A 57,036-nucleotide genomic window follows, 5' to 3' on the forward strand; every position below is an offset into this window, starting at 1 on the left:
CACCGCGCGCACGGTGTCGCGCACCAGGGCCGGGTGGGCGTAGCCCACGGTGTCGGCCAGGGCCACGCGGTCGACGCCGGTGGCAGCCAGGGCCGCGGCCACCTGCACCACGCGCTCGCGCGACACCAAGCCTTCCATCGAGCAGCCGAAGGCGGTGGCGGCAGCGGCGTCGATGCGCATCGGGCGCGACTGCGCGCGCACCCAGTCGACGATGCTGCGCACCATCTCCACCTGCGCGTCCGTGCCCTTGTTGACGTTGGCATGGCTGTGCGTGTCGCTGACCGAGATCGGGATGGCCAGCACGTGCGCGCCGGCCTCGTGCGCGGCGATCGCACCCTTCAGGTTGCAGGCCAGCGCGCAGACCGTCAGGCCCTCGATGGCCAGCGCGCCGCGCACCACCTCGCCGGTGTCGGCCATCTGCGGGATCATGCGCGGCGACACGAAGCTGCCGACCTCGATCTCCTTCAGGCCGGCCGCGGCCAGCTGGCCGATCCAGCGCAGCTTGGTGTCGGTGGCCATGCGGCCGTGGGCCATCTGCAGGCCGTCTCGCGGCCCGACTTCGCAAACATTGACGGTAGGGGTCATGGTGAAGATTCCTGTGGTGCTCACTCGATCTTGATGCGGGCGGCGGCGATGATCTCGCGCGACTTCTGGATGTCGGCCTTGATCAGCGCGGCAAACTCTTCGGGCGAGCCGGGCGCGGCATCGAAGCCCTGGGCCTGGAAGGCGGTCTTCACGTCGGGGCGGACCAGGATCTTGTTGATGTCGGCGTTCAGGCGCGCCACCAGCGGCGCGGGGATGCCGGCCGGGCCCATCACGCCGTAGAAGCTGATGGCGTTGAAGTCCTTGTAGCCGAACTCGGCCACGGTGGGCACCTCGGGCAGGCTGGCGTTGCGCTTGGCCGAGGTCACGGCCAGCGCGCGCACCTTGCCCGCATGGATCAGCGTGGCGGCCGACGAGATCGACGAGCCGGCGAAGCTCAGGTGGCCGCCCATCAGGTCGGCCAGTGCCGGGCTCGAGCCCTTGTACGGCACGTGCTGCATCTTGCAGCCGGCGGTGATCTGCAGCAGCTCCATCGCGATGTGCACGCCGCCGCCGGTGCCCGAGGTGCCGTAGGTCAGCTTGTCCGGGTCGGCCTTGGCGGCCTTGATCAGGTCGGCCAGGGTCTTGAAGGGCGAGTTCTCGTGGACCAGGATCACCAGCGGCGTGACGGCGGCCAGCGCGATCGGCGTCAGGTCCTTGATCGGGTCGTAGGCCGTCTTCATCAGCAGCGGGATCAGCGAGACGTTGTCCGACTGGGCCACGACCAGCTCGTAGCCGTCGGGCTTGGCCCGGGCCGCCTCGGCCAGCCCCAGCGCGGTGCCGGCGCCGGGCCGGTTGTCGGGCACCACCGACCAGCCGTTCAGCTCCGACAGCTTGGTGCTCAGCAGCCGGCCGGTGAAGTCGGTGCCGCCGCCGGGTGTGGACGGGATGATCAGGCGGATCGCCCGTGCCGGCCAGGCCTGGGCCCAGGCGGGCAGGGCGCTCAGGCCGCCGGCGGCGCTCGCCAGCGCCATGAGGTTGAAGTGGCGTCGTTTCATGTTTTGTCTCCTGTCGTTCTTGGGATTCGTTTTCTTGGCGCAGCGTGCCCCCCGAGGGCTTGCGGCTACACCGCCACCACGCCCTGGCGCACCAGCTGCGCGATGCGCGCCGCGTCCAGGCCCAGGCCGTGCAGGATGTCGTGGGTCTGCGCGCCGATGGGTTGGGGGTCGAGCCGCTTGCCGACCTTCTGGCCGTCGAACTCGATGGGCAGCGCCGCGGCGGTCACCTGCTCGCCGTCGGGCATGGTGGTGGCGATCAGCGCGCCGCCGGCGTGCAGGTGCGGGTCGTCCAGCAGCTCGTGGGGCTGGCGGATCGGTCCATACGACAGGCCAGAGGCCTCCAGCGCGGCGCACAGCTCGGCGGTCTTCCAGTCCTTGAGGATCTCGGCCACGGCGGGCACCAGCCAGGGCCGGGCGGCTTCGCGGTCGATGGCGGAGAACAGGCGCTGGTCGTCCGCCCAGCTGGGCGGCAGAAAGTCGCGGCAGAAGGTACGCCAGTTGGCGTCGCTCACCACCGCCACGAACACGCGGCCGTCCTGGGTGTCGAAGATGTCGTACACGCCCCAGGGCGGCGTGCGCTTGTCGCCCATGGGGATGGGCGGCGTGCCGGTCAGCTGGTACTGCGCGATGAACTGGGCCACCAGCAGCAGGTTGTTCTCGAACAGGCCGGCGCGCACATGGCGGCCGCTGCCGGTGCGATGGCGGTCGTTGAGCGCGGCCAGCGCGCCCACCACGCCGAAGGTGCCGCCCAGGATGTCGTTGACCGAGGGCGCGACGCGCTGCGGCGCGCCCGTGCCGCCGTTGATGTAGGCCATGCCGCCCATCATCTGCACCACCTCGTCGAGCGCGGTGCGCTGCTTGTACGGCCCCGAGAGGAAGCCCTTGAGCGAGACGTAGATCAGGCCGGGGTTCTCGGCCGAAAGGGATGCGTAGTCGAGCCCGTACTGCGTCAGGCTGTCGTCGCGGAAGTTCTCCACCAGCATGTCGCAGCCCAGGGCCAGCTGGCGCACCAGGGCCTGGCCCTCGGCCGACTTGAGGTCGACCGCCAGGCTCTTCTTGTTGCGGCTGAACACCGGGAAGTAACCGATGCCCGAGCCCTTGAGCCGGCGTGTGCGGTCGCCATCCAGCGGCTCGACCTTGATCACCTCGGCGCCCAGGTCGGCCAGCACCAGGCCGGCCGCCGGGCCCATGATCATGTGCGAGAGCTCGAGCACCTTGATGCCGCGCAGCGGCAGGTCGTCGTCGGGCAGGAAGTTCGGGGTCTCTGTCGAAGGGGTTGCAGTCATCCGGGGATGATCCGCCGCCACCGCGAAACGAGAAAGTGGTGCTTCGGCACCGTTGCACTCTCGTTCGAAGAGGGCCGGGTCAACCCCTAGTCCGTGACCGCGGCGCTGGCGCGCAGGTGGTCGACGAAGGCCCGCGCCGCCATCGGCAGCGTGTCGAGGTCGCGCACGGCGATGAAGCTGCGCGGCTGGGCCCAGTCGTCGGACAGTGGCACGAAGCGCAGGTCGAGTGTCTTCTTCTCGGCCGCCAGGTACAGCGGCGCCACGCCCACGCCCAGGCCGCGCGCGACCAGCGTGCAGATGGTCTCGAAGGAGCTGACGCGCGCGCGCACCGTGCGCGAGGTGCGCGCCTCGCGCGCGGCGTCGTCGAATACGTGGCTGATGCCGCTGTCGCGCGTGAGCTCGACCAGGTCGTCGCCCAGCAGTTGAGCATAGCGCAGCTTCTGCGCGCCCGCCAGCGCATGGCCGCCGGGCAGCACCGCCGCAAGCGCATAGCGGCGGTAGGGGAAGACATGCAGGCCTTCGTGGCTGGCGAACTCCGAGGCCACGCCCACGTCGGCCAGGCCTTCGCGCACGCGGCGGTAGATGACCGGCGTGGTGCGCTCTTCCACGTCGATCTCGATCTGCGGGCGCTCGGCGCGGAACTTCATGATGTCGGCCGGCAGGTCGCCCGACAGCGAGGTCACGCTGGCCAGCACCTTGATCAGGCCGCGCACGCCGTCGACATAGCCGGCCATCTCGCGCTGCATGCGGTCCATGCCCTGCAGCAGCGCGCGCGCATGGTGGGCCAGCGCCTCGCCGGCCGGCGTGGGGTGTACGCCCTTGACGCTGCGGTCCAGCAGCGGCACGCGCAGCTCCGACTCCATCTCGGAGATGCGCTTGCTGACGGCCGAGGGCACGATGTTCTCGCGCGCCGCGGCGCGGGCGATGCTGCCTTCCTCCAGGGTGGCGAGGAAGAGGCGGATGGACACGGGGTCGAGGTCTCGCATGGCAAACGGCCTTTCACATGCCCGAGGCATAGGGCGCGAAGCCGCGCTGGTTCTCGTCGATCTGCAGCGTGCGGCCCAGCGGCGGGAAGGCGCGCTGGGCGCAGTCGGCGCGGTCGCAGACCTTGCAGCCGGCGCCGATCAGCGTGGCGGCGTCGGGGTCGATCAGGTTCACGCCCTTGGCGTAGACCAGGCGATCGGCATAGCGCGCATCGCAGCCCAGCGCCACCGCAAACATCCGCTTGGGCGTGCCGTAGCCGCTGCGCCGGTGCTCGACGGTGCGGGCGATCCAGAGGTAGGTGCGGCCATCGGGCATGCGCGACAACTGCGTGAGGATCGTGCCGGGTTGGGAAAAAGCCTCGTAGACGTTCCACAGCGGGCAGGTGCCGCCGTGGCGCGAGAAATGGAAGTCGGCCGTCGACTGCCGCTTCGACACGTTGCCCGCGCGGTCGACCCGCACGAAGAAGAAGGGGATGCCCTGGCCCGGCGCGTGCCGCATGGTCGACAGCCGATGCTCGATGGTCTCGAAGCCGACGCCGAAGCGGTCGCTCAGCAGTTCCAGGTCGTAGCGCAGCGCATGGGCGGCTTCCTGGAACAGCCGGTTGGGCAACACCAGCGCGCCGGCGAAGTGGTTGGCGAAGCCCAGCCGGGCCAGGCTCCGGGCCTGAGAGCTGTTGAAGGACTCGGCCGTGGTGAAGGCATCGATGCGGTCGCCCATTTCGAGGAAGGCGAGCTGCACACCGAGCTGAAAGGCCTGCTGTCCTGCGTCCATGTCGGTCGCCAGCGAGAGCGTGCCGGTGGCCGCGTCGTAGCTGCGCAGCGCCTGGTCCGAGGTGCGGCCGGCCGTGTCCTGGCGCTCCTGGATCAGCACCTGCACGCCATGGCGCTTGCGCAGCCGCTCCAGCAGGCGGGCGCGCAGTTCGACCGCGCTCACGGTGCCGGGCGGCAGGCCGGCCATCAGCGTGGCATGCAACTGCTCCGCGAGCTCGTCCAGCACGGCCATGTGGTGGTGGCGCGCATAGAAGAACTCGCGCACTTCCTCGTAGGGCTGCAGCCGGGCAGCGGGATCGCCGGCCAGCCGGTCGCCGTCGGCACCGGCGGCCAGCGAGGACAGCTGTTCCTCGACCGCGCGCGAGCGCTTGTGAAGATTGAGCAGCACCCGGGTGACCGCGGGCAACTGCGAGGCCACGACCTTGGCTTCGGCCAGCGGCACCGCGTTGGCCTCGGAGCCGTCGGCGAACACCGGCTGCAGTTCGCTCAGGCGCCGGGCGTTCTCGTCATCCGAGAACAACTGCAGGTCGATACCATGGGCGGCCTGCAGGCGCAGCAGCACGGGCACGGTCAGCGGGCGCTGGTCGTTCTCGATCTGGTTGAGGTAGCTGGGCGAAATCTTGAGCGAGGCCGCCAACGCGGCCTGGGTCAGTCCCTGCTGTTCCCGCAGCGTCTTGAGGCGCACGCCCATGTAAGCTTTGGTCATCTTCGCAAACCTTGCAAATTTACAGAGGCCATTGTCCGCATTCCTTGGCCTTGGCCGTTGTTGATCGGCTCTATTTTTGCGAAGATTGCAACGTTATGACAGACCCGATTGAGAAAAACATGAGCAACGCCGCGGATTTGGAATCCTGGAACAAGGCCGCCGCCAAGTCCGCCCCCGGTGGCGACGTGAGCGCGCTGAACTGGCGCACGCCGGATGGCATCACGGTCAAGCCGCTGTACACCGCGGCCGACCTCGTGGGCCTGAAGTACACCGACACGCTGCCCGGCTTCGAGCCCTATGTGCGCGGCCCGCAGGCCACCATGTACGCGGTGCGCCCCTGGACCATCCGCCAGTACGCGGGCTTCTCCACCGCCGAAGAATCGAACGCCTTCTACCGCAAGGCCCTGGCCGCGGGCGGGCAGGGCGTGAGCGTGGCCTTCGACCTGGCCACCCACCGCGGCTACGACAGCGACCATCCGCGCGTGACCGGCGACGTGGGCAAGGCCGGCGTGGCGATCGATTCGGTCGAGGACATGAAGATCCTGTTCGACCAGATCCCGCTGGACAAGGTCTCCGTGTCGATGACCATGAACGGCGCCGTGCTGCCGGTGCTCGCGGGCTATGTGGTCGCGGCCGAGGAGCAGGGCGTGGCGCAGGACCAGCTGAGCGGAACCATCCAGAACGACATCCTCAAGGAGTTCATGGTCCGCAACACCTACATCTTTCCGCCCGCGCCGAGCATGCGGATCATCGGCGACATCATCGAGTACACGGCGCAGAAGATGCCCAAGTTCAACTCGATCTCGATCAGCGGCTACCACATGCAGGAAGCCGGCGCCAACCAGGCGCTCGAACTCGCCTTCACGCTGGCCGACGGCAAGGAGTACGTGAAGACCGCGCTGGCCAAGGGCCTGGACGTCGACGGTTTCGCCGGGCGCCTGAGCTTCTTCTGGGCCATCGGCATGAACTTCTACCTCGAAGTCGCCAAGATGCGCGCCGCGCGCCTGCTGTGGTGCCGGATCATGAAGGAGTTCAATCCCCAGAACCCCAAGAGCCTGATGCTGCGCACGCACTGCCAGACCTCGGGCTGGTCGCTGACCGAGCAGGACCCCTACAACAACGTGGTGCGCACCACCATCGAGGCCATGGCCGCGGTGTTCGGCGGCACCCAGTCGCTGCACACCAACGCACTCGACGAAGCCATCGCGCTGCCCACCGAATTCAGCTCGCGCATCGCGCGCAACACGCAGCTGATCATCCAGGAAGAGACCCACATCACCAGCGTGATCGACCCCTGGGCCGGCAGCTACATGATGGAGAAGCTCACCCAGGACATGGCCGATGCGGCCTGGACCATCATCGAGGAGGTCGAGGCCATGGGCGGCATGACCAAGGCGGTGGACAGCGGTTGGGCCAAGCTCAAGATCGAGGCCGCCGCGGCCGACAAGCAGGCCCGCATCGACTCGGGCCGCGACGTGATCGTGGGCGTGAACAAGTACAAGCTCAAGACCGAAGATGCCATCGACAGCCTGTCGATCGACAACGTCAAGGTGCGCGACGGGCAGATCGCCAAGCTGCAGGCCATCCGCGCCACGCGCGACACGGTCAAGACGCAGGCCGCGCTCGATGCGCTCACGGCCGCCGCCGAAAGCGGCGAAGGCAACCTGCTGGCGCTGAGCATCGACGCGGTGCGGCTGCGCGCCACGGTGGGCGAGATCAGCGACGCGCTGGAAAAGGTCTATGGCCGCCACCGCGCCGACACGCAGAAGGTCACGGGCGTCTACGCCGCGGCCTACGACTCGGCCGAAGGCTGGGAGGCGCTGCAGCACGAGATCGCGGCCTTCGCCGAGGAGCAGGGCCGCCGCCCGCGCGTGATGATCTCCAAGCTGGGCCAGGACGGCCACGACCGCGGTGCCAAGGTGGTGGCCACGGCCTTCGCCGACCTGGGCTTCGACGTCGACATGGGGCCGCTGTTCCAGACGCCCGAGGAATGCGCGCGCCAGGCGATCGAGAACGACGTGCATGCGGTGGGCGTGAGCACGCTCGCGGCCGGCCACAAGACGCTGGTGCCCGCGATCATCGCGGAGCTCAAGAAGCAGGGCGCCGACGACATCATCGTGTTCGTCGGCGGCGTGATCCCGCGCGGCGACTACGAGATGCTCTACGAGGCCGGCGTGAAGGGCATCTACGGCCCGGGCACGCCGATTCCGGCGAGCGCCAAGGACGTGCTCGAACAGATCCGCGCGGCCGTCGCCGCCTGACGATGGCGGTGGTTCCAACTTCCGTCACGGCCGAGGGGCTGCTGGCGGCCCAGGGTCCGTTGCAGCGGCGCGCGATCGCCAAGGCCATCACGCTGCTCGAATCGACCCGGGCCGACCATCGCCTGCTGGCCGACGAACTGCTGACCGCGCTGCTGCCGCACACCGGCCGCTCCTTCCGACTCGGCATCTCCGGCGTGCCCGGCGTGGGCAAGTCGACCTTCATCGAGACGCTGGGCCTGTTCCTGATCGAGCAGGGCCATCGCGTCGCGGTGCTGACCATCGACCCGTCCTCCACCGTCTCCGGCGGCTCGATCCTGGGCGACAAGACGCGCATGGAGCGGCTGTCGGTGCACGAGCAGGCTTACATCCGGCCCAGCCCGTCGAGCGGCACGCTGGGCGGCGTGGCCGAGAAGACGCGCGAGGCCATGCTGGTCTGCGAGGCCGCGGGCTACGACGTGGTGATCGTCGAGACCGTGGGCGTGGGCCAGAGCGAGACCGCGGTGGCCGGCATGACCGACATGTTCGTGCTCATGCAGCTGCCCAACGCCGGCGACGACCTGCAGGCCATCAAGAAGGGCGTGATGGAGATCGCCGACCTGGTGGTCATCAACAAGGCCGACCTCGACCGCGACGCCGCCACGCGCGCCCAGGCGCAGATCACCTCGGCGCTGCGCCTGTTCGGCCACCATGGCAACCCGGCGCATGCCGAAGCCATGAAGGCCGCCCATGCCGCGCCCGGTTCGCCCGATGCCGAGATCCGCTTCTGGCAGCCGCAGGTGATGCAGCTCAGTGCCTTGCTCGGCACCGGCGTCGATGCCTTCTGGGCCGCGGTCACGCGCTTCCGCCAGCTGCAATCCGCCAACGGCAAGCTCGAGACGCGGCGCGAGAAGCAGGCGCTGTCGTGGATGTGGGAACGCATCGACGCCGGCCTCAAGCAGGCCTTCCGCCAGCATCCGCGGGTGCGCGAGCTGCTGCCCGACACCCTGGCCCAGGTCGCCGCGGGCCAGCTGCCCGCATCGACCGCCGCCCGCAACCTGCTCGCCGCGCAAGCGACGCGGGCTTCCTGATTCCCATCGCTCTTCCGATTCATCTTCACGATCGAACGCCATGAAAGAAATCCTCGAACAACTCGAAAAAAGACGCGCCCAGGCGCGCCTCGGCGGTGGCCAGAAACGCATCGACGCCCAGCACAAGAAGGGCAAGCTCACGGCGCGCGAGCGCATCGAGCTGCTGCTCGACGACAACACCTTCGAAGAGTGGGACATGTTCGTCGAGCACCGCTCGACCGACTTCGGCATGGCCGACAACAAGATCCCCGGCGACGGCGTGGTCACCGGCTACGGCATGATCAACGGCCGCCTGGTCTTCATCTTCAGCCAGGACTTCACGGTCTTCGGCGGCGCGCTCAGCGAAGCGCATGCCGAGAAGATCTGCAAGGTGATGGACCAGGCCATGAAGGTCGGCGCACCGGTCATCGGCCTCAACGATTCGGGCGGCGCCCGCATCCAGGAGGGCGTGGCCTCGCTGGGCGGCTATGCCGACGTGTTCCAGCGCAACGTGATGGCCTCGGGCGTGGTGCCGCAGATCAGCATGATCATGGGCCCCTGCGCGGGCGGCGCGGTGTACTCGCCGGCCATGACCGACTTCATCTTCATGGTGCGCGACAGCTCCTACATGTTCGTGACCGGCCCCGAGGTGGTGAAGACCGTGACGCACGAGGACGTGACGGCCGAGGAGCTGGGCGGCGCGCTCACGCACACCACCAAGAGCGGCGTGGCCGACATGGCCTTCGAGAACGACGTCGAGGCGCTGATGATGCTGCGCCGGCTCTACAACTACCTGCCGCTCAACAACCGCGAGAAGCCGCCCGTGCGCCCCAGCGGCGACCCGGCCGACCGCGCCGACCTGTCGCTCGACACGCTGGTGCCCGACAACCCGAACAAGCCCTACGACATGAAGGAGCTGATCGGCAAGGTGGTCGACGACGGCGACTTCTTCGAACTGCAGCCCGACTACGCGAAGAACATCGTGATCGGCTTCGCGCGCATGGAAGGCCAGAGCGTGGGCATCGTCGCCAACCAGCCGCTGGTGCTGGCCGGCTGCCTGGACATCAAGAGCTCGATCAAGGCGGCGCGCTTCGTGCGCTTCTGCGATGCCTTCAACATCCCGGTCGTGACCTTCGTCGACGTGCCCGGCTTCATGCCCGGCACCAGCCAGGAGTACGGCGGCATCATCAAGCACGGCGCCAAGCTGCTCTACGCGTATGCCGAGTGCACCGTCCCCAAGATCACCGTGATCACGCGCAAGGCCTACGGCGGCGCCTACGACGTGATGGCCTCGAAGCACCTGCGCGGCGACGTCAACCTCGCCTGGCCGCGCGCCGAGATCGCGGTGATGGGCGCCAAGGGCGCGGTCGAGATCATCTTCCGCGAGGACAAGAACGACCCCGAGAAGCTCGCGGCCCGCGAAGCCGAGTACAAGGCCCGCTTCGCCAACCCCTACGTGGCCAGCACGCGCGGCTACATCGACGACGTGATCCTGCCGAGCGAGACGCGCAAGCGCATCTGCCGCTCGCTGGTCATGCTGCGCGAGAAGAAGCTCGAGAACCCGTGGCGCAAGCACGGGAACATCCCACTGTAAAGGCTCGCCCCCAGTCTTCGCGCACTTCGTGTCGCTTCGCCAACCCCCTACCGGGGGCAACACCAGCGGCCCGGCAAAGCCGGTTCCGCGGTGTTTCCCGAACAGACTTTCTGACGGACAGAACCATGTTTAAAAAAATACTGATTGCGAACCGCGGCGAGATCGCTTGCCGCGTGATCAAGACCGCCAAAAAGATGGGCATCCTCACGGTGGCCGTCTATTCCGATGCCGACAAGGACGCGCGCCATGTCGAGCTGGCCGACGAGGCGGTGCACATCGGCGGCTCGGCCAGCCGCGACAGCTACCTGCAGGCCGATCGCATCATCGCCGCCTGCAAGAAGACCGGCGCCGAGGCCGTGCACCCGGGCTACGGCTTCCTGTCGGAGAACGAGGCCTTCGCGCGCAAGGTCGAGGAAGAGGGCATCGTCTTCATCGGGCCCAAGCACTATTCGATCGCCGCGATGGGCGACAAGATCGCCTCGAAGAAGCTCGCGAACGAGGCCCAGGTCAACACCATTCCGGGCTGGAACGAGGCCATCGAATCGGCCGAGCGCGCGGTCGAGATCGCGCGCGACATCGGCTACCCGGTGATGATCAAGGCCTCGGCCGGCGGTGGCGGCAAGGGCCTGCGCGTGGCGCACGACGACAAGGAAGCGCTCGAGGGCTTCACCGCCTGCCGCAACGAGGCGCGCAACTCCTTCGGCGACGACCGCGTCTTCATCGAGAAGTTCGTGGTCGAGCCGCGCCACATCGAGATCCAGGTGCTGGGCGATTCGCAGGGCAACGTGATCTACCTCAACGAGCGCGAGTGCTCGATCCAGCGCCGCCACCAGAAGGTGATCGAGGAGGCGCCGTCGCCCTTCATCTCCGAGGCCACGCGCAAGGCGATGGGCGAGCAGGCGGTGGCGCTGGCCAAGGCCGTGAAGTACCAGAGCGCGGGCACGGTGGAGTTCGTGGTCGGCAAGGACCAGAGCTTCTACTTTCTCGAGATGAACACCCGGCTTCAGGTGGAGCATCCGGTGACCGAGTGCATCACCGGCCTCGACCTGGTCGAGCTGATGATCCGCGTGGCGGCCGGCGAGGCGCTGCCGCTGGCGCAGGCCGACGTGAAGCGTGAGGGCTGGGCCATCGAGTGCCGGATCAACGCCGAAGACCCGTTCCGCAACTTCCTGCCCTCGACCGGCCGGCTGGTGAAGTTCCAGCCGCCCAAGGAGAGCATGTTCTCGGCCGACACCGAGCACCTGTACGGCGTGCGGGTCGACACCGGCGTCTACGACGGCGGCGAGATCCCGATGTTCTACGACTCGATGATCGCCAAGCTGATCGTGCACGGCAAGGACCGCGCACATGCGATCGCGCTGATGCGCGAGGCGCTCAACGGCTTCGTGATCCGCGGCGTCAGCAGCAACATCCCGTTCCAGGCGGCGCTGCTCGCGCATCCGAAGTTCGTCTCGGGCGATTTCAACACCGGCTTCATCGCCGAGCACTACGGCAAGGGCTTCCATGCGGAAGACGTGCCGCATGCCGATCCGGCCTTCCTGGTGGCGCTGGCGGCCTATGTGCACCGCCGCTACCGCGCGCGTGCCTCGGGCATCAGCGGCCAGCTCGAGGGCCACGGCGTGAAGGTGGGCGAGCAGTTCGTGGTGGTGGAACTGGGCGCGGACGGCCGGAACGTGCAGCACCCGGTCTCGGTGACCGACTTCCATGGCAAGACCGGCGCCAGCGCGGTGGCCGTGGGCGACAAGCACTACAAGATCGACAGCGGCTTCGCGCTGGGCGCGATCCGGGTCGAGGGCATCGTCAACGACAAGCCCTTCGTGGCCCAGGTCGAGCGCGGCGCGGGCAAGAACCCGCTGGCGCTGCGCATCTCGCACAACGGCACGCAGATCGAGGCCATGGTGCTGTCGCCGCTGGGCGCGCGCCTGCAGCAGCTGATGCCCTATAAGGCGCCGCCGGACCTGAGCAAGTTCCTGATGTCGCCGATGCCGGGCCTGCTGGTCGAGGTGTCGGTGCAACCGGGCCAGCATGTGCAGGCCGGCGAGAAGCTGGCGGTGATCGAGGCGATGAAGATGGAGAACGTGCTGTTCGCCACGCAGGACGGCGTGGTCGGCAAGATCTCCGCGGCCAAGGGCGAATCGCTGGCGGTCGACCAGGTCATCATGGATTTCGTCTGATGGGAGCGAACGACATGAACCATGCCGTCACGCTGCACCGCCCGGTGGCGCCCGTCGCTGCGCCGACCGCCGCCCGCTGGTCGGTCGAGGCCGTGCAGGCATTGCTCGACAAGCCCTTCATGGAATTGCTGTTCGAGGCGCAGACCGTGCACCGCCGTCATTTCCCCGAAGGCGACATCGAGCTGGCCACGCTGCTGTCGGTCAAGACCGGCGGCTGCCCCGAGAACTGCGGCTACTGCCCGCAGGCGGCCGAGTTCGACACCGGCGTCAAGGCGCAGAAGCTGATGGAGGTCGACGAGGTGGTGCGCGCCGCGCAGGCCGCCAAGGACGCCGGCGCCACGCGCTTCTGCATGGGCGCGGCCTGGCGCGCGCCCAAGGACCGCGACGTGGAGAAGGTCGCGGTGCTGGTCGAGGCGGTCAAGGGCCTGGGCCTGCAGACCTGCGCCACGCTGGGCATGCTCGAGCCGCACCACGCCGAGCAGCTCAAGAACGCCGGCCTCGACTACTACAACCACAACCTCGACACCGCGCCCGAGTACTACGCCGACGTGGTGGGCACGCGCACCTACCAGGACCGGCTCAACACGCTGGCCCATGTGCGCGCGGCCGGCATCAGCGTGTGCTGCGGCGGCATCATCGGCATGGGCGAGACGCCGGTGCACCGCGCCGGCCTGATCGCGCAGCTGGCCAACATGGCGCCGTACCCCGAGTCGGTGCCGATCAACAGCCTGGTGCGCGTGCCCGGCACGCCGCTGGCCGATGCCGACCCGGTCGACCCGCTGGATTTCGTGCGCGTGATCGCGGTCGCGCGCATCACCATGCCGACCGCGCGCGTGCGCCTGTCGGCCGGCCGCCAGCAGCTGGGCGACGCTGTGCAGGCGCTGTGCTTCATGGCCGGCGCGAATTCGATCTTCTACGGCGACAAGCTGCTGGTCACCGGCAACCCCGATGTCGAGGCCGACGTGCAGCTGCTGCGCAAGCTGGGCCTGAAGGCGCGCCAGGTGGCCGCCACCCACGGAGAGCACGCATGAGCACCCGTCCCTTCAAGGTGCTGGGCATCCAGCAGATCGCCATCGGCGGGCCCGACAAGCTGCGGCTGCAGAAGCTCTGGGTCGAGATGCTGGGGCTGGAGGTCACGGGCACCTTCCGCAGCGAGCGCGAGAACGTCGACGAGGACATCTGCGCGATGGGCGTGGGCCCGTTCAAGGTCGAGGTCGACCTGATGCAGCCGCTCGACCCCGACAAGAAGCCCGCGGTGCACACCACGCCGCTCAACCACGTGGGCCTGTGGATCGACGACCTGCCCCGGGCCGTCGAATGGCTCACGGCCCAGGGCGTGCGCTTTGCGCCGGGCGGCATCCGCAAGGGCGCGGCCGGCTTCGACATCTGCTTCCTGCACCCAAAGGCGAACGACGAATTCCCGATCGCGGGGGAGGGCGTGCTGATCGAGATGGTGCAGGCGCCGCCCCAGGTGGTGACGGCCTTCGCGGCGCTGGCGGCCGGCCGTCCGGCACCCTGAACCCGTTCGACGACGGGCGCCGCGCGCGGTGTCGTCAGGCGCCGGGCCGGCGCCACACGGCCAGGGTCGCGGCGAGCAGCCACATGCCGGCCGCGCAGCCGCGGTTCAGGGCCTTCACGCCCCGCTGCGAGAGAAAGCGCACGGCCTGCGTGCCGGCGCCGGCATAGGCCAGCATCACGCAGGTGTCGAGCACCACGAACACCGCGCCCAGCAGCAGGTACTGCGGACCCTGCGGCTTCGCGATGTCGACGAACTGCGGCAGGAAGGCGGCGAAGAACAGCACGGTCTTCGGGTTCGACAGCGCCACCGCCAGGCTGCGCAGCAGCGCGATGCGGCCGTGCGGGCGGACTTCGTGCGGCGACCTGCTGGCCAGCGCGGCGCCCAGGTCGGTCGCCTCGCTGCGCCAGAGCTTGACGCCCAGCCAGACGAGGTAGGCCACGCCGGCGATGCGGATCGCGTTGAAAAGCCATTCCGAAGCCGCGAGCAGCGAGCCGAGCCCGAGGGCGACGACCGCGATCAGCGTGATGCTGCCGAGCGATGCGCCTGCGATGCCCCAGCTCGCGCGGCGCATGCCGCCCTCGATGCCGTTGGACAGCGCCAGCAGCATCGTCGGGCCCGGAATCAGGGCCAATGCCAGCGATGCGACGGCGTAGAGGAGCAGGGTGTCGAGGCTCATGGCTTCGTCGCCTGGGTGCGTTGCTGCGAGGCGGCACGGGCGCGCGCCAGCGCGGCCTCGACGATGGCGCGCTTGCGGTCCACCGGGGCGGCCGCCGGGTCCGGGGCTGGCGCGGGCTCGGCCTTCGGCTTCTGAAGACGGGCCTGGTGCAGCGCGTAGCGACCGAGCGCCGCATCGGCCTGCGTCTTCGACCAGGCGGCCCAGCCGGTGCGGCCGGGCGTGGCATCCTCGAGCGCGATGCAGTCCACCGGGCAGACCGGAATGCACAGCTCGCAGCCCGTGCAATGGGCCTCGATCACGGTGTGCATGCGCTTGTTCATGCCGACGATGGCGTCGGTGGGGCAGGCATCGAGGCACAGCGTGCAGCCGATGCACCAGGCCTCGTCGATGACCGCCATGGCGCGCGGGCCCTCGGTGCCGAACTGCGCATCGAGCGGCCGCAGCGGCCGGCCGGTGAGTTGCGCCAGCCGCGCGACACCTTCGGCGCCGCCGGGCGGGCACTGGTTGATGGCGGCTTCGCCCTCGGCCACGGCCTGGGCGTAGCCCGCGCAATCCGGATAGCCGCACCGCGTGCACTGCGTCTGGGGCAGTGCGTCGTGGATGCGTGCGGCGAGTCCGTTCACGAGGGCAAGGCGCCGCTCAGCGCGCGGCGCCGGCGCCGGCCTTCTTACGTGCTGCGGGCTTCTTCTTCGCCGCTGCGACGGGTGCCGCGACCGGAGCCGCCACGGCCGCCTTGGCCACGGCTTTCCTGGCCACGACCTTCTTGGCGACGGCCTTCCTGGCCGCCGGCGGGGCCGCGGTCACCGGCTTGGCCACGTCTTCGGCCGCGAGCAGCGTCTCGTCGACCGGCAATGCTTCGCCCGCACGGCTCTGCGGCGCGTCGTTGGCCGCGATGAATTTCTGCACCTTGGGGTAGACCAGTTCGCGCCAGCGGCGGCCGCTGAAGATGCCGTAGTGGCCGGCACCCTTGACCTCGTAGTGCTCACGCTTGCCGTCGTCGATGCCGGTGCACAGTTCGTGCGCGGCCTCGGTCTGGCCCGAGCCCGAGATGTCGTCGAGTTCGCCTTCGACCGTGAGCATGGCGGTGCCGCGGATGTCCTGCGGCTTGACGCGCTCGACCGCGCCGTCGGCCGCCTTGACGTCCCAGGTGCCTTCGACCAGCAGGAAGTCCTGGAACACCGTGCGGATGGTCTCGAGGTAGTAGTCGGCGTCCATGTCGAGCACCGCGTTGTACTCGTCGTAGAACTTGCGGTGCGCTTCGGCGCTGGCGTCGTCGCCCTTGATCAGGTCCTTGAAGTAGTCGTAGTGGCTGGTCGCATGCCGGTCGGGGTTCATCGCGACGAAGCCGGTGTGCTGCAGGAAGCCGGGGTACACGCGGCGGCCGGCACCGGGGAAGTTCTCGGGCACGCGGTAGATCACGTTGTTCTCGAACCACTCGAAGCTCTTGTTGGTCGCGAGGTTGTTGACCGAGGTCGGCGACTTGCGGGCATCGATGGGGCCGCCCATCATGGTCATCGACAGCGGCGTCTGTTCGCCGCGGCTGGCCATCAGCGAGATCGCCGCCAGCACCGGCACGGTGGGCTGGCACACGCTGATCACGTGGCAGTTGCCGTATTCGGCCTGCAGGTGGCGGATGAAGTCCTCGACGTAGTGGATGTAGTCGTCGAGATGGAATTCGCCCTCGGAGGTGGGCACCGTGCGGGCGTTCTTCCAGTCGGTGATGTAGACCTTGTGGTCCTGCAGCATGGTGCGCACGGTGTCGCGCAGCAGGGTGGCGTAGTGGCCCGACAGCGGCGCCACGATCAGCACAACCGGCTGCTTCTTGAGCTTCTGCAGGGTTTCGGGCTTGTCGGTGAAGCGCTTGAAGCGCCGCAGCTGGCAGAAGGGCTTGTCGAGCTCGACCGCCTCCTGGATCACCACGTCGGTGCCGTCGACCTTGACCGAGGTGATGCCGAATTCCGGCTTCTCGTAGTCCTTGCCCAGCCGGTAGAGCAGGTCGTAGCCGGCGGCCATGCGCTGCGCGAGCGGCGTGTGCGACAGCGGCGTGCCGTTGCTGTAGAGCTTGGCCGCGGCCTGGGCGAAGTCGGTCAGCGGTTCCATCAGGGACCGCTGGGCTTCGTAGAGGTGGTAGAGCATCGTGATCCCTGTCGTTGATTGCTGCAGTGCAATATATCAACTTGGCACGACGCGCGTGTAGGGGCCTGCCCCTACACGTGCGTTTCCCTCGCCCGTCAGATCACCTTGGCGATGCTCTGGCAGACGTAGTCGATGTTCTTGCTGTTGAGCGCGGCCACGCACATGCGGCCGGTGTCGGTGCCGTAGACGCCGAATTCGTTGCGCAGGCGGACCATCTGGTCCTTGCTCAGGCCCGAGTAGCTGAACATGCCGATCTGGGTGGTGATGAAGCTCATGTCCTGCTGCACGCCGGCGGCCTTGAGGCCGTCGACCAGGGTCTGGCGCATGGCCTTGATGCGGGTGCGCATCTCGGCCAGTTCCTTCTCCCAGACCGCGCGGCGGGCCGGGTCGTTGAGCACGGCCGCGACCACGGCGCCGCCATGGATCGGCGGGTTGCTGTAGTTGGTGCGGATCGTGATCTTGAGCTGCGACAGCACGCGCGCGGCCTGGTCCTTGTCCTCGCACAGCACCGACAGCGCGCCCACGCGTTCGCCGTAGAGGCTGAAGCTCTTGGAGAAGGAGGTCGAGACGAAGAAGCTCAGGCCGGCGGCGACGAACTTGCCGATCACGGCGCCGTCCTCCTCGATGCCGTTGCCGAAGCCCTGGTAGGCCATGTCGAGGAAGGTGACGAGGTTCTTCGCCTTGACCGCCGCGACCACCTGGTCCCACTGGGCCGGGGTGATGTCGTAGCCGGTCGGGTTGTGGCAGCAGGCGTGCAGCACGACCACCGTGCCGGCCGGGGCGGCGTTGAGCGCGCCCAGCATGCCTTCGAAGTTCACGCCGCGCTTGGCCGCGTCGTAGTAGGGGTAGCTTTCGACCACGAAGCCGGCGTTGGTGAACAGCGCGCGGTGGTTTTCCCAGCTCGGGTCGCTGATCAGCACCTTGGCGTCGGGGTTGAGCTTCTTGAGGAAGTCGGCGCCGACCTTCAGGCCGCCCGTGCCGCCGATGGCCTGGATGGTCGCCACGCGGCCGGACTTGACCGGTTCGCTGTCGGCGCCGAAGACCAGGCCCTTGACCGCGCTGTCGTAGGCGGCGATGCCGTCGATGGGCAGGTAGCCGCGGGCGCTGGGCGCCTTCATCATGTCCTGCTCCACCGCCTGAACGCAGGCCAGGAGCGGCAGCTTGCCGTTGTCGTCGTAGTACACGCCGACGCCGAGATTGACCTTGTTGGGGTTGCTGTCGGCGGCATATTGCTCGTTGAGACCCAGGATGGGATCGCGCGGCGCCATCTCGACGGCGGTGAACATAGACATGAAGAAGTCCTCAGGATGAATCGGTTCGCCGGCGGTTCGGGAAGCAAACCGCCTCTGGCTCTGGGCCCGAAGCTGTATTAGGCTTTCAGGTTGCCTTGAATTTTACCGACCGTACGCCACCTGGGACGGACACGCCATGCCCGAAATTTCCGAAGTCAGCTCCAAATCCCCCCACGCCGACCCCGTGGGACCCGCCAAGGAGGGGACTTTCATCTCCTATCCGGGCTCGCCATTCGAGCTGTTCCAGCCCTATCCGCCGGCCGGCGACCAGCCCGCGGCCATCGAGCAGCTGGTCGAGGGCGTGGAAAACGGCGAGGTGTTCCAGACCCTGCTGGGCGTGACCGGCTCCGGCAAGACCTTCACCATGGCCAACGTGATCGCGCGCATGGGCCGCCCGGCGATCGTGTTCGCGCCCAACAAGACGCTGGCCGCGCAGCTGTACAGCGAGTTCCGCGAGTTCTTCCCCAAGAACGCGGTCGAGTACTTCGTGAGCTATTACGACTACTACCAGCCCGAGGCCTACGTGCCCCAGCGCGACCTGTTCATCGAGAAGGACAGCTCGATCAACGAGCACATCGAGCAGATGCGGCTGTCGGCCACCAAGAGCGTGCTCGAGCGGCGCGACACGGTGATCGTGGCCACGGTGAGCGCGATCTACGGCATCGGCACGCCCGAGGACTACACCCAGATGCGCTTCATCATGCGCACGGGCGACAAGATCGGCCAGCGCGACGTGATCGGCCGGCTGATCCGCATGCAGTACATGCGCAACGAACAGGATTTCTCGCGCGGCACCTTCCGCGTGCGCGGCGACACCATCGACGTGTTCCCGGCCGAGCACAGCGAGCTGGCGATCCGGATCGAGCTGTTCGACGACGAGATCGAGACGCTGCAGCTCTTCGATCCGCTGACCGGGCGCATCCGGCAGAAGATCCCTCGCTTCACGGTCTACCCGTCGAGCCACTACGTGACGCCGCGCGACAAGGTCATGACCGCGGTCGAGACCATCAAGTTGGAGCTGGTCGACCGCGTCAAGGAATTCGTCGGCCAGGGCAAGCTGGTCGAGGCGCAGCGGCTCGAGCAGCGCACCCGCTTCGACCTCGAGATGCTGGCCGAGATCGGCCACTGCAAGGGCATTGAGAACTACTCGCGCCACCTCTCGGGCGCGGCGCCCGGCGACCCGCCCGCGACGCTGACCGACTACCTGCCCAAGGACGCGCTGATGTTCCTCGACGAGAGCCATCAGATGATCGGCCAGCTCGGCGGCATGTACAACGGCGACCGGGCGCGCAAGACCACGCTGGTCGAGTACGGCTTCCGGCTGCCCTCGGCCATGGACAACCGGCCGCTCAAGTTCGAGGAGTTCGAGAAGCGGATGCGCCAGTGCATCTTCGTCTCGGCCACGCCGGCGCAGTACGAGAAGGACAACTCCGGCAATGTGGTCGAGCAGCTGGTGCGCCCGACCGGGCTGATCGACCCCATCGTCGAGGTCCGGCCCGCCACCCACCAGGTCGACGACGTGCTGGGCGAGATCCGCATCCGCGTCGAGAAGAACGAGCGCGTGCTGATCACCACGCTGACCAAGCGCATGGCCGAGCAGCTGACCGACTACCTGGGCGACAACGGCGTGAAGGTGCGCTACCTGCACAGCGACGTCGACACGGTGGAGCGGGTCGAGATCCTGCGCGACCTGCGGCTGGGCGCCTTCGACGTGCTGGTGGGCATCAACCTGCTGCGCGAGGGGCTGGACATCCCGGAGGTGTCGCTGGTGGCGATCCTCGACGCCGACAAGGAAGGCTTCCTGCGCGCCGAGCGTTCGCTGATCCAGACCATCGGCCGCGCGGCGCGCAACCTCAACGGCAAGGCGATCCTCTACGCCGACCGCATGACGGATTCGATGACGAAGGCGATCGGCGAGACCGAGCGCCGGCGCACCAAGCAGATCGCCCACAACGAGGCGAACGGCATCACGCCGCGCAGCATCGTCAAGAAGGTGCGCGATTTGATCGACGGCGTCTACAGCGAGAAGACCGGCAAGGAAATGGCCAAGCTGGAACTGGAGCGCGCCAAGGTCGAGGACATGAGCGAGAAGGACGTGGCGCGCGAGATCAAGCGGCTCGAGAAGCTCATGCTAGAGCACGCCCGCAACCTCGAATTCGAGAAGGCGGCGCGGGTGCGCGACCAGCTCTCGGTGCTGCGCGAACAGGCCTTCGGCGCCTCGGGCGGCGACCACATCCCGCCGGCCTGAACCGGTCTCGGGTTTACCCGAGCGCGACGGAGGGCTTTCTGCTATACTTGAGCGAAACAGTCAACAACAAGAAAAACTTCGCGATGAAGGACCGGTTCGCACCTCGCGGTGACGGGTCGGCAAGGGCGGAGACCACGCCACCGGGCTTCGGCTTCGGTGTCTATGTTACGAGCACACAAGGAGCTTGCGATGCGTCTCACTACCAAAGGTCGTTTTGCGGTCACCGCCATGATCGATCTGGCCCTGCGCCAGAACACAGGGCCGGTCACGCTGGCGGCCATCAGCCAGCGCCAGCAGATCTCGCTGTCCTACCTGGAACAGCTGTTCGGCAAGCTGCGCCGGCATGAGCTGGTCGAGTCCACCCGCGGCCCCGGCGGCGGTTACAGCCTGGGCCGCAAGGCGGCCGACATCACCGTGGCCGACATCATCGTGTCGGTCGACGAGCCCATCGATGCCACGCATTGCGGCGGCAAGGAAAACTGCCTGGGCGAAGCCGGCCGTTGCATGACGCACGAGCTCTGGGCCTCGCTCAACCAGCGCATGGTCGAGTTCCTCGACTCCGTCACCTTGCAGAAGCTGGTCGACGACCAGATCGCCAAGGGCGTGCAGATCGAGAACAAGCCCGCGATCAAGCGCGCCATCTCGAGCCAGCCGGTCGTCAAGCCCATCCGCGTGAACGCGCCGAATTCGGTGTTCGCGCTGGGCAACGTGTTTGCCAAGTCGTGATGAAGGGCGGCGCCTTCGGGTGCTGCATCCCCGCATCGCCTGAGATCAACAACATTCCCACGCAGTCTGAGTGAGCCATGGACGTCACCCCGCATTTCCCCATCTATCTTGACTACGGCGCGACCACGCCGGTCGACCCGCGCGTCGTCGACGCGATGATCCCGTGGCTGCGCGAGCACTTCGGCAATCCCGCTTCGCGCAGCCATGCGTGGGGCTGGGAAGCCGAGGAGGCCGTCGAGAAGGCCCGCGACCAGGTCGCCGAGCTGATCGGTGCGGATCCGCGCGAGATCGTCTGGACCAGCGGCGCGACCGAGTCGATCAACCTGGCCCTGAAGGGTGCCGCCCAGTTCTACAAGGGCAAGGGCAAGCACCTCATCACGCTCAAGACCGAACACAAGGCCGTGCTGGACACCATGCGCGAGCTGGAGCGTGTCGGCTTCGAAGTGACCTACCTCGATGTCAAGGAAGACGGCCTGGTCGACATGGAGGCCCTGAAGGCCGCCATCCGCCCGGACACCGTGCTGATCAGCATCCTGTTCGTCAACAACGAGATCGGTGTCATCCAGGACATCCCCGGCATCGGCGCGCTGTGCCGCGAGAAGGGCATCCTGTTCCACGTCGACGCGGCGCAAGCCACCGGCCGTGTCGAGATCGACGTCAAGACCCTGCCCATCGACCTGATGAGCATGACCGCGCACAAGACCTACGGCCCCAAGGGCGTCGGTGCCCTGTATGTGCGCCGCAAGCCGCGCGTGCGCCTGGAAGCGCAGATCCACGGTGGCGGCCACGAACGCGGCATGCGTTCGGGCACCCTGCCCACGCACCAGATCGTCGGCATGGGCGAAGCCTTCCGCATCATCAAGCTCGAGATGAACGAGGTGAATGCCAAGGCCGCGGTCCTGCAGAAACGTCTGCTAGATGGCTTGAAGGACATCGAACAGGTCTTCATCAACGGCAGCGTGGAGCACCGTGTGCCGCAGAACCTGAACATCAGCTTCAACTACGTCGAAGGCGAGTCGCTGATCATGGGCATCAAGGGCCTGGCGGTGTCGTCGGGCTCGGCCTGCACCTCGGCCAGCCTCGAACCCAGCTACGTGCTGCGCGCCCTGGGCCGCAGCGACGAGCTGGCGCACAGCAGCCTGCGCATGACCATCGGCCGTTTCACGACCGAGGAAGAGATCGACTACGCGATCTCGACCATCAAGCACAACGTCGCCAAGCTGCGCGAACTCAGCCCGCTGTGGGAGATGTTCAAGGACGGCATCGACATCAGCACGATCCAGTGGTCGGCCCACTGAACGTTCTTCCCAACATTTCGAAAAGAGGTACCCCATGGCTTACTCCTCCAAGGTCATCGACCACTATGAAAATCCCCGCAACGTCGGTTCCTTCGAAAAGGGCGACGATTCGGTGGGCACCGGCATGGTCGGCGCACCGGCCTGCGGCGACGTGATGAAGCTGCAGATCAAGGTCAACCCCGAAACCGGCGTGATCGAAGACGCGCGCTTCAAGACCTACGGCTGCGGCTCGGCCATCGCCTCGTCCTCGCTCGTGACCGAATGGGTCAAGGGCAAGACGCTCGACGAAGCGGCGGCACTGAAGAACGCGCAGATCGCCGAAGAGCTGGCGCTGCCGCCGGTCAAGATCCATTGCTCGATCCTGGCCGAGGACGCGATCAAGGCCGCGGTCAACGACTACAAGCAGAAGCACGCCGTCGGCGCTGCGGCTGCCGAAGCGGTTCACTGACATGGCCGTGACGCTCACCGAGGCCGCCGCGCGCCACGTCAACCGATACCTCGGCAAACGAGGCAAGGGCGTGGGCGTGCGGCTGGGCGTCAAGACCACGGGCTGCTCGGGCCTGGCCTACAAGCTCGAGTACGTGGACGAGTTCACGCCCGAGGACGTGGTCTTCGAGGACCAGGGCGTGAAGGTGCTGGTCGACCCGAAGAGCCTGGCCTACATCGACGGCACGCAGCTCGACTTCGTGCGCGAAGGCCTCAACGAGGGCTTCAAGTTCAACAACCCCAACGAGCGTGATCGCTGCGGTTGCGGAGAGAGTTTCAGGATCTAGTCCACCCCGAAGCGGCTCACTTCGCGTGGCTGCCTCCCCCTCAAGGGGGCAACACCAGCGGCCCGGCAAAGCCGGTTCCGCGGTGTTTCTGGAATGAACAACGCCGCCGCCTCATTTGGCGGCGGCATTTTTTTGCGATGAACCTCAACGACACCGACTTCGAGCTGTTCGCCGTCCCGGCGACCTTTGCCCAGGACCGCGGCGCGCTCGACGCGCGCTGGAAGGAACTGCAGCGCGAGGCGCATCCCGACCGCTTCGCTGCCCAGGGCGCCGCGGCGCAGCGCGTGGCCATGCAGTGGTCGGTGCGCATCAACGAGGCCTACCAGCGACTCAAGGACCCGATCCGCCGCGCCAGCTACCTCTGCGAACTGCACGATGCGCCGCTGAACGCCGAGAACAACACGGCCATGCCGGCGGCCTTCCTGATGCAGCAGATGGAATGGCGCGAGGCGCTCGACGAGGTCGGCGACCTGGCCGGGCTGGAGGCGCTGCAGGCCGAGGTCGAAACCGGCCGCGCGCGCGCGCTGTCCTCGCTCGACTGGCTGATCGACGAGAAGGGCGACTACCCGGCTGCCGCGCAGCAGGTGAGAGCCCTCATGTTCATTGAGCGCTTCGGGCAGGATGTCGAAAGCAAATTCGATCAATTGGGACAATAGCGGCATGGCTCTTCTTCAGATTTCCGAACCCGGCCAGGCGCCCGATCCGCACCAGCGCCGCATCGCCGTGGGCATCGACCTGGGCACCACGCATTCGCTGGTGGCCTCGGTGCGCAACGGCGTGGCCGAGTGCCTGCCCGACGAGCAGGGCCGCGTGCTGCTGCCCTCGGCCGTGCGCTACCTCCAGAACGACCGCCGCCAGATCGGCTTCGATGCCCTGGCCGCGCGCGCGCAGGACCCGGCCAACACCATCACCTCGGTCAAGCGGCTCATGGGCCGCGGCCTGGCCGACATCGCGAACCGCGACGACATGTCCTACCGCATCGGTGGCAGCGACGCCGGCATGGTGACGGTGCAGACGCTCGCGGGCGAGAAGTCGCCGGTCGAGATCAGCGCCGAGATCCTGGCCACGCTGCGCTACCGCGCGCAGGACACCTTCGACGACGACGAGCTCTACGGCGCGGTCATCACCGTGCCCGCCTACTTCGACGAGGGCCAGCGCCAGGCCACCAAGGACGCCGCGCAGCTGGCCGGCCTCAACGTGCTGCGCCTGATCAGCGAGCCCACGGCCGCGGCCATCGCCTACGGCCTGGACAACGCGAGCGAGGGCGTCTACGCGGTCTACGACCTGGGCGGTGGCACCTTCGACATCTCGATCCTGCGGCTCACGCAGGGCGTGTTCGAGGTGATCGCCACGGGCGGCGATTCCGCGCTGGGCGGCGACGACTACGACCACGCGCTGGCCGACTTCGTGCGCGCGCAGACCGGCGTGCAGGTCGGCAGCGACGCCGACAAGGCCTCGCTGCTGGTGGCCGCGCGTGCCGCCAAGGAAGCGCTGACCGAATCGACCTCCACCACCTTCAGCGCCGAGGTGGCGGGCCAGCCGGTCACGTTCGCGCTGAGCCGCGCGCAGTTCGATGCCGCCACCCAGGCGCTCACCGAACGCACCATCGCCGCCGTGCGCAAGGCGCTGCGCGATGCAAAGCTCAAGCCCGATGCCCTGCAGGGCATCGTGCTGGTCGGCGGCTCCACCCGCATGCCGCAGGTGCGCAGCGCGGTGGCCGCGTTCTTCGGCCGCGAGCCGCTGGTCAACCTGAACCCCGACGAGGTGGTGGCGCTGGGCGCGGCGATCCAGGCCAACCAGCTGGCCGGCAACAGCAGCACCGGCGACCTGCTGCTGCTCGACGTGATCCCGCTGTCGCTGGGCATCGAGACCATGGGCGGGCTGGTCGAGCGCATCGTGCCGCGCAACCAGACCATCCCCACCGCGATGGCGCAGGACTTCACCACCTACCAGGACGGCCAGACCGCGCTGGCGCTGCACGTGGTGCAGGGCGAGCGCGACCTGGTCGCCGACTGCCGCAGCTTGGCGCGCTTCACGCTGCGCGGCATTCCGCCCATGGCCGCGGGCGCGGCGCGCATCCGCGTGACCTTCACCGTCGACGCCGATGGCCTGCTGAGCGTGAGCGCGAAGGAGCAGGGCAGCGGCGTCGAGGCCAGCGTGGCCGTCAAGCCCTCGTATGGGCTGTCCGACGACCAGGTCGCGACCATGCTGCGCGAGAGCTTCTCGACCGCGCAGCAGGACATGCAGGCGCGCGCGCTGGTCGAGGCGCGGGTCGATGCCGACCGCATGCTGCTCGCCACGCAGAGCGCGCTCAATGCCGACGGCGACCTGCTGTCCGGGGCCGAGCGCGCGGCCATCGATGCGCTGATGAGCGCACTGCGCGGCACGCTGGCCACCGCCACCGAGGCGGCCGTGGTCGAGGCCGCCACCAAGGCGCTGGCCGACGGCACCGAGGCCTTCGCGGCAGAGCGCATGAACCAGGGCATCGCGCGCGCGCTGTCCGGACGCAAGGTCGAATCCCTCTAGAACACAATGCCCACGATCAAGATCCTTCCCCATCCCGAGTACTGCCCGAACGGCGCCGAAGTGAGCGCGCCCGCGGGCACCTCGATCTGCGAGGCGCTGCTGGACCACCACATCAACATCGAGCACGCCTGCGAGATGAGCGCGGCCTGCACCACCTGCCATGTGGTGGTGCGCCAGGGCTTCAACTCGCTCAATGCCTCCGAAGAGATCGAAGACGACCTGCTCGACCGCGCCTGGGGCCTGGAGCCGCAGTCGCGGCTGAGCTGCCAGGCGATCCTGGCGCAGGCCGACGTGACGATCGAGATCCCCAAGTACTCGATCAACCACGCCAAAGAAAACCACTGAGAAAGCGCAGTCGCATGTCACGCCAGATCGTCCTCGACACCGAAACCACCGGCCTGTCCGCCGAGAACGGCGACCGCGTCATCGAACTCGGCTGCGTCGAGCTGCTCAACCGCAAGCTCACCGGCAACGACCTGCACATCTACTTCAACCCCGAGCGCGAGAGCCACGAGGAAGCGTTGAAGGTGCACGGGCTCACGACCGACTTCCTGCGCGACAAGCCCAAGTTCGCGACGCTGGCCCAGGACGTGATCGAGTACCTGCGCGGTGCCGAACTGATCATCCACAACGCGGCTTTCGACGTGGGCTTCCTCAACAAGGAGTTCGAGCTGGTCGGCCTGCCGCCGCTGCGCACCTTCGTGAGCGAGGTGACGGACACGCTGGCCATGGCCAAGCTGGTCTACCCCGGCAAGCGCAATTCGCTCGACGCGCTGTGCGACCGTTTCGGGGTCGACCGCTCGAACCGCACCTTCCACGGCGCCAAGCTCGACGCGCAGCTGCTGGCCGACGTCTACATCAACCTCACGCGCGGCCAGGACGCGCTGCTGATCGACGAGGCATCGAACGAGCCGACCACGGGCGCCGTGGTGGCCATGGACCTGAGCAGCTTCGTGCTGCCGGTGCTGATGGCCACGGACCACGAGCTGAGCGCGCACGAGGACCTGCTCGCGCAACTCGATAAATCGAGCAAGGGAAAAACGATTTTTCGACAAATTGACGTGACGTCCCAAAACTCTGTGGCATAATCAGAGGCTTCGCAGGACGCGAAACACTGAGTGGCACGAAAGTGCTGCAAGGGCGGTTAGCTCAGGGGTAGAGCACAGCATTCACACTGCTGGGGTCGGAGGTTCGAAACCTCCACCGCCCACCAACACAACGGCAAAAGCCGCTGACTGAATTCGGTCAGCGGCTTTTTTCATGGGTGCATCGGAAGCGGCTTCGGGCCCGGCGCCGCGTCCGCTGAGGCGGTCGGCTCACCGCCGTGCGGCGAGCCAGGACGCGTAAAGCGCTTCGACGGTGGCTCTCCATTCCCGCACCGCCTGCTCGTACACGAGGTCGATGACCTGCCCACGCCCGCCGCCTTCTTCGCGCCTGCTGTATCGGGGCCGTTCCGCGACGTTCCGATTGGGAAACGTGGGAACAACGGCGCCCTCCTTGCGAAGGATCGATTCCTTTTGGCCTATCGAGAGCATGTGGAGGCTCCTGAACTTCAAGAGCTAGTTTAGTCATCTGAGACAAAAATACTATCTCCGACAGGCTTGCAGTGTTACCGCCGGATTTTCTTGGTCCGGCCCTTGCGAAGGGCTACGCTCACGGCCATGAACCGGACGCAAGCGATGGTGCGGATCGAAGAGATGGCCAAGCTCGGTGGTGCCCTGCCGCTGCCGCAGGCCATCGCGAACCTCGCGGCCGTGATCGACCACCTGGACATGTACAGCGACACCTACGAATCGGATGTGGCCGCACTGGTGGGCGTGGGCGCGGTCCTCTGGCGCATCGATGGCGACGCCGGGCCTGCGCGGCCGGCGCCTCGGGACTGAGGCATGACGCTTCAGGTGTTCCAGCGCGCCGACGACCGCTGGCTCGCGGCGAGCCACCGGGCATTCTCGACTTCCATCCAGGCCTGCGCATTCGGGGGGTCGGTGCCGCGTTCTTGAGCGAGCGATGGGCGGGCCTTGTCCGACGCGCCTTGCCTTCTTTTTCTTGCCTGCTGCGTGCCCGGACGGCGGCAGCGTCGTCATCCCTTACTGGAGAACGCCATGGCAGACGACAAGAACATCCGTGGGCCGGCCGATGCCGCGCGGATTGACATCAACGAAGACTACGAACTGCGCTACTGGACGAAGACCCTTGCCGTGTCGGAGACGAAGCTCCGATCGGCCGTGGCTTATGCAGGCGTGATGGTCACGGACGTCCGCACCTACCTCGGGCTGCCGGAGCGTTGAGATGGCCGGCGCCCTGCGTGCCATCGCCGTGACGGTGGAAGAGCCCGAGCCGGGCGCATTCGTCTGGGTGCTGCTGGAGCAGGAGAGCGAATGGGCGCAGCTCTCGCAGGCGGAGAAGGCCCGCGGCAGCTACGCCCAGGCCATGGCCGACGGTCTTCTGGCGCTGCAGGACCTGATCGAAGACCTGGAGACCGGCCCGCGCATGCCCGAGCTGCGGCACAGCCCGGCGGAGCGGGCCTCGTTCGGCTTCGGCTTCGGTGGATTGAAGTAGGAACGCCGGCCCGAATGAGCCGGCGGGGCCGACTCAGCGCGACGCGCGCGCCGTGAGCCACTGCGCGGGCGGCAGCGGCTTGGCGACGATGCGGATCTCGCCCATGGCGCCCAGGAAGCCGCCGCCGGGGCCGTTGCCCTGGTAGTAGCCCGCGCCCACCACCCAGGGCAGGTTCTGCGATGCCAGCCCCACGGTGTTGACCGTGTTGCGCAGGATCGGCGCGCCTTCCACGTACATCGTGGTCTCCTTGGCCACCGGGTCGTTGACCACCGCGATGTGCAGCCAGCTGTCGAGCAGGATCTCGCCCGACCAGTTGGCGCGCGAGGAGGTCGGCGCGGGCTTCTGCGGGATCACTTCGAACTGCACCTCCTTGAGGTTCGAGATCGCGAACTGCACCGGCGGCGAGGCGTCCCAGCCCTGGAAGCCGGGGAAGTTCCGGTTCCAGCCGCCGCGCGTCATGATGTTCATCCAGGCGTTCTTGTCGGTCCAGTTCTTGTCGAGCTTGATGAAGGCCTCGATCGTGTAGCCGGTGCTCTCGAAAGTCTCGCTGTTCAGCGCGGCGGCGGCGTCGGTCATGAAGTAGCTCAGGCGCGCGCTCTGGGCGTTGCTGAACTGCACGCTGCCGGGTGCCGACGACAGGCGGTGGCGGTCGCTGCTCCAGCGCAGGTCGGCGAGTTGCGCGGTGTTGCCCGCCGGCGCATCGAGTGCGCCGCGCGTCAGCTTGGCGCCCTTGCCCGAGGCGTCGGCGATGACCTCGCGGTCGTTGAGCGCCGCGCCCACGGTGCCGCCGAAGAAGCGCCAGTGGGCCAGGGTCTCGGCGATGTGCGGATAGTCCTCCGCATTCGCGGCGGGCTTGGCCGGCGGGGTCTCGATGGCATTGAAGCCATCGAGCATCAGCGAGGTGGCGGCCAGCGTGCGCGGCGTGGCGCTCGGTGCGGCGGGCTTGAAGTTGGGCGCGAAGCGGGCGAAGCGCTTGGCGAAGTCCATCTGGAGGGTGAACTCGTTGTTGGCGTCGCGCAGCATCACATGGTCGAACTCGTTGAGCGTGGCCGCCGGCTTCTGCCGCACCCAGGGCGAGAAGGACAGTGCGCGGATCTCCTTGGCCGTGAGGTCGAATTCGTAGAAGCGCATCAGGCCGTTGCCGCCCTGGTAGGCCATCTGGTAGTCCACCACCATCTCCTCGACCGCGTTGCCGAAGTCGTTGGTCTTGGTCAGGTGCGCCGAGCCGTGGTGGTGGCCGTTGACCGTCATGAAGATCTGGTCGTTGTCGCGGATCAGCTTTTCCCACAGCATCAGGCCGTAGTCCACCTCGAGCGGCTTCACGCCGTCGGGCGCGATCGCGATCAGCTGGTGGTTGACCAGGATCGCGGGCAGCGTCGGGTTGTCCTTGAGCACGCGGCGGGCCCAGACGATGCCGTTGTCCGACACGCGCCACGAGAGCGAGAGCACCAGGAACTGCTGGCCCTCGGCCGTGAAGACGTGGTACTCGTGGAAGCCGCTCGGGTCGCGGCCGCCGAAGGTGCTCTGCTTCTTCGCGCGCTCGGTGCCGAACCATTGCAGATAGGGCTCCTTCGCGAGGTCGCGCTGCGCGTCGGTGCCCACCGACTGGCCGTTCTCGAAGCCGATGTCCTGCAGCACATCGTGGTTGCCGGCCAGGATCGAGTAGGGCAGCTTCTTCGTCTCCAGCGCCTGCATGGCCTTGTCGGCGATCTCCCATTGCTGCGGCTTGCCGACCTGGTCGACGATGTCGCCCACGTGGATCACGAAGGGGATCTTGAGCGCGGCCGCGTTGTCGGCCAGCCATTGGGTCTGCGCGAGGAAGGGCGTGCTGCCGAAGCGCTTGTCGAACTGGTTGCCCGTTTCCGCGCTCGCATAGCGCGCGTAGAACTGCGTGTCGGGCAGCACCGCCAGGCCGAAGCTCGAGACCCGCGTGTCGACCACCGGTTCACCGGGATTCGGTGGCGGGTTGGACGGATTGCCGCCGCCGGGCGGCGGCGTGCCCGCCCCCGAGTCGCTGCCACCGCCGCAGGCGGCGAGCAGCGAAGCCGCGCCGAGCGTGGGCACCAGGGAGCCTGCCTTCAACAGGCTGCGGCGATGGAGGAGGGGGCTGCGGGACGAGGAATCGGAAGACAAGGATGCTGCTCCAGTGAATGCATGAAGAGGAGCAGCCAAGCCTAGGGAGGCTGGATGACAGCGCGGCGATGACCTTGCGCGCGCTGCGCATAGCGACACGATGTGACACACGGACCTGCTAGCGCCGGCCGCGCGGGCCGGCGCCTGGTTCAGTTCGCGTCCGCCGCGTTCGCGGCCAGCGCCGCCGCGTCGCGATGCCACCAGCCGCCGCCCAGCGCCTGGAACAGCAAGGCGCTGTCGGCCAGCCGCGCGGCCCGCGCCTGCAGCAGGCCCAGCTGGCCCTGCCGGTGGTTCTGCTCGGCCGCGATCAGCGCGAGCCGGTCGAGGTAGCCGAGGCCGTGCTGGCGCCGCGTCAGGTCGAGCGCGGTCTTCGCGGTGTCGCTGACCGCGGCGGCGGCGCTGAGTGCCGCGGCATCGGCCTCGATTGCGTGCAGCGTGTCGGCCACGTTCTGGAAGGCCACGATGACCGTCGCGCGGTACTGGGCCGCGGCCTGGCGCTGCTGCTCGATGGCCGCGCGCTCCTTGTGCCGCAGCGTGCCGCCGTCGAACAGCGGCTGGGTGATGCCCAGCGCCAGGTCGAAGAAGCGGCCGCTGTTCCAGAACATCTGGTTGAAGCGGCTGGCGGCACCGCCGACCGTGGCGTTGATCGAGAACTGCGGCAGCCGCGCGGCCCGCGCCACGCCGATCTCCGCATTGGCCGCGCGCAGCTGCTCCTCGGCCGCGCGTACGTCGGGCCGCTGCTCGACCAGGCGCGAGGGCAGGGTCAGCGGCAGTTCGCCGGGCAGCCGCAGCGCATCGAGCTTGAAGATCGGCGCCTCGTCGTCCTGGGCCTGGCCCGCGAGCGCGCGCAGCAGGTCGCGGTTCTGCTCGAACTGCTTGCGCAGCGGCGGCAGGGCCTGCTTCGACTGGGCCAGCGCGTTGTCCTGCAGCGCGAGCTCGAGCCGCGAGACCTGGCCGGCCTTGAGCTGCCGCTGCACCAGCGCCAGCGAGGCCGTGTTCGCCTCGACGATCTGCTCGGTCAGCGCGATCTGCTCGCGCAGCAGCGCATCCTGGATCGCGGCCGCGACGATGTTCGAGGCCAGTGTGATGTAGGTCGCCTGCAGCTGGTGCAGCTGCACCTGGGCCTGCGATGCCATCGACTCCATCTGGCGCCGGTTGCCGCCGAAGACGTCGGGCACATAGCCGACCGTGAGCTGCGCCGTGTGGAAGTTGTAGATCACCGGCGTGGTGAAGGGCGCGCTGCCGCCTTCGCTGGCGGGCGTGCCCTGGCCGGTGCTGATGTCCCGGCCGTTGCCCTGCAGGCCCGGCGAGTTGCCGCCCAGGTTGCCGGCGATCTTGGTGCGGGTGGGCGTGTAGCCGGCCTGCACCGTGGGGAAGAAGAAGCCGCGCTGCGCCGCCACGTTCTCCTGCGCCTCGCGCAAGGCCGCCTGCGCGGCCTCGAGGTTCGGGTTGGCCGCGAAGGCCCGTTCGATCAGCGCATCGAGCGCCGGCGACCCGAACACCTTCCACCAGTCGGCCTGGATGTCGCGCCCCAGCGAGAAGCGCTGGGCCTGCGGGTCGGCGGCCGGCGAGGTCGATGATGCCGGCGCGTAGCTCGCGGACGCCGGCAGCGCGGGGCGCACATAGTCCGGGCCCACGGCGCAGCCGGCGGCCAGGGCGATGGCGCTCAGGGCCAGTGCGGTCCGGCCAACGCGGCGCGCCTGAAGAAGAGAGGATGTCATTGCGCGCCTTCCAGGGCCGGGTCTGTGAGGGATGCCGTGTCGTCGCCCGGCTCGGAGAAGTTGCCGAACAGCCGCATCGCGACTGGCAGCGCCAGCAGGGTGAAGACCGTGCCGGTCACGATGCCGCCCACGATCACGCAAGCGAAGGGCCGCTGCGTCTCGCTGCCGATGCCGCGCGACAGCGCCGCGGGCAGCAGGCCCAGGCCGGCCATCAGCGCGGTCATCAGGATGGGGCGCAGCCGCATCGCCGCGCCCTGGACGATGGCCTGCGTCACCTCGGCGCCTTCGCGCACCCGCTGCATGACTTCCTCCACCATGATCACGCCGTTCTGCACCGAGATGCCGGCCACCGCGATGAAGCCCACTGCGGCCGAGACCGACAGGTGCAGCCCGGCGATGCCCAGCGCGGCCAGGCCGCCGATCAGCGTGAAGGGCACCATGCCCAGCACCAGGCTGGCCAGCCGCACCGAGCGGAAGGCCCAGAACAGCAGCGAGAAGATCAGCAGCACCGTCAGCGGGATGATCACCATCAGCCGCTTGGTGGCGCGCTGCGAGTTCTCGAACTGGCCGCCCCATGTCAGGTCGTAGCCTGGCGGCAGCTTGACCTCCCGGGCCACCACGCGCTGCGCTTCCTCGACGAAGCTGCCCTGGTCGCGGCCCAGCAGGTTGACCTTGACGATCACGCTGCGCGAACCGGCCTCGCGCAGGATGCGCGATGCGCCCTGGCGCACCTCGACCGTGGCGACCTCGCTCAGCGCAATGGTGCCGGGGCCGTTGCCGACCTGCGTGCCGGGCAGCGCGAGCTGCAGGTTGCCCAGCGCGTCGACGCTGTTGCGGTTCTTCTCGTCCACGCGCACCACCACGTCGAAGCGCTTGTCCTGCTGGAAGAAGCTGGTCACGGCCACGCCCGACATGGCCTGGTTCACCAGCGTGTCGACGTCGTTGATGCTCAGGCCGTAGCGCGCGAGCCGCGAGCGGTCGGGCGTGATCACCACCTCGGTCTGGCCGCCGATGCGCGTGGCCTCGACGTCGGTGGCGCCGCGGATGCCCTGGATCACGCTGGCCACCTGCGCGCCCTTGTCCTCGAGGATGTCGAGGTTGTCGCCGCTGATCTTTGCCACGATCTCGCCGCGAAAGCCCGAGAGCGATTCCTCGACGTTGTCCTGGATCACCTGCGAGAAGTTGGTGCTGATGCCCGGAATCGCGTTCAGCCGGTTCGACATGTCGGCGACCAGCGCCTCCTTGTTGGCGAACTTCCATTCGCCGCGCGGCTTGAGGTCGACCAGGATCTCGAGGTTGTTCGGTCCCTTGGGGTCCGAGCCGTCGTCGGGTCGGCCGGCCTGCGCGATCACGTGGGCCACCTCGGTGTAGTCGAACAGCTTGGCGCGCACCAGCCGCTCGACCTGCTTGGTGGTGTCCAGCGAGGCCGAGGTGGGCAGCGTGACCGTGAGCCAGATGTTGCCTTCGTCGAGCTTGGGCAGGAACTCGCTGCCCAGCCGGGGCGCGAGCAACAGCGCCAGCACCACCGGCACCGCCGACACGCACAGCACCGTGCGGCCGCGGCGCATCGTCTGGCCGACCAGCCACTGGTAGCGCTGCTGCAGCCTGTCGAGCCAGGGCTTGTGCCGCTCGGCCAGGGTGTTCTTCTGCAGCACGTACGACAGCAGCGTGGGCAGCAAGGTGAAGGTCAGCAGCACCGCGCCCAGCAGCGCGAAGCTCAGCGTCAGCGCCACCGGCGTGAAGATCTTTCCCTCGACCCGCTGGAAGGTGAAGATCGGCACGAAGGCCAGGATGATGATGGCCTTGGAGAACAGCACCGGGTGCGACAGGTCCGACATGGTCCGGTGCAGCACGTGCAGCCGGTGCTTGCGCGCGGCCAGCGGGTGGGCGTCATGCGTGGAGCGCACCGCCAGCCGCACCATCAGCGCCTCGACGATGACCACCGCGCTGTCGATGATGATGCCGAAGTCCACCGCGCCCAGCGAGATCAGGTTGGCCGAGACGCCGCGCGCGTTCATCAGGATGAAGGCGAACAGCAGGGCCAGCGGGATGACCGTGGCCACCACCAGCGCCGCGCGCCAGCTCGACAGGAACACCACCAGCACCGCGATCACCAGCAGCGCGCCGATCACCAGGTTCTCGGCCACGGTCGTCACGGTGTGGCGCACGAGCTCGGTGCGGTCGTAGATCGGCACGATCTTCACGCCGGCCGGCAGCCGGGTCTGCAGCTGCGCGATGCGCGCCTTGAGCTCGGCATTGATCTTGGCCGGGTTGCCGCCCTTGGTCATCGAGACGATGCCCTCGACGATGCTGTCGCGCTGGTCGGCCGCCACGATGCCGAAGCGCGGGCGCTCGCCCTCGCGCACCTCGGCCACGTCGCCGATGGTCACGGCGCGCCCCTGGCGAGCCGCGATCACGACCTTGCGGATGTCGTCCAGGCTCGCATAGAGGCCGGCCGAGCGCACCACCAGCGAGGCGTCGCCCTGGCGCAGCAGGCCGCCGCCCGCGCTGCCGTTGCCGTTGGACGCGGCCTGGCTCAGCTGGTCGAGCGTGACCTGGTACTTGCGCAGCGCCAGCGGGTCGGCCTCGATGCGGTACTCCTTGATCGCGCCGCCGAAGCTCACCACGTCGGCCACGCCGGGCGTCATGCGCAGCACCGGGCGGATGGTCCAGTCCTGCAGCGTGCGCACCTCGGTGTCGGACAGGCCGGGTGCCTCGACCGTGTAGCGGTAGATCTCGCCCACCGCGGTCGACAGCGGCGCCAGCTGCGGCTGCACGCCCGCGGGCAGCGTGACGGTCGAGAGCTTCTCGGTCACCTGCTGGCGCGCGAAGTAGTTGTCGGTGCCGTCGGCGAAGGTCAGCGTGAGGATCGACAGGCCGGTCATGGTGACCGAGCGCACGTTGAGCAGCTGCGGCGTGCCCGAGAGCTCGCGCTCGATCGGCAGCGTGACCGCGCGCTCCATGTCCTCGGGCGCCTGGCCCGGCAGCTGCGAGATGACCCGCACCTGCACGTCCTGCACATCGGGGAAGGCCTCGATCGGCAGGTTCGACAGCGCATAGCCGCCGAAGCCGATCAGCGCGGCCACCAGCACGAGCACGAACACGCGCTGCGTCAGCGCGAAGACGATGAGCCGGTCGATCATGGCTTGTCGCCCGCTCGCGCGCTCAGTTCGGCGTCGAGCAGCAGTGCGCCGCCCACCACGATGCTTTCGCCGCCCGCGAGGCCTTCGCCGACGTAGCTGGCATCGCTGCCCTTGGTCAGCAGCCGGACCTGGCGGCGCTGGAATTCACCGGGCGCGGATTGCACGAAGACGAAGGTGTAGACGCCGCGGTTCACCAGCGCGCCGTTGGGCACCTGCACGCCGCTGCCGCTGTCGGCCAGCACCGAGGCGCGCACGAACATCTCGGGCAGCAGCCGGCCGCCGGCGTTGTCGAGCTTGGCCCGCACGGTCACGCGGCGGGTGTTGGTGTCGACCGTCTGGCCGAGCTGCACCACCCTGGCCTTGAAGGACTCGCCCGGATAGGCGTCGCTCTCCACCGTCACCGCGCTGCCGACCTTGATGCGGCCGAGCAGCTTCTCGGGCAGGTCGATCATCAGCCAGAGCCGGCGCGGGTCGGTGACCACGAACAGCGGCGAGGCGGTCGAGGGGCTGACCTCGAGCGCGGGGCTCGCGGTGCGTTCCGACACCACGCCGTCGAGCGGGCTGGTCAGGCTGATGCGCTGGCCCTGCATGGGCAGGCCGTGCGGGTTGAGGTTCTTCAGCCGCAGCATCGCGCGCGCGGTCTCGGCATGCGCCTGGGCCGCGTCGGCCTGGGCCGCCTCGAGGTCCTTGGCCGCGATGGCCTCGTCGGTCGCCAGGTCCTTGGCGCGGGCCAGCACCAGCCGCTTGCGCGCTTCGTCGGCATGCGCCTTGTCGAGGTCGGCGTAGGCGGTGCCGACGTCGGGCGAGTCGATCACGGCCAGCACCTGGCCGGCCTTGACCACGTCGCCGGGCGCGGCCTTGAGCGTGAGGATGCGGCCCGAGATCGCGACGCCGAGGCGCGCGGTCGCGTCCTCGTCATACACTACGCGCGCACTGAGCGCGTCGGCCAGCGGCACCGGCGTGGCCGGGATCGTGCGCGATTCGATCATCGTCAGTTGCGCGGCGCCGGCGGGGTAGCGCAGGCTGTTGCGGCCTTCGCCGACCGAGGGCTCCGGCGTGCTCTCGGTGCTGCCGGCCACGGCCGGCGTGGCGCGGTGATCGGCGAGCAGCCATGTCCCCGCCAACACCGCCGCGGCCACCGCCACGGTCCCCCAGATAGCCTGCTTCCGTTTCATGTTCGCTGTTCTTTCAGAAATGTCGAGTGCCCGCGCAGAGGGGCGCGCCGCCTCACCGGGACGGTGCGGCGGCCTGGCGGACGAGGCTAAAGAGGCAAGCTTGCAAATACCTATCACGCGGCCGGTCTTTTCGAGGGGGCCGTCGGCCCCGCGCGGCGGCCGCCGCTTCACGGCGCCGTCATGCAGCTGCTGCTGATCGAGGACGACACCACCATCGCGCGCGAGCTGCAGCTGCGCTGGCGCGCGCGCGGCTGGGTGGTGCGCGCCTGCGGCACGCTCGCGCAGGCCGACCAGGCCGTGGGCGAGACCGGCCCCGACCTGGTGGTGCTCGACCTGCAGCTGCCCGATGGCGACGGACTCGACTGGCTGCAGCGCTTCCGCCGCCGCGACGCACAGACGCCGGTGCTGGTGCTGACCGCGCGCGACCAGGTGGCCCATCGCGTCGACGGCCTCAAGCGCGGCGCCGACGACTACCTGGTCAAGCCCTTCGCGCCCGAGGAACTCGATGCGCGCATGGAGGCGCTGCAGCGTCGCACGCGGGTCGCGCGCCATGCGGGCGCGCAGTTCGGGCCGCTGGTGGCGCTGCCGGAAGAGGGCCGCGCCTTCCTCGACGGCCGGCCGCTCGACCTGCTGCCGCGCGAGTTCGAGGTGCTGGGCCTGCTGATGCGGCGTTCGCCGCGGCTGGTGTCCAAGCGGGTGCTGATCGAGGCGCTGACCGAACGCAACCTCGAGGTCGGCGACAGCGCGGTCGAGGTCTATGTCTCGCGGCTGCGGCGCAAGCTGCAGGGATCGGGCGTGGGCATCCTCACGGCGCGCGGCTTCGGCTACCGGCTGGCCATGGCCGATGCAGGCGAGCCGCCCGAGGACCCGTCGCCATGAGCAAGCCCTCGCGCGTGCGCCGCCTGCAGAACGAGCTCAACTTCCGGCTCATGCTGCCGGTGCTCGCGATCGTGGCGCTGACCGGGCTGCTGGGCGCCTTCGCGGCGCAGAAGCTGGTCGACCGCGTGTTCGACCGCTGGCTGCTCGACACCGCGCGCGCGCTGGCCGACCAGGTGCGGGTGGTCGACGGCAAGCCGGTGATCGAGCTCTCGCGCCAAGCCGAGGCGCTGCTCACCTACGACATGGTGGACCGCAGCTATTTCGAGGTGCGGCAGGACGATCGCCACCTGCTGGGCCAGGTCGGCCTGCCGCTGCACGGCGACCGCGAATCGACCTACAGCATGGGCGCGCGGGCCTACGATGCGCGCTTCCACGGCACCGACGTGCGCGTGGCCTGGGTGCCGGTGCAGCGGCCTGGCGCCGCGGGCCTGGTGGTGCTGAGCGCCGAGACGCTGGTCAAGCGGCACCGCGCGCAGGGCGACCTGTTCTGGACCATGGCGCCGATCGGTGGGCTCTTCCTGGTCGCCGTGCTGGTCATCGGCCTCACGGTGCGCCGCACCATCGGGCCGCTCGAACGCATCGCGGCGCGCTGGAACGAGCGCTCGCATGCCTCGCTCGACCCGATCCCGGTCGACGACGTGCCGCGCGAGCTGATGCCCTTCGCCTCGGCGCTCAACGACCTGCTGCTGCGCATCCGGACCATGCTGGCGCGCGAGCGCCAGTTCGCCAGCACGGTCGCGCACCAGCTGCGCACGCCGCTCACCGGCCTGCGCCTCGGGCTCGCGCGGGCGGCCGAGGCGCCGGACACGGCCTCGATGCGCGCGGTGGTGAACGAACTGGGCGCCACCACGCAGCGCACCGCGCGGCTGGTGCAGCAACTGCTCTCGATGGGGCGGCTGGACCTCGAGGGCCGCAGCGACCTGGCGCTGGTGCCGGTCGACCTGGGCGCGCTGGCGCGCGAGGTCGGCGAGACCTACCTCGATGCGGCGCTGGAAAAACAGATCGAACTCGAACTGGTGTCGGGCGATGCGCCCGTGCGCGTGCGCGGCGAGCCCGACCTGCTGGGCGAGGCGCTGGGCAACCTGATCGACAACGCCATCCGCTGCACGCCGGCCGGGGGCAGCGTGCTGATCTCGATCGGCCGCTCGCCGCCCTCGCTCGGCGTGGCCGACTCGGGGCCGGGCGTGCCGGCGGAACAGCGCGCGGCGATGTTCGAGCGCTTCGTGCGCGGCCCGGAGCCGAGCGGGGAGGGCACCGGCCTGGGGCTGGCCATCGTGCGCGAGATCGCCGTGCTGCACGGGGCGGAGGTGCAGCTGTGCGACAGCGAGACGGGCGGGGCCAGCGTGACGATCCGCTTCCCGGCGGCCGACGCCGCGGCCGGCTGAGGCCTTGCCCGTCGCGTCGGGCCCTGTCGGTCCGCACCGACGGCGAGTGCGGGCCTGGGCTGGCGCGCGGCCAGGGGCAGGCTCGTAGAAGGAAGGCCTGAACCAAGGAATCCATCATGGCCACCAGTCCCGACCTTCCGCCGCCCATCACGCCCGATCTGCCCGACACGCCCGAACCCGCGGACCTGCCGGTCGAACCCGACCAGGGCAGCGTGACACGCTTTCCGGTCCGCCTCTCGCTGCACCTGCAGGCGCACCGCCAGTTCATGAGCGCGGCCTGCTTCCGCTGGACGCTGGGCCGCACGCGCGCCTGGATCCTCTGAACACGCATCCAGGCGCCCTGCGCCGCGCTAAGCTCGCGGCATGGACGAATTCGATTGCGCCGTGATCGGCGCGGGTGTGGTGGGGCTGGCCGTCGCGCGGGCCCTGGCGTTGGCGGGCCGCGAGGTCATCGTGCTGGAGGCCGAGGGGGCCATCGGCACCGGCACCAGTTCGCGCAACAGCGAAGTGATCCACGCCGGCATCTACTATCCCCAAGGCTCGTTGAAGGCCCGGCTCTGCGTCGAGGGCAAAGAGGCGCTCTATGCCTATGCGGCCGAACGCGGCGTGCCGCACCGGCGCTGCGGCAAGCTGATCGTGGCGACGTCCGAGGCCCAGGTCGGGGCGCTCGAGGCCATCGTCGCCAAGGGCCGCGCCAACGGCGTCGACGACCTGGTCATGCGCACACGCGACGAAGCCCGCACGCTCGAACCGGCGCTCGAATGCCTGGCGGCGGTGCATTCGCCCAGCACCGGCATCGTCGACAGCCACGCGCTGATGCTGAGCCTGCAGGGCGACCTGGAGAACGCCGGCGGCGTGGTGGCGCTCAAGTCGGCCGTGCGCCATGCCGAGTGCACGCCGCAGGGCATCGTGCTGCACACCGAGGACGGCACCGTGCTGCGCTGCGCCAGCGTGGTCAACGCCGCGGGCCTGTCCGCGCCCGGCCTGGCACGCGGCTTCGCCGGCCTGCCGCCCGAGACCGTGCCGGGCGCCTGGTTCGCCAAGGGCAACTACTTCACGCTGGCCGGCCGCGCGCCTTTCAGCCGCCTCATCTACCCCGTGCCCGAGGCCGCGGGCCTGGGCGTGCACCTGACACTCGACCTGGGCGGCCAGGCCAAGTTCGGGCCCGACGTGCAATGGGTGGCGTCGGCCGAGGACCTGGTGGTCGACGCGCGGCGCGGCGATGCCTTCTATGCCGAGGTGCGGCGCTATTGGCCGGCCCTGCCCGACGGTGCGCTGATCCCCGGTTATGCAGGCATCCGGCCCAAGATCTCGGGCCCCGGGGAGGCCGCGCGCGACTTCGTGATCGACGGGCCGGCGCGCCACGGCGTGCCCGGCCTGGTCAACCTGTTCGGCATCGAGTCGCCAGGGCTGACGAGCAGCTTAGCCATCGGACGACATGTGGTTGAACTGCTGGCGCAATGATCGTCAACCTGTACCATGGAATGCCGCGCCGTTTGCCGGCGTCCAGTCGCCGGCGCCTTTGCCGGCAGTCCACCCACGGAGGAAGATTTCAATGAGTGCATCCAACAACCTCGAAGCCGCAGCCAACGCCGTCGTCGAAGACATCGCCAACGACGTCAAGGGCGTGCTGGGTGGCAAGGACCTCGAGTCGAATCCGCAGATCAAGGCGCTGCGCCAACGCGTGGAAGCCAAGCTGGCGATCGCGCGCGAGCTTGCGGCCGAGAAGAGCAAGATCGCCGCCAAGAAGGCCAAGGACGCCGCGAGCACCGCCAACGCCTACGCCCACGACGAACCCTGGCAGATCGCCGCCGGCGCCCTGGCCGTGGGCGTTCTGGTGGGCCTGCTGCTGGGCCGTCGCTGAGCGCACCCGCGCGTCTGAGGAGTGCCGCGCCGCCGCGCGCGTGACCGGGAGGATCGAATGAACAAGTTGCTGTCCCTGCTGGGACTGGATGCGCGCATCCGCCGCCTCAAGATCGCCGCGGGCGAAAGCGCGATGGCGATCGAGGACCGCACCCAGCTCCTGCGCATGGCGTGGGACGACGAGAAGGATCGGCTGCAGCGCATGCTGCTGCTGGTCATTGCGGTGCTGGGCCTGACCACGGTCGCCGTGGCGCTGCTGTCGGTGGCCGTGGTGGTGCACTTCTGGGACACGCCGCACCGCGCCACCGCCGCCTGGTCGGTGGCGGGCGTGTGGATCGCCCTGTGGGCCGTATCGCTGATCGGCCTGCTGTCGACGCTGCGCGGCGCCAGCGGCGCCTTCGCACCGAGCCGGCAGGAATTCGAACGCGACTGGGCCTGGGTGCAGGACCGCCTGGGCATCGGCAACCAGGGCCAGCCCGAAGGCACGCCGCGGCCGACGCGCCCGGCAACCCGCGAGGAACTGCTCGCGCGCATCGCCCGCCAGCGCCAGCGCATCGCGGTGTTGCAGGCCGCGAGCGAGGATGCGGCCTCGGCGCCCGCCGCGGCGCCGCCGCCCGACGAAACGCCCAGCGAGACCGCGATGCGCCTGCTGCGGGCCCATCCCGTGGCCGCGGGCGTGGCCGCCGCCGCCGTGGTGGCGGTCGTCAAGCCGCGCCGGCTGCTGCGCTGGGCCGCCTTCGTGGCCCCGGTGCTCTGGCGGATGCGCTGATCAGGCGGCGCGGGCCTTCAAGGCCTGCGCCACCTCGCGGACCAGCGCCGGTCCGCGGTAGATCAGGCCGGTGTACACCTGCACCACATCGGCCCCGGCCGCCAGCTTGGCCTGGGCATCGGCACCGGTGAGGATGCCGCCCACCCCGACGATCGGATAGCCCGTGCCCAGCGCGGCGCGCAGCTGCGCGATCACGCGGTTGCTGGCCTCGCGCACCGGCGCGCCCGACAGGCCACCGGCTTCCTCGGCGTGCGGCAGGCCCGCGACCGCCGCGCGCGACAGCGTGGTGTTGCTGGCGATCACGCCGTCCACGCCGTGGCGCTTCAGCGTGGCGGCGATCACCGTGACCTGCGCATCGTCGAGATCGGGCGCGATCTTGAGGAACATCGGCACCCTGCGGCCATGCTGCTGCGCCAGTTCAGCGCGGCGCGCCACCAGCGCACCCAGCAGCGCATCGAGCGCCTCGTCGCTCTGCAGCGAACGCAGGTTGGCGGTGTTGGGGCTCGAGATGTTGATCGTCACGTAGTCGGCATGCGGGTAGACGCCCGCCAGGCCGATCAGGTAGTCGTCGGTGGCCCGCTCGATCGGCGTGGCCGCGTTCTTGCCGATGTTGAGGCCCAGCAGCATCGGTGCCGCCTTGGCATCTCCCTTTCGGAAGCGCGCGCGCTGCACGTTGGCCAGGAACACGTCCAGCCCCTCGTTGTTGAAGCCCAGCCGGTTGATCAGCGCGTCGCGCTGGGGCAGGCGGAACATGCGCGGCTTGGGGTTGCCCGGCTGGGCCTTGGGCGTGACGGTGCCGACCTCGACGAAGCCGAAGCCCATGGCCGAGAAGGCGTCGATGCAGCGGGCGTTCTTGTCCAGGCCCGCGGCCAGCCCGACGCGGTTGGGGAAATGCAGCCCGGCCAGCGTGACCGGGTCCTCGACCCGCCGCGACGCGTAGGCGCAGGCCAGCGGGGTGTTCTGGGTCCGCGCGAGGCTGTCGAGCGTGAGTTCGTGGGCGTGTTCCGGGTCGAGGCCGAAGAGGACGGGGCGGGCGAGTCCGTAAAGGGACGAAAGCAGCGGCAGGGGCATTGGATAATTCTCGGCTTCGTTAGCTCCAGGATTGTCCCCGATGACCGCACCCTCTTTGACCCAGGATGAACTCAAGGCCCAGGTGGCCCGCGCCGCGCTCGCGTATGTGGTGGAGGGCGAGATCGTCGGGGTCGGCACCGGCTCCACGGTCAACAAGTTCATCGAGGCGCTGGCCACGGTCAAGGACCGCATCCGTGGCGCGGTGTCGAGCTCGGTCGCCTCGACCGAACGCCTGCGCGCGCTGGGCATCGAGGTGTTCGACAGCAATGCGGTGGAAGAACTGTCGGTCTACATCGACGGCGCCGACGAGATCGACGGCCGCGGCTTCATGATCAAGGGCGGCGGCGCGGCGCTCACGCGCGAGAAGATCATCGCAGCCCAGTCGCGCTCCTTCGTCTGCATCGCCGACGCCTCCAAGCGCGTGCACGTGCTGGGCGCCTTCCCGCTGCCGGTCGAGGTGGTGCCGATGGCGGCGCGCCGGATCATGCGGCAGTTCGAGCGGCTGGGCGGCGTGGCGCAGGTGCGCGAGAAGGACGGCGTGGCACTCGTGACCGACAACGGCCAGCACATCGTCGACGTGAGCGGCCTGAAGATCACCGATCCGCTGGGCTTCGAGACCGAAGTGAGCCAGTGGCCCGGCGTGGTGACGGTGGGCGTGTTCGCGCACCAGCGCGCCAACGTGTGCCTGCTGGGCACGCCCGCGGGCGTGGAAACCCTGCGCTACGACTAGAAACGGATGCCGGCCGGGTTCGACGGCGTCGGGCCCGCCGCGGGCGCGACCGGCGCTGCCGGCGGGGCCGCCTGCGTTGCGGGCGGCGCGCTCACCGTTGCCGGCCGCAGCGCCACCATGGGCTGGGGCGGTGCATTGCGGTAGCCGGCGGGCAGGCGGATGCTCTTCGGGTAGCCGGCCGCGTCCAGGTACTGCGACCACTCGCCGTCCGAGAAGCCCCGCAGCTGCTGCGAACCGATGGTCAGCAGCGGCAGCGAGTTCTGCCCGCTCAGGCGCTGCAGCGCATCGCCATCCTCGTTGGTCTTGACCTGCCGTTCGGCGAAGGGCACGCCGCGTGTGGTGAGCAGCGAGCGGCCGGTGTCGCAGGGCGCGCAGTTGTCGCCCGTATAGAGCGTGACCGGATAGCGCTGCACCACCTGCTGCAATTCGTAGGGCAGGGCAGCCGAGCCGCTCTCGTTGGACGCCGCACCGGCGCGCGGTGCAGCGGGGCGCGCATCGGCCGCCGGCGGCTGGTCGGAGAAGACGACCTTGCCGTTCTTGTCCACCTGGCGGTAGACCTGCTGGGCCGATGCCGCGGTGGCGGCGACGGCCAGCAGCAGAAGGAGGAGGGGCGCGTTGCGGTGCATGGAAAAGGCTCCGGGCTCGGGGATCGAAAGCCGGAGTATCTCAGGCCGCGTGCCCCGCGCCATCCCCTGCTTCAGGCCGGCTGGGGCTCCGCCATGCCCTGGTGGCGCAGCAACGCGTCGAGCTGCGGTTCGCGGCCGCGGAAGGCCTTGAAGGACTCCATCGCGCTGCGGCTGCCGCCGGCCTCGAGGATGGCCTGGCGGTAGCGGCGGCCGGTCTCGATGTTGGGCTCGCCGCTGGCGCCCGCAGTCTCCTCGAAGGCCGCGTAGGCGTCGGCGCTCAGCACCTCGGCCCACTTGTAGCTGTAGTAGCCGGCCGCGTAGCCGCCCGAGAAGATGTGGCTGAAGGTGTTGGGCGTGCGGCTGAAGGGCGGCGAGGGCATCACCGCCACCTCGGCGCGCACCTTGCCCAGCAGCGCCATCACCTCGCCCGGCGGGGCGGTGGCGGCCTGGTACTCGGTGTGCAGCAGCATGTCGAACAGCGAGAACTCGATCTGGCGCAGCGTCTGCATGCCGCTCTGGAAGTTCTTGGCGGCGGTCATCTTGTCGAACAGCGCGCGCGGCAGCGGCTCGCCGGTGTCGACATGGGCCGTCATGTGCTCGAGCACGTCCCACTCCCAGCAGAAGTTCTCCATGAACTGGCTCGGCAGCTCGACCGCGTCCCATTCGACGCCGCTGATGCCCGACACGTCGCGCTCGTTGACCTGCGTGAGCATGTGGTGCAGCCCGTGGCCGAATTCGTGGAACAGCGTGGTCACGTCGTCGTGCGTGAGCAGCGGCGGCTTGCCGTCGACGCCCTCGGCGAAGTTGCACACCAGCTGCGCCACCGGCGTCTGCAGCGCGCCGGTGTCGGGGCGTAGCCAGCGGGCGCGCACGTCGTCCATCCAGGCGCCGCCGCGCTTGCCGGCGCGCGCCGAGGGGTCGAGATAGAACTGGCCGACGCGCTGGCCGTCGCGCTCGATGCGGTAGAACTCGACGGTCGGGTGCCAGACCGGCGCGAAGTCGCGGCGGATCGAGACCTCGAACAGCGTCTCGACGATCTTGAACAGGCCGGCCATCACCTTGGGCGCCGGGAAGTACTGCTTGACCTCCAGTTCGCTGAAGGCGTAGCGCGCTTCCTTGAGCTTCTCGCCGACGAAGGTCCAGTCCCAGGGCTGCGGGTCGGCCAGGCCCAGGGTGGCGGCGAACACCCGCAGGTCGGCCAGGTCGCGTTCGCCGAAGGGCTTGGCGCGCGCGCCCAGGTCGCGCAGGAACTTCACCACCTGCTCGGGCGTGTCGGCCATCTTGGGCACCACCGACAGCTCGCCGTAGTTGCGGTAGCCCAGCAGCTTGGCCTCTTCCTCGCGCAGCGCCAGGATCTCGGTGATCAGCGCGGTGTTGTCGAAGGCCGGGTCGCCGAGCTCGCTGGCGCGGGTCACGTAGGCGCGGTAGAGCGTCTCGCGCAGCGCGCTGCTTTTCGCGAACTGCATGACCGGCAGGTAGCAGGGCATCTTGAGCGTGAGCTTGTAGCCGGGCTTGCTGTCGGCTTCGGCGCCCGCGCGGGCGGCCGCGATCACGTCCTCGGGCAGGCCCTCGAGCTCGCTGGCTTCGGCGTAGTAGGCGAAGGCGTCGGTCGCGTCGAGCGCGTTTTCGCTGAACTTCTGGCTCAGCTCGGCCTGGCGTTCCTGGATCGCGGCGAAACGCTCCTTGGCCGCGCCCTGCAGCTCGGCACCGCCCAGCACGAAGTTGCGCACCGCGTTGCGATGGGCCTGCTTCTGCTCGGCGTTGAGCGTGGCGGTGTCGATGGCCTTGTACTTGGCGTAGAGGCGCTCATCGGAACCCAGCCGGGTCCAGAAGGCCGTGACGCGCGGCATGGCCTCGTTGTAGGCGGCGCGCAGCTCGGGCGTGTCGGCCACCGCGTTCAGATGGCCGATCGCGCCCCAGGCCCGGCTGAAGCGCTCCGACGACACGTCGAGCACCTTCGAGATCGCCAGCCAGTCGGCCGGGAAGCCGGCGGCGGTGACGGTCTGCAGCGCGGTCTCGGCGTCGGCCAGCAGGGCGTCGACCGCGGGCGCGACATGGGCCGGCCGGATCTGGTCGAACAACGGGAGATCGGTGAAGTCGAGGAGCGGATTGGTCATGGAGAGCATCTGGCGCCGGGCGCCGCAAGTTCAAGGTTAATTCCCGGCGCGCTGTTGCGTGCCGTGCCGAATGCCAGGGATACCGCGGAACTGGCTTTGCCAGGCCGCTGGTATCGCCCCCTTGAGGGGGAAGCGCCGGAGGCGCTTCGGGGGTGAGTCATTGCTCCGCGGCTTCGAGGGTGTTGACGAGCAGCATGGTGATGGTCATGGGGCCGACGCCGCCGGGCACCGGGGTGATCCAGCTTGCCACTTCCTTGACGCCGACGAAATCGACGTCGCCGCAGAGCTTGCCTTCGTCGTTGCGGTTCATGCCCACGTCGATCACCACCGCGCCGGGCTTGACCATGTCGGCGGTCAGCACGTTGCGCTTGCCCACGGCCGCGACGATCACGTCGGCCTGGCGGGTCATGGCGCCGAGGTCGGGCGTGGCGCTGTGGCAGATGGTCACGGTCGCGTTCTTGGCGAGCAGCATCAGCGCCATCGGCTTGCCGACGATGTTGCTGCGGCCGATGACCACCGCGTGCTTGCCGCGCAGGTCGTAGCCGATGGATTCGAGCATCTTCATGCAGCCGTAGGGCGTGCAGGGCCAGAAGCCCGGGGCGCCGGTCATGAGCGCGCCGGCGCTGGCGACGTGGAAGCCGTCGACGTCCTTCTCGGGCGAGATGGCCTCGATGACCTTCTGGGCGTCGATGTGCTTGGGCAGCGGCAGCTGCACCAGGATGCCGTGGATGGCCGGGTCGTCGTTGAGCGCGTCGATGCGCGCGAGCAGCTCGGCCTCGCTCAGTTCGGCCGGGTACTTCTCGAGCACCGAATGCAGGCCGTTGTCTTCGCAGGCCTTGATCTTGTTGCGCACATAGACCTGGCTGGCCGGGTTCTCGCCGACCAGGACCACGGCCAGGCCGGGCGTCACGCCACGGGCCTTGAGGGCCGCGGCGCGCGCGGCGACCTCGGTGCGCAGGGTGCGGGAGAGGGCGTTGCCGTCGATCAGTTGGGCAGTCATCGTGATTTGATTTTCCAAGTAGAAACGCCCGCTTGCGCAGGCGTCGGGGGACTTTGTGGCTATCTCGCCGATAGCGATCAGGAAGCCTTGGCGGTGGGCTGGGCCTGGCCGAGCGCGATCTTCAGCAGGTCGGCCACGGTGTTGGCGTTGAGTTTTTCCATGATGTTGGCGCGGTGCGCCTCGACCGTCTTGATGCTGATGCCGAGGTCGTCGGCGATCTGCTTGTTCAGGCGGCCGGCGACGATGCGCTCGAGCACCTGGGCCTCGCGGCCGGTGAGCTTGGACAGCAGCGCGTCGCGGCTGGCCGACTGCTGGTGCTGGGCGAAGGCGCCGCGCGCATGTTCGAGCATGCGCTCGACCAGCGAGACCAGTTCGTCCTCGTTGAAGGGCTTCTGGATGAAGTCCATCGCGCCCTTCTTCATCGAGTCGACCGCCATCGGCACGTCGCCGTGGCCGGTGATGACCATGATCGGCAGCGGCGAGCGCCGTTCGATCAGGCGGTCCTGCAGCTCGATGCCCGACATTCCGCCCATGCGGATGTCCACGATCAGGCAGGCCACCTCGCGCGGGTCGTAGCGGGACAGGAATGACTCTGCGGAGTCGAAGCAGCGGACGCGGTAGTCCTTGCCTTCGAGCAACCATTGCAGCGAGTCACGCACGGCTTCGTCGTCATCGACGACATAGACCGTGCCCTTCTTCGGAATCAAACTCATGCGGGTACCTTTGCCTCGTCGTTTGCTACGGAACTGCTAGCGTCCATCACCGGAATCCAGAAGGAAAAACGGCATCCGACCACGTCCGGACCATTGTAGATGTTCTCCGCCTGCATCCGGCCGCGATGCGACTCGACGATGGTGCGGCACAGGTTCAGGCCGATGCCCATGCCCTCGGGCTTGGTCGAGAAGAAGGCTTCGTAGAGGCGGTCCATGACCTCGGGCGCCAGGCCCATGCCGGTGTCCTGCACGGAAAATTCGATGGTGTTCTGGCCGTCGATGACCTTGGGCAGCACCCGCAATTCGACGCTGCGGCGCGCCAGCGGACGCTGGGCCAGGTCGATCGATTCGGCCGCGTTCTTCAGCAGGTTGACCATCACCTGCTCGATCAGGATCGGGTCGACCCGCACGATCGGCAGCCGCGCCGCCACGTAGTGGTTGAGCCGCACGTTGCGCCGGCGCAGCTCGATGCCCGCGAGCTCGACCGCTTCGCTCACCATGGTGGCGACCTCGGCCGGCGTGCGGTTGGGCTCGCTGCGCTTCACGAAGGAGCGGATGCGCTGGATGATCTGGCCCGCGCGCTGGGCCTGCTTGGCGGTCTTCTCGAGCGCCGCCAGCAGCGCGTCGTTGTCGATCGACTGCCCCTTGATGCGCGACATCATGCCGTTGCAGTAGTTGGTGATCGCGGTCAGCGGCTGGTTGAGTTCGTGCGCCACGCTCGAGGCCATCTCGCCCATGGTGATCAGCCGGCTCGACGCATGGGCGCGGTCGGCCTGCGCCGCCGCCTGCTCCTCGGCGTCGCGCCGCGGCGTGATGTCGGTGGCGATCACCAACTGCGCGAGGCGGCCGTCGACCCAGGTCAGGTAGCGCGAGCGCACCTCGAGCCACTTGCCCAGCTCGGGCACGAAGATCTCGTTGTTGGCGGGCTGGGCCGTGGTGAGGGTGTCGATGGGCAGGCCGGCAAAGGGGTCGACGTCGTCCAGTTCCTCGTCGTGCGCGGCCGAGGCCGGCACGCCGGCCTGCGCCACCATGCCCAGGTGGCCCACGGTGTCGGAGCCGAACCAGAGCCGGTAGAGCTTGTTGGCGAACAGCAGCTCCTCGCTGCCGATCGGCGCCACCGACACGGCCGCATCCAGCGCCTCGAGCACCGTGGTGAAGCGCTCGTACGAGGCCGACAGCTGCTCGCGGATGCGCGTGGGCTCGGTGATGTCGGTCATCGAGGTCATCCAGCCGGTCTGGTGGCCGCGGGCGTCGATCAGCGGCGAGACGTAGAGCCGGGCGTTGAAGATGCTGCTGTTCTTGCGCTTGACCCGCACCTGGAAGCCGCCGGGCAGGGCGCGGCCGTGCAGCTCTTCCTCGAGCCGCTCGTTCATCACTTCGCGGTCGGACTCCAGCCAGTAGGGGAAGGGCGGCGTCTGGCCGACCAGTTCGGCTTCGCTCCAGCCGGTCATGGCGCAGAAGGCGGCGTTGACGTAGGTGATGCGGCCTTCGAGGTCGAGCACGCGCATGCCGGTCAGCATGGAGTTCTCCATCGCGCGCCGGAAGTTGGTTTCGGCGACCAGCGCCTGCTGCGCCTGCAGCCGCTTGCGCGTGTGGCGCCAGGTGCCGATCAGCATCCAGGCCGTGAGCACGCTGAGCGCGCCGACCAGCCAGAACAGGCCGTTGCCCACCAGGCCCGGCGAGGTCCGGTAAGCCTGGGCGCGCAGCATCATGGCGTTGCCGATGGGCGAGACCGGCACCTCGTAGTCGTTGGTGTGCTCGATCCAGGGCAGCAGCCGGGTGCCGGCCTCGCGCGGGTTGACCGTGTTGCCGGCCAGCAGCCCGCCCTTGGCGTCGAGCAGCGCCACTGCGTAGCGCGCGCTGACCTCGGGCGGCACGCCGTAGCGCAGCAGGCTGTCGACCGAGAACTCGCCCAGCACCATGCCGGCGAACAAGCCCTGGTCGAACAGGGGGATATGCAGCTGCAGCATGCCGGGCGGCTCGCCACCGGCCACGGGTTGCGAGAACACCGGCTGGCGCAGTTCGCGGGCCAGCGCGTAGTTGCTCTCGATGTCGCCGGGCCGCAGCACTTCTTCCAGCGCATGCTGCTGCGCCGGCGGCACGCCGGGGGCCGCGTAATTGGCCTTGAAGCGCCGACGGTCATCGATCCAGCTGATGGCCTGCAACTCGGGATACTGGCTGATCAGGGACTCGGCGCGGCTGGTGAATTCGGCCGCGTCGATCTCGCGGTTCGAGGCATCGCGGGCGATGCGCATCAGCTGCTCCTGGCGCTCGAGCAGGCGCAGCCGCAGGCGCTGCTGCGCGTACTCGACGTCGCGCTTGACCGACTCCTGCTCGCGTTCGATCTCCTCGGCGCGCAGGTACCAGAAGGCGCAGACGATGGCCGCGAGGAACAGCATCACGGCCGCCAGGGGCGCGAGCATCGCCACGGTGTCCTGCAGCACCGGCGTCTGGCGCTTCCACCAACGCCGCCACCAGGAAAGGGGCGACGATTTGACGGCGCTGCGAGCGGCGGCGAGCGGGCTGAAGAAAGGCATCTCTCGAGTGTAGGGGAACCCCTAGTGACAGCGATGCGGTGGGTTCATGAAAAGCGTTCAGACTGGCAGCGGCGTGCCGCCCGGCGCGATCGCCGTGAACACAAGTTATTTCACATTAAGAAAAGACAAAACACCATTTGAAATTTGACCTGTTCTGTGCGACATTTCCGCCCAGTTTCAGATCCACAGCCACGCCCACAAGGAGACAAGCATGTCGGCAACCCCCGAGAGAGCATTCGGCTCGGCCGCGAACGACGCGGATGCGCAGGAAACCCGTGAATGGATGGACGCGCTGTCCGCCGTCATCCAGAGCGAAGGCCCCGAACGGGCGCATTTCCTGCTCGAACAGCTGCTCGAACATGCGCGGCAGAACAGCATCGACAAGCCCTTCTCGGCCAACACCGCCTATGTCAACACGCTCGAGACCGACCAGGAAGAGCGTTCGCCGGGCAATGCCGAGATCGAGGAGCGCCTGCGCTCCTACATGCGCTGGAACGCGATGGCGATGGTGGTCAAGGCCAACCGCCTGCACCCGGCCGACGGCGGCGACCTGGGCGGCCACATCGGCTCCTTCGCCTCGCTCGCGACCATGTTCGGCGCCGGCTTCAACCACTTCTGGCGCGCCGAGAGCGAAGGCCACGGCGGTGACTGCCTCTACATCCAGGGCCACGTGTCGCCCGGCATCTACGCGCGCGCCTTCCTCGAAGGCCGGCTGAGCGAAGAGCAGCTGCTGAACTTCCGCCAGGAAGTCGACGGCAAGGGCCTGTCGAGCTATCCGCACCCGAAGCTGATGCCCGAGTTCTGGCAGTTCCCGACCGTGTCGATGGGCCTGGGCCCGCTGATGGCGATCTACCAGGCGCGCTTCCTCAAGTACCTGCATGCCCGCGGCATCGCCAACACCGAGAACCGCAAGGTCTGGGTGTTCTGCGGCGACGGCGAGATGGACGAGGTCGAGTCGCTGGGCGCCATCGGCCTGGCCGCGCGCGAGAACCTCGACAACCTGATCTTCGTGATCAACTGCAACCTGCAGCGCCTCGACGGCCCGGTGCGCGGCAACGGCAAGATCATCCAGGAACTGGAAAGCGAATTCCGCGGTGCCGGCTGGAACGTGCTCAAGCTGATCTGGGGCTCCAACTGGGACCCGCTGCTGGCGCGCGACAAGGACGGCGCGCTGCGCAAGCTGATGATGGAGACGAACGACGGCGATTACCAGTCGTTCAAGGCCAACGACGGCGCCTACGTGCGCAAGAACTTCTTCGGCCGTGACCCGCGCACGCTCGAGATGGTCAGCAAGATGAGCGACGACGACATCTGGCAGCTGCGCCGCGGCGGCCACGATGCGCAGAAGGTCTTCGCGGCCTTCGACTCGGCCGTCAAGCACAAGGGCCAGCCCACGGTGCTGCTGGTGAAGACCGTCAAGGGCTTCGGCATGGGCAAGATCGGCGAAGGCAAGAACAACGTCCACCAGACCAAGAAACTGGCCGACGAGGACATCAAGCTCTTCCGCGACCGCTTCAACATCCCGATCCCGGACAGCCAGCTGGCCGAGATCCCCTTCTACAAGCCGGCCGACGACACGCCGGAAATGCAGTACCTGCACGAGCGCCGCAAGGCGCTGGGTGGCTACCTGCCGCACCGCCGCGTGAAGGCCGACGAGAGCTTCACCGTGCCGGCGCTCGAGACCTTCAAGGCCGTGCTCGAGCCCACGGCCGAAGGCCGCGAGATCTCGACCACGCAAGCCTACGTGCGCTTCCTCACGCAGCTGCTGCGCGACCAGGCGCTGGGCCCGCGCGTGGTGCCGATCCTGGTCGACGAGGCCCGGACCTTCGGCATGGAAGGGCTGTTCCGCCAGATCGGCATCTACAACCCGCACGGTCAGCAGTACACCCCGGTCGACAAGGACCAGGTCATGTACTACAAGGAAGACAAGGCCGGCCAGATCCTGCAGGAAGGCATCAACGAAGCCGGCGGCATGTCGAGCTGGATCGCGGCCGCCACCTCGTACTCGACGAATAACCGCATCATGGTGCCGTTCTACGTCTACTACTCGATGTTCGGCTTCCAGCGCATCGGCGACCTGGCCTGGGCGGCCGGCGACATGCAGGCCCGCGGCTTCCTGCTGGGCGGCACCTCGGGGCGCACCACGCTCAACGGCGAAGGCCTGCAGCACGAAGACGGCCACAGCCACATCCTGGCCAACACGATTCCGAACTGCGTGAGCTACGACCCGACCTTCGCGCACGAAGTCGGCGTGATCCTGCACCACGGCCTGAAGCGCATGGTCGAGAAGCAGGACAACGTCTACTACTACCTGACGCTGCTCAACGAGAACTACGCGATGCCCGGCCTGCAGCCCGGCACCGAAGAGCAGATCCTCAAGGGCATGTACCTGAGCAAGCAGGCGCCGGTGGTGAAACCTGCCAAGGGCAGCAAGGAAGCGCCGAGCGTGCAGCTGCTGGGCAGCGGCACCATCCTGCGCGAGAGCTTCGCCGCTCAAGAGTTGCTGGAGAAGGACTGGGGCGTGAGCGCGGGCGTCTGGAGCTGCCCGAGCTTCAACGAACTCACGCGCGACGGCCAGGACGCCGAGCGCTGGAACCTGCTGCACCCGACCGAGGAACAGCGCGTGTCCTTCGTGGGCCAGCAGCTGGCCGCGAGCACCGGCCCGGTGGTGGCATCGACCGACTACATGAAGGCCTATGCCGAGCAGATCCGTCCCTTCATCCCGAAGGGCCGGACCTACAAGGTGCTGGGCACCGATGGCTTCGGCCGCAGCGACTTCCGCAGCAAGCTGCGCGAGCACTTCGAGATCAACCGCCACTTCATCGTGGTGGCCGCGCTCAAGGCCCTGGCCGAGGATGGCGTGCTGCCCGCGACCAAGGTCGCCGAGGCGATCAAGAAGTACGGCATCGATGCCGACAAGGCCAACCCGCTCTACGCGTAAACCAACCCGAACAACCGACGCGCCCGACGGGCGGGAGACAACGATATGGCAGCAGTGGATGTGAAAGTGCCGGACATCGGCGATTTCGATGAAGTCGCGGTGATCGAGGTGCTGGTGAAAGTGGGCGACACGGTGAAAGCCGAGCAGTCGCTGATCACGGTGGAATCGGACAAGGCTTCGATGGAGATTCCGTCGTCGACGGCCGGTGTCGTCAAGGAGATCAAGGTCGCGGTGGGCGACAAGGTCAAGGAAGGCTCGGTCGTGCTGGTGGTGGAAGCCGAAGGCGCGGGCGAGGCCGCGGCGCCGGCCCCGGCCCCGGCGGCCGCGGCGCCTGCCCCTGCGGCGGCGGCCCCCGCGCCGGCCGTCGCACCGGCGCCCGCCGCATCGGCCGGCCCGGTCGACGTCAAGGTGCCCGACATCGGCGACTTCAAGGACGTCTCGGTGATCGAGCTGCTGGTCAAGCCCGGCGACACGATCGCGGCCGACCAGTCGCTGATCACGGTGGAATCGGACAAGGCCTCGATGGAGATCCCGTCGTCGGCGGCCGGCGTGCTCAAGGAGCTCAAGGTCAAGATCGGCGACGTCGTGAACATCGGCGACCTGATCGCGGTGCTCGAAGGCGCGGCGGGCGCGGCACCGGCGCCCGCGCCGGCGGCCGCTCCTGCGCCCGCAGCCGCTGCGGCAGCACCCGCCGCGGCCACGGCTTCGGCCCCCGCGCCGGCGTCATCGGCCCCTGCGCCGGCGGCGCACAACCCGACCACGGCGCCCACCGGCAGCCTGCCGCACGCCTCGCCCTCGATCCGCAAGTTCGCGCGCGAGCTCGGCGTGCCGCTGGAAGAGGTCAAGGGTTCGGGCCCGAAGGGCCGGATCACGCAGGAAGACATCCAGGCCTTCACCAAGGCCGTGATGAGCGGTGCGGCCAGCACCAAGGCGGCGGCCGCGAAGGCCCCGGCCGGTGGTGGCGGCGACGGTGCCGCGCTGGGCCTGATCCCCTGGCCCAAGGTCGACTTCACCAAGTTCGGCACGGTCGAACGCAAGGAGCTGTCGCGCATCAAGAAGCTCAGCGGCGCGAACCTGCACCGCAACTGGGTGATGATCCCGCACGTCACCAACAACGACGAGGCCGACATCACCGCGCTGGAAGCCTTCCGCGTGGCGACCAACAAGGAGAACGAGAAGTCGGGCGTGAAGGTCACGATGCTGGCCTTCGTGATCAAGGCGGTGGTCTCGGCGCTGAAGAAATTCCCCGAGTTCAACGCCAGCCTGGACGGCGACACGCTGGTCTACAAGCAGTACTACAACGTCGGCTTCGCGGCCGACACGCCCAACGGGCTGGTGGTGCCGGTGCTCAAGGATGCCGACAAGAAGGGCATCCTGCAGATCAGCCAGGAGATGGGCGAACTCGCCAAGAAGGCGCGCGACGGCAAGCTCGGCGGCGCCGACATGCAGGGTGGCTGCTTCTCGATCAGCTCGCTCGGCGGCATCGGCGGCACGCACTTCACGCCCATCATCAATGCACCCGAAGTCGCGATCCTGGGCCTGTCGAAGAGCGCGATGAAGCCGGTGTGGGACGGCAAGCAGTTCGTGCCGCAGCTCACGCTGCCGCTGTCGCTGTCGTACGACCACCGCGTGATCGACGGCGCCTCGGCTGCGCGCTTCAACGCCTACCTCGGCCAAGTGTTGGCGGACTTCCGCCGCGTGCTGCTCTGAGAACAAGGAACCCGAGATGAGTGAACAACAGATCAAGGTTCCGGACATCGGCGACTTCGACGAGGTCGCGGTGATCGAGGTGCTGGTGAAGGTGGGCGACACGGTCAAGGCCGAGCAGTCGCTGATCACCGTGGAGTCGGACAAGGCTTCGATGGAGATCCCGTCCTCGGCCGCGGGCACGGTCAAGGCCGTGGCCGTGAAGATCGGCGACAAGGTCAAGCAGGGGTCGGTGGTGCTGACGCTGGAGGTGGCGGAAGGTGCCGCGGCGGCGCCTGCGGCTGCGCCCGCGCCGGCCGCCGCTGCGCCTGCGAAGGCTGCCGAGCCCCCACCCCAACCCTCTGCCAGCGGGGGAGGGAGCAAGCCCATGCCGGTGTCGAACTACGGCGGCCAGGTCGATGTCGAGTGCGACGTGGTCGTGCTCGGCGCCGGCCCGGGCGGCTACTCCGCCGCCTTCCGCGCGGCCGACCTCGGCCTCAAGGTGGTGCTGATCGAGCGCTACGCCACCCTGGGCGGCGTCTGCCTCAACGTGGGCTGCATCCCGTCGAAGGCGCTGCTGCACGTGGCTTCGGTGATGGACGAGGTCAAGCACTTCGCCGACCTGGGCGTGGACTTCGGCGCGCCGACCATCGACCGCGCCAAGCTGCTGGGCCACAAGAACAAGGTGGTGGGCAAGCTCACCGGCGGCCTCACGGCCATGGCCAAGATGCGCAAGGTGACGGTGGTGCGCGGCGTGGGCAGCTTCATCGACGCGAACCACCTCGAGGTCGACGAGACCTCGGGCACGGGCTGGGACACCAGCGGCAAGAAGCAGGTCGTGAAGTTCCGCAACGCGATCATCGCGGCCGGTTCGCAGTCCGTGAGCCTGCCCTTCATGCCCAAGGACGACCCGCGCATCGTGGACTCGACCGGCGCGCTGGAGATGGGCGTCGAGCCCAAGCGCATGCTGATCCTGGGTGGAGGCATCATCGGTCTGGAAATGGGCACGGTGTATTCGTCGCTGGGCGCGCGCCTGGACGTGGTCGAGATGCTCGACGGCCTGATGCAGGGCGCCGACCGCGACCTGGTCAAGGTCTGGCAGAAGATGAACGCGCCGCGCTTCGACAACATCATGCTGAAGACCAAGACCGTGGGCGCCGAGGCGACCAAGGACGGCATCAAGGTCACCTTCGAAGGCGAGAACGCGCCCAAGGAGCCGCAGCTGTACGACCTGGTGCTGCAGGCGGTGGGCCGCAGCCCCAACGGCAAGAAGATCGGCGCCGAGAAGGCCGGCGTGACAGTGACCGACCGCGGCTTCATCCCGGTCGACATCCAGATGCGCACCAACGTGCCCAACATCTTCGCCATCGGCGACATCGTGGGCCAGCCCATGCTGGCGCACAAGGCGGTGCACGAGGCGCATGTGGCGGCCGAGGTCATCGCGGGCGAGCAGAAGGGCGACAAGGAGCTCTCGAGCGCGGCCTTCAACGCCCGCGTGATCCCGAGCGTGGCCTACACCGATCCCGAGGTGGCCTGGGTCGGCCTCACCGAGGACCAGGCCAAGGCCGAGGGCATCAAGGTCAAGAAGGGCCACTTCCCGTGGAGCGCCTCGGGCCGGGCGATCGCCAACGGCCGCGACGAGGGCTTCACCAAGCTGCTGTTCGACGCCGAGACCCATCGCATCCTGGGTGGCGGCATCGTCGGCACCCACGCGGGCGACATGCTGGGCGAGATCGCGCTGGCCATCGAGATGGGCGCCGACGAGATCGACATCGGCAAGACCATCCACCCGCACCCCACGCTGGGCGAAAGCATCGGCATGGCGGCGGAAGTCGCGCACGGCACCTGCACCGACCTGCCGCCGGCCAAGCGCTGAGCGCTGAGCGGCGCGCCCGGCCTGCACGAAGAATCCCGCCGCCGGCGGGATTTTTTATGGGTGCGCGGGCGATACCACCGAGCGAGCGCTCCTGCTCCGTCGCGATGAACGCCATCGCCCCTCCACGCCATCCGCCGCGGCCCGCCCGCGCCATCGAGGTTCGTATCCAAGCCCTGCTCGACACCATCGCCCGCATGGAGCGGCCCACCGACGCCGCCCGCATCTTCCACGGGCGCGGCGGCCTGCACCCGGGCTGCGAAGACTGGGCGCTCGACGCCTTTGCGCCCGTGCTGCTGCTGACCTGCTTCCGGCCCGTGAGCGACGCGGAACTGGCCACCGTCGGCGAGGCGCTGGCCGCGCGCTGGCGGCAGCTCGATGCCGGCCCCCTGAACTGGGTTCTGCAGACGCGCGAAGGGGGCGGGCAGACCGAGACGCGGCTGATGGCCGGCGAAGTGCCCGAGGTGCACGAAGTGACGGAGCAGGGCACGCGCTACCGCGTCCACCTGCTGCAGGGGCA

General features: G+C 68.6%; 49 protein-coding genes and 1 tRNA gene (2 of these 50 only partly in view). 30 read left to right on the forward strand and 20 right to left on the reverse strand.

Annotated elements, in window-relative coordinates; translation table 11 throughout:
- The 5 genes from QTI20_RS05410 to QTI20_RS05430 form a co-directional block, all read right to left on the reverse strand.
- Positions 1–585, reverse strand: the 5' portion of a protein-coding gene (locus tag QTI20_RS05410; RefSeq protein WP_286549532.1) for a hydroxymethylglutaryl-CoA lyase. 351 nt of this gene lie to the left of the window's left edge; the window shows 585 of its 936 coding nt (coding positions 1–585); the start codon lies at positions 583–585; the stop codon falls past the left edge of the window.
- A 20-nt stretch (positions 586–605) separates the two neighbouring features.
- Entirely contained in the window at positions 606–1,580 is a 975-nt protein-coding gene (locus tag QTI20_RS05415) for a Bug family tripartite tricarboxylate transporter substrate binding protein (protein WP_286549531.1), read from the reverse strand.
- Positions 1,581–1,645: 65 nt separating this feature from the next.
- A complete protein-coding gene (locus QTI20_RS05420; RefSeq protein WP_286549528.1) occupies positions 1,646–2,866 on the reverse strand; it encodes a CaiB/BaiF CoA transferase family protein in 1,221 nt (406 codons plus the stop codon).
- A gap of 86 nt (positions 2,867–2,952) precedes the next feature.
- Entirely contained in the window at positions 2,953–3,834 is an 882-nt protein-coding gene (locus tag QTI20_RS05425; protein ID WP_286574155.1) for a LysR family transcriptional regulator, read from the reverse strand.
- A gap of 31 nt (positions 3,835–3,865) precedes the next feature.
- Positions 3,866–5,326 carry a short-chain fatty acyl-CoA regulator family protein gene (locus QTI20_RS05430; RefSeq protein WP_183027626.1) on the reverse strand — a complete coding sequence of 487 codons (1,461 nt, stop codon included), beginning with the start codon at positions 5,324–5,326 and terminating at the stop codon, positions 3,866–3,868.
- A gap of 119 nt (positions 5,327–5,445) precedes the next feature.
- On the opposite strand from QTI20_RS05430, the gene scpA reads away from it, so the two are divergent.
- The 6 genes from scpA (at position 5,446) to QTI20_RS05460 (ending at position 13,920) form a co-directional block, all read left to right on the forward strand.
- Positions 5,446–7,587, forward strand: coding sequence for a methylmalonyl-CoA mutase (gene scpA, locus QTI20_RS05435; RefSeq protein WP_286549525.1), 2,142 nt, complete (start codon positions 5,446–5,448; stop codon positions 7,585–7,587).
- 2 nt (positions 7,588–7,589) lie between these two features.
- Positions 7,590–8,654, forward strand: a complete 1,065-nt coding sequence (gene meaB, locus QTI20_RS05440) for a methylmalonyl Co-A mutase-associated GTPase MeaB (RefSeq protein ID WP_286574157.1) — start codon at positions 7,590–7,592, stop codon at positions 8,652–8,654.
- 40 nt (positions 8,655–8,694) lie between these two features.
- Complete coding sequence (locus QTI20_RS05445) at positions 8,695–10,227, forward strand: acyl-CoA carboxylase subunit beta (protein ID WP_183027623.1); 1,533 nt, start codon at positions 8,695–8,697, stop codon at positions 10,225–10,227.
- A gap of 125 nt (positions 10,228–10,352) precedes the next feature.
- On the forward strand, positions 10,353–12,401 hold the full coding sequence (locus tag QTI20_RS05450) for an acetyl-CoA carboxylase biotin carboxylase subunit (protein WP_286549521.1): 2,049 nt from the start codon (positions 10,353–10,355) through the stop codon (positions 12,399–12,401).
- Positions 12,401–13,432 carry a biotin synthase BioB gene (gene bioB, locus QTI20_RS05455; protein WP_286549519.1) on the forward strand — a complete coding sequence of 344 codons (1,032 nt, stop codon included), beginning with the start codon at positions 12,401–12,403 and terminating at the stop codon, positions 13,430–13,432. The genes QTI20_RS05450 and bioB overlap by 1 nt, the downstream gene beginning before the upstream one ends.
- Complete coding sequence (locus QTI20_RS05460; protein WP_286549517.1) at positions 13,429–13,920, forward strand: VOC family protein; 492 nt, start codon at positions 13,429–13,431, stop codon at positions 13,918–13,920. The genes bioB and QTI20_RS05460 overlap by 4 nt, the downstream gene beginning before the upstream one ends.
- 34 nt (positions 13,921–13,954) lie before the next feature.
- Here QTI20_RS05460 and QTI20_RS05465 read toward each other — a convergent pair whose 3' ends face one another.
- The 4 genes from QTI20_RS05465 to QTI20_RS05480 form a co-directional block, all read right to left on the reverse strand.
- Positions 13,955–14,596: a LysE family translocator gene (locus tag QTI20_RS05465; RefSeq protein ID WP_286549515.1), complete on the reverse strand. Its 642-nt coding sequence runs from the start codon at positions 14,594–14,596 to the stop codon at positions 13,955–13,957.
- Positions 14,593–15,219, reverse strand: a complete 627-nt coding sequence (locus QTI20_RS05470; RefSeq protein ID WP_286549513.1) for an RnfABCDGE type electron transport complex subunit B — start codon at positions 15,217–15,219, stop codon at positions 14,593–14,595. The genes QTI20_RS05465 and QTI20_RS05470 overlap by 4 nt, the downstream gene beginning before the upstream one ends.
- A gap of 16 nt (positions 15,220–15,235) precedes the next feature.
- Positions 15,236–16,732 carry a polyhydroxyalkanoate depolymerase gene (locus QTI20_RS05475; protein ID WP_286549511.1) on the reverse strand — a complete coding sequence of 499 codons (1,497 nt, stop codon included), beginning with the start codon at positions 16,730–16,732 and terminating at the stop codon, positions 15,236–15,238.
- A gap of 95 nt (positions 16,733–16,827) precedes the next feature.
- Entirely contained in the window at positions 16,828–18,024 is a 1,197-nt protein-coding gene (locus QTI20_RS05480; RefSeq protein WP_286549507.1) for an amino acid aminotransferase, read from the reverse strand.
- A gap of 136 nt (positions 18,025–18,160) precedes the next feature.
- Between QTI20_RS05480 and uvrB the strand changes: the two genes are divergently transcribed.
- The 10 genes from uvrB to QTI20_RS05530 all read left to right on the forward strand — a co-directional run bounded on the left by uvrB (position 18,161) and on the right by QTI20_RS05530 (position 26,808).
- The gene (uvrB, locus tag QTI20_RS05485; protein ID WP_286549505.1) at positions 18,161–20,272 is read left to right on the forward strand and encodes an excinuclease ABC subunit UvrB; all 2,112 of its coding nucleotides are present in this window, start codon (positions 18,161–18,163) and stop codon (positions 20,270–20,272) included.
- A gap of 189 nt (positions 20,273–20,461) precedes the next feature.
- Positions 20,462–20,998, forward strand: a complete 537-nt coding sequence (iscR, locus tag QTI20_RS05490; protein ID WP_140842281.1) for a Fe-S cluster assembly transcriptional regulator IscR — start codon at positions 20,462–20,464, stop codon at positions 20,996–20,998.
- A gap of 77 nt (positions 20,999–21,075) precedes the next feature.
- Entirely contained in the window at positions 21,076–22,296 is a 1,221-nt protein-coding gene (locus tag QTI20_RS05495; RefSeq protein ID WP_286549503.1) for an IscS subfamily cysteine desulfurase, read from the forward strand.
- A gap of 34 nt (positions 22,297–22,330) precedes the next feature.
- Positions 22,331–22,744: a Fe-S cluster assembly scaffold IscU gene (iscU, locus tag QTI20_RS05500; RefSeq protein WP_286549501.1), complete on the forward strand. Its 414-nt coding sequence runs from the start codon at positions 22,331–22,333 to the stop codon at positions 22,742–22,744.
- A 1-nt stretch (position 22,745) separates the two neighbouring features.
- Complete coding sequence (gene iscA, locus QTI20_RS05505) at positions 22,746–23,069, forward strand: iron-sulfur cluster assembly protein IscA (protein ID WP_183027613.1); 324 nt, start codon at positions 22,746–22,748, stop codon at positions 23,067–23,069.
- A gap of 137 nt (positions 23,070–23,206) precedes the next feature.
- Positions 23,207–23,725, forward strand: a complete 519-nt coding sequence (hscB, locus tag QTI20_RS05510) for a Fe-S protein assembly co-chaperone HscB (protein WP_286549498.1) — start codon at positions 23,207–23,209, stop codon at positions 23,723–23,725.
- Between the two features lie 4 nt (positions 23,726–23,729).
- On the forward strand, positions 23,730–25,595 hold the full coding sequence (gene hscA / locus QTI20_RS05515; RefSeq protein ID WP_286549496.1) for a Fe-S protein assembly chaperone HscA: 1,866 nt from the start codon (positions 23,730–23,732) through the stop codon (positions 25,593–25,595).
- Positions 25,596–25,601: 6 nt separating this feature from the next.
- Positions 25,602–25,940 (forward strand): ISC system 2Fe-2S type ferredoxin, encoded by a 339-nt coding sequence (fdx, locus tag QTI20_RS05520; RefSeq protein ID WP_183027610.1) that lies wholly within the window; start codon positions 25,602–25,604, stop codon positions 25,938–25,940.
- A gap of 14 nt (positions 25,941–25,954) precedes the next feature.
- Entirely contained in the window at positions 25,955–26,683 is a 729-nt protein-coding gene (dnaQ, locus tag QTI20_RS05525) for a DNA polymerase III subunit epsilon (RefSeq protein WP_286549494.1), read from the forward strand.
- 50 nt (positions 26,684–26,733) lie between these two features.
- Positions 26,734–26,808 (forward strand) — tRNA-Val (locus tag QTI20_RS05530).
- 103 nt (positions 26,809–26,911) lie between these two features.
- Here QTI20_RS05530 and QTI20_RS05535 read toward each other — a convergent pair.
- Positions 26,912–27,130 carry a hypothetical protein gene (locus QTI20_RS05535; RefSeq protein WP_286549491.1) on the reverse strand — a complete coding sequence of 73 codons (219 nt, stop codon included), beginning with the start codon at positions 27,128–27,130 and terminating at the stop codon, positions 26,912–26,914.
- 126 nt (positions 27,131–27,256) lie between these two features.
- Here QTI20_RS05535 and QTI20_RS05540 point away from each other — a divergent pair, with 126 nt between their 5' ends.
- The 3 genes from QTI20_RS05540 (at position 27,257) to QTI20_RS05550 (ending at position 28,154) form a co-directional block, all read left to right on the forward strand.
- On the forward strand, positions 27,257–27,478 hold the full coding sequence (locus QTI20_RS05540) for a hypothetical protein (protein ID WP_286549488.1): 222 nt from the start codon (positions 27,257–27,259) through the stop codon (positions 27,476–27,478).
- A 219-nt stretch (positions 27,479–27,697) separates the two neighbouring features.
- Positions 27,698–27,883, forward strand: a complete 186-nt coding sequence (locus QTI20_RS05545) for a DUF3606 domain-containing protein (protein WP_286549486.1) — start codon at positions 27,698–27,700, stop codon at positions 27,881–27,883.
- A gap of 1 nt (position 27,884) precedes the next feature.
- A complete protein-coding gene (locus QTI20_RS05550; protein WP_286549484.1) occupies positions 27,885–28,154 on the forward strand; it encodes a hypothetical protein in 270 nt (89 codons plus the stop codon).
- A 33-nt stretch (positions 28,155–28,187) separates the two neighbouring features.
- On the opposite strand, the gene QTI20_RS05555 is transcribed toward QTI20_RS05550, so the two are convergent.
- From QTI20_RS05555 to QTI20_RS05570, 4 genes are all read right to left on the reverse strand, one after another.
- The gene (locus tag QTI20_RS05555; RefSeq protein WP_353507261.1) at positions 28,188–30,236 is read right to left on the reverse strand and encodes a LamG-like jellyroll fold domain-containing protein; all 2,049 of its coding nucleotides are present in this window, start codon (positions 30,234–30,236) and stop codon (positions 28,188–28,190) included.
- A 200-nt stretch (positions 30,237–30,436) separates the two neighbouring features.
- Entirely contained in the window at positions 30,437–32,008 is a 1,572-nt protein-coding gene (locus QTI20_RS05560) for an efflux transporter outer membrane subunit (RefSeq protein WP_286549480.1), read from the reverse strand.
- Positions 32,005–35,151, reverse strand: coding sequence for an efflux RND transporter permease subunit (locus tag QTI20_RS05565; RefSeq protein WP_286549479.1), 3,147 nt, complete (start codon positions 35,149–35,151; stop codon positions 32,005–32,007). Before QTI20_RS05565 ends, QTI20_RS05560 begins: the two co-directional genes overlap by 4 nt.
- Positions 35,148–36,326 (reverse strand): efflux RND transporter periplasmic adaptor subunit, encoded by a 1,179-nt coding sequence (locus tag QTI20_RS05570; protein WP_286549477.1) that lies wholly within the window; start codon positions 36,324–36,326, stop codon positions 35,148–35,150. Before QTI20_RS05570 ends, QTI20_RS05565 begins: the two co-directional genes overlap by 4 nt.
- Before the next feature lie 180 nt (positions 36,327–36,506).
- Here QTI20_RS05570 and QTI20_RS05575 point away from each other — a divergent pair, with 180 nt between their 5' ends.
- The 6 genes from QTI20_RS05575 to QTI20_RS05600 all read left to right on the forward strand — a co-directional run bounded on the left by QTI20_RS05575 (position 36,507) and on the right by QTI20_RS05600 (position 41,222).
- Complete coding sequence (locus QTI20_RS05575; protein ID WP_286549475.1) at positions 36,507–37,205, forward strand: response regulator transcription factor; 699 nt, start codon at positions 36,507–36,509, stop codon at positions 37,203–37,205.
- The gene (locus QTI20_RS05580; RefSeq protein ID WP_286549474.1) at positions 37,202–38,590 is read left to right on the forward strand and encodes a sensor histidine kinase; all 1,389 of its coding nucleotides are present in this window, start codon (positions 37,202–37,204) and stop codon (positions 38,588–38,590) included. Before QTI20_RS05575 ends, QTI20_RS05580 begins: the two co-directional genes overlap by 4 nt.
- A 116-nt stretch (positions 38,591–38,706) precedes the next feature.
- The gene (locus QTI20_RS05585) at positions 38,707–38,913 is read left to right on the forward strand and encodes a hypothetical protein (RefSeq protein ID WP_286549473.1); all 207 of its coding nucleotides are present in this window, start codon (positions 38,707–38,709) and stop codon (positions 38,911–38,913) included.
- Between the two features lie 40 nt (positions 38,914–38,953).
- Positions 38,954–40,054, forward strand: coding sequence for an NAD(P)/FAD-dependent oxidoreductase (locus tag QTI20_RS05590; protein WP_286549472.1), 1,101 nt, complete (start codon positions 38,954–38,956; stop codon positions 40,052–40,054).
- Positions 40,055–40,145: 91 nt separating this feature from the next.
- Positions 40,146–40,454 carry a glycine zipper domain-containing protein gene (locus QTI20_RS05595; RefSeq protein WP_183027598.1) on the forward strand — a complete coding sequence of 103 codons (309 nt, stop codon included), beginning with the start codon at positions 40,146–40,148 and terminating at the stop codon, positions 40,452–40,454.
- 57 nt (positions 40,455–40,511) lie between these two features.
- On the forward strand, positions 40,512–41,222 hold the full coding sequence (locus QTI20_RS05600; protein WP_286549470.1) for a phage holin family protein: 711 nt from the start codon (positions 40,512–40,514) through the stop codon (positions 41,220–41,222).
- Here QTI20_RS05600 and QTI20_RS05605 read toward each other — a convergent pair whose 3' ends face one another.
- Complete coding sequence (locus QTI20_RS05605; protein ID WP_286549469.1) at positions 41,223–42,293, reverse strand: quinone-dependent dihydroorotate dehydrogenase; 1,071 nt, start codon at positions 42,291–42,293, stop codon at positions 41,223–41,225.
- Between the two features lie 40 nt (positions 42,294–42,333).
- Between QTI20_RS05605 and rpiA the strand changes: the two genes are divergently transcribed.
- Positions 42,334–43,023 (forward strand): ribose-5-phosphate isomerase RpiA, encoded by a 690-nt coding sequence (gene rpiA, locus QTI20_RS05610; RefSeq protein WP_286549468.1) that lies wholly within the window; start codon positions 42,334–42,336, stop codon positions 43,021–43,023.
- On the opposite strand, the gene QTI20_RS05615 is transcribed toward rpiA, so the two are convergent.
- The 5 genes from QTI20_RS05615 to QTI20_RS05635 all read right to left on the reverse strand — a co-directional run bounded on the left by QTI20_RS05615 (position 43,020) and on the right by QTI20_RS05635 (position 50,016).
- Positions 43,020–43,649: a glutaredoxin family protein gene (locus tag QTI20_RS05615; protein ID WP_286549467.1), complete on the reverse strand. Its 630-nt coding sequence runs from the start codon at positions 43,647–43,649 to the stop codon at positions 43,020–43,022. The genes rpiA and QTI20_RS05615 overlap by 4 nt on opposite strands.
- 71 nt (positions 43,650–43,720) lie before the next feature.
- Positions 43,721–45,775, reverse strand: a complete 2,055-nt coding sequence (locus tag QTI20_RS05620; RefSeq protein WP_503011361.1) for a M3 family metallopeptidase — start codon at positions 45,773–45,775, stop codon at positions 43,721–43,723.
- A gap of 148 nt (positions 45,776–45,923) precedes the next feature.
- The gene (gene folD, locus QTI20_RS05625) at positions 45,924–46,766 is read right to left on the reverse strand and encodes a bifunctional methylenetetrahydrofolate dehydrogenase/methenyltetrahydrofolate cyclohydrolase FolD (protein ID WP_286549461.1); all 843 of its coding nucleotides are present in this window, start codon (positions 46,764–46,766) and stop codon (positions 45,924–45,926) included.
- Positions 46,767–46,843: 77 nt separating this feature from the next.
- Positions 46,844–47,479, reverse strand: coding sequence for a response regulator transcription factor (locus tag QTI20_RS05630; RefSeq protein WP_183027591.1), 636 nt, complete (start codon positions 47,477–47,479; stop codon positions 46,844–46,846).
- Positions 47,476–50,016 (reverse strand): PAS domain S-box protein, encoded by a 2,541-nt coding sequence (locus QTI20_RS05635; protein WP_286549460.1) that lies wholly within the window; start codon positions 50,014–50,016, stop codon positions 47,476–47,478. Before QTI20_RS05635 ends, QTI20_RS05630 begins: the two co-directional genes overlap by 4 nt.
- Before the next feature lie 211 nt (positions 50,017–50,227).
- Between QTI20_RS05635 and aceE the strand changes: the two genes are divergently transcribed.
- The 4 genes from aceE to QTI20_RS05655 form a co-directional block, all read left to right on the forward strand.
- Positions 50,228–52,957: a pyruvate dehydrogenase (acetyl-transferring), homodimeric type gene (gene aceE / locus QTI20_RS05640; protein ID WP_286549458.1), complete on the forward strand. Its 2,730-nt coding sequence runs from the start codon at positions 50,228–50,230 to the stop codon at positions 52,955–52,957.
- A gap of 45 nt (positions 52,958–53,002) precedes the next feature.
- Positions 53,003–54,667, forward strand: coding sequence for a dihydrolipoyllysine-residue acetyltransferase (gene aceF / locus QTI20_RS05645; RefSeq protein ID WP_286549455.1), 1,665 nt, complete (start codon positions 53,003–53,005; stop codon positions 54,665–54,667).
- Between the two features lie 16 nt (positions 54,668–54,683).
- Entirely contained in the window at positions 54,684–56,519 is a 1,836-nt protein-coding gene (gene lpdA, locus QTI20_RS05650; RefSeq protein ID WP_286549454.1) for a dihydrolipoyl dehydrogenase, read from the forward strand.
- Between the two features lie 164 nt (positions 56,520–56,683).
- A protein-coding gene (locus QTI20_RS05655; RefSeq protein WP_286550983.1) for a class I SAM-dependent methyltransferase crosses the window boundary here: on the forward strand, positions 56,684–57,036 show its beginning. The gene runs 607 nt beyond the window's last position; only the first 353 of its 960 coding nucleotides appear in the window; the start codon lies at positions 56,684–56,686; its stop codon lies off the right edge, out of view.

Origin of the sequence: Variovorax sp. J2P1-31, from assembly GCF_030317215.1 — a bacterium.
In the GTDB taxonomy this organism is placed as follows: Bacteria; Pseudomonadota; Gammaproteobacteria; order Burkholderiales; family Burkholderiaceae_C; genus Variovorax.

Coding starts and splice junctions, on each gene's coding strand:
- meaB (WP_286574157.1), top strand. CDS start 7,590: ATGGCGGTGGTTCCAACTTCCGTCACGGCCGAGGGGCTGCTGGCGGCC.
- bioB (WP_286549519.1), top strand. CDS start 12,401: ATGGGAGCGAACGACATGAACCATGCCGTCACGCTGCACCGCCCGGTG.
- rpiA (WP_286549468.1), top strand. CDS start 42,334: ATGACCGCACCCTCTTTGACCCAGGATGAACTCAAGGCCCAGGTGGCC.
- QTI20_RS05560 (WP_286549480.1), bottom strand. CDS start 32,008: ATGACATCCTCTCTTCTTCAGGCGCGCCGCGTTGGCCGGACCGCACTG.
- QTI20_RS05495 (WP_286549503.1), top strand. CDS start 21,076: ATGGACGTCACCCCGCATTTCCCCATCTATCTTGACTACGGCGCGACC.
- iscR (WP_140842281.1), top strand. CDS start 20,462: ATGCGTCTCACTACCAAAGGTCGTTTTGCGGTCACCGCCATGATCGAT.
- QTI20_RS05465 (WP_286549515.1), bottom strand. CDS start 14,596: ATGAGCCTCGACACCCTGCTCCTCTACGCCGTCGCATCGCTGGCATTG.
- aceF (WP_286549455.1), top strand. CDS start 53,003: ATGGCAGCAGTGGATGTGAAAGTGCCGGACATCGGCGATTTCGATGAA.
- QTI20_RS05545 (WP_286549486.1), top strand. CDS start 27,698: ATGGCAGACGACAAGAACATCCGTGGGCCGGCCGATGCCGCGCGGATT.
- QTI20_RS05575 (WP_286549475.1), top strand. CDS start 36,507: ATGCAGCTGCTGCTGATCGAGGACGACACCACCATCGCGCGCGAGCTG.
- dnaQ (WP_286549494.1), top strand. CDS start 25,955: ATGTCACGCCAGATCGTCCTCGACACCGAAACCACCGGCCTGTCCGCC.
- scpA (WP_286549525.1), top strand. CDS start 5,446: ATGAGCAACGCCGCGGATTTGGAATCCTGGAACAAGGCCGCCGCCAAG.
- fdx (WP_183027610.1), top strand. CDS start 25,602: ATGCCCACGATCAAGATCCTTCCCCATCCCGAGTACTGCCCGAACGGC.
- QTI20_RS05630 (WP_183027591.1), bottom strand. CDS start 47,479: ATGAGTTTGATTCCGAAGAAGGGCACGGTCTATGTCGTCGATGACGAC.
- QTI20_RS05415 (WP_286549531.1), bottom strand. CDS start 1,580: ATGAAACGACGCCACTTCAACCTCATGGCGCTGGCGAGCGCCGCCGGC.
- QTI20_RS05450 (WP_286549521.1), top strand. CDS start 10,353: ATGTTTAAAAAAATACTGATTGCGAACCGCGGCGAGATCGCTTGCCGC.
- QTI20_RS05590 (WP_286549472.1), top strand. CDS start 38,954: ATGGACGAATTCGATTGCGCCGTGATCGGCGCGGGTGTGGTGGGGCTG.
- QTI20_RS05430 (WP_183027626.1), bottom strand. CDS start 5,326: ATGACCAAAGCTTACATGGGCGTGCGCCTCAAGACGCTGCGGGAACAG.
- QTI20_RS05580 (WP_286549474.1), top strand. CDS start 37,202: ATGAGCAAGCCCTCGCGCGTGCGCCGCCTGCAGAACGAGCTCAACTTC.
- QTI20_RS05550 (WP_286549484.1), top strand. CDS start 27,885: ATGGCCGGCGCCCTGCGTGCCATCGCCGTGACGGTGGAAGAGCCCGAG.
- hscA (WP_286549496.1), top strand. CDS start 23,730: ATGGCTCTTCTTCAGATTTCCGAACCCGGCCAGGCGCCCGATCCGCAC.
- QTI20_RS05475 (WP_286549511.1), bottom strand. CDS start 16,732: ATGCTCTACCACCTCTACGAAGCCCAGCGGTCCCTGATGGAACCGCTG.
- QTI20_RS05620 (WP_503011361.1), bottom strand. CDS start 45,775: ATGCTCTCCATGACCAATCCGCTCCTCGACTTCACCGATCTCCCGTTG.
- iscA (WP_183027613.1), top strand. CDS start 22,746: ATGGCCGTGACGCTCACCGAGGCCGCCGCGCGCCACGTCAACCGATAC.
- folD (WP_286549461.1), bottom strand. CDS start 46,766: ATGACTGCCCAACTGATCGACGGCAACGCCCTCTCCCGCACCCTGCGC.
- QTI20_RS05540 (WP_286549488.1), top strand. CDS start 27,257: ATGAACCGGACGCAAGCGATGGTGCGGATCGAAGAGATGGCCAAGCTC.
- QTI20_RS05460 (WP_286549517.1), top strand. CDS start 13,429: ATGAGCACCCGTCCCTTCAAGGTGCTGGGCATCCAGCAGATCGCCATC.
- lpdA (WP_286549454.1), top strand. CDS start 54,684: ATGAGTGAACAACAGATCAAGGTTCCGGACATCGGCGACTTCGACGAG.
- QTI20_RS05565 (WP_286549479.1), bottom strand. CDS start 35,151: ATGATCGACCGGCTCATCGTCTTCGCGCTGACGCAGCGCGTGTTCGTG.
- uvrB (WP_286549505.1), top strand. CDS start 18,161: ATGCCCGAAATTTCCGAAGTCAGCTCCAAATCCCCCCACGCCGACCCC.
- iscU (WP_286549501.1), top strand. CDS start 22,331: ATGGCTTACTCCTCCAAGGTCATCGACCACTATGAAAATCCCCGCAAC.
- QTI20_RS05600 (WP_286549470.1), top strand. CDS start 40,512: ATGAACAAGTTGCTGTCCCTGCTGGGACTGGATGCGCGCATCCGCCGC.
- QTI20_RS05480 (WP_286549507.1), bottom strand. CDS start 18,024: ATGTCTATGTTCACCGCCGTCGAGATGGCGCCGCGCGATCCCATCCTG.
- hscB (WP_286549498.1), top strand. CDS start 23,207: ATGAACCTCAACGACACCGACTTCGAGCTGTTCGCCGTCCCGGCGACC.
- QTI20_RS05605 (WP_286549469.1), bottom strand. CDS start 42,293: ATGCCCCTGCCGCTGCTTTCGTCCCTTTACGGACTCGCCCGCCCCGTC.
- QTI20_RS05585 (WP_286549473.1), top strand. CDS start 38,707: ATGGCCACCAGTCCCGACCTTCCGCCGCCCATCACGCCCGATCTGCCC.
- QTI20_RS05535 (WP_286549491.1), bottom strand. CDS start 27,130: ATGCTCTCGATAGGCCAAAAGGAATCGATCCTTCGCAAGGAGGGCGCC.
- QTI20_RS05615 (WP_286549467.1), bottom strand. CDS start 43,649: ATGCACCGCAACGCGCCCCTCCTCCTTCTGCTGCTGGCCGTCGCCGCC.
- aceE (WP_286549458.1), top strand. CDS start 50,228: ATGTCGGCAACCCCCGAGAGAGCATTCGGCTCGGCCGCGAACGACGCG.
- QTI20_RS05635 (WP_286549460.1), bottom strand. CDS start 50,016: ATGCCTTTCTTCAGCCCGCTCGCCGCCGCTCGCAGCGCCGTCAAATCG.
- QTI20_RS05595 (WP_183027598.1), top strand. CDS start 40,146: ATGAGTGCATCCAACAACCTCGAAGCCGCAGCCAACGCCGTCGTCGAA.
- QTI20_RS05570 (WP_286549477.1), bottom strand. CDS start 36,326: ATGAAACGGAAGCAGGCTATCTGGGGGACCGTGGCGGTGGCCGCGGCG.
- QTI20_RS05445 (WP_183027623.1), top strand. CDS start 8,695: ATGAAAGAAATCCTCGAACAACTCGAAAAAAGACGCGCCCAGGCGCGC.
- QTI20_RS05420 (WP_286549528.1), bottom strand. CDS start 2,866: ATGACTGCAACCCCTTCGACAGAGACCCCGAACTTCCTGCCCGACGAC.